The organism is Ruegeria sp. AB9 (assembly GCF_056542585.1).
Genome location: NZ_JBQGAA010000008.1, coordinates 114,857 through 171,048, shown reverse-complemented (window position 1 = coordinate 171,048; position 56,192 = coordinate 114,857). Strand labels below are relative to the sequence as shown.

The 56,192-nt window shown below is 55.4% G+C and carries 55 protein-coding genes and 1 pseudogene (2 of these 56 running past the window's edge); 31 read left to right on the top strand and 25 right to left on the bottom strand.

Going from position 1 to position 56,192, the window contains the following annotated elements:
* On the top strand, positions 1-799 hold the 3' portion of the coding sequence (locus ACR0K5_RS16740; protein ID WP_480630793.1) for an MATE family efflux transporter. The gene continues 560 nt to the left of window position 1, outside the view; only the last 799 of its 1,359 coding nucleotides appear in the window; the start codon falls outside the window, past its left edge; it ends in the stop codon at positions 797-799.
* A gap of 765 nt (positions 800-1,564) precedes the next feature.
* Here ACR0K5_RS16740 and ACR0K5_RS16735 read toward each other — a convergent pair.
* The 7 genes from ACR0K5_RS16735 to ACR0K5_RS16705 form a co-directional block, all read right to left on the bottom strand.
* A complete protein-coding gene (locus ACR0K5_RS16735; RefSeq protein WP_480533372.1) occupies positions 1,565-2,326 on the bottom strand; it encodes an IclR family transcriptional regulator in 762 nt (253 codons plus the stop codon).
* Positions 2,327-2,464: 138 nt separating this feature from the next.
* Positions 2,465-3,748 (bottom strand): TRAP transporter large permease, encoded by a 1,284-nt coding sequence (locus ACR0K5_RS16730; protein ID WP_480630792.1) that lies wholly within the window; start codon positions 3,746-3,748, stop codon positions 2,465-2,467.
* Positions 3,741-4,259: a TRAP transporter small permease gene (locus tag ACR0K5_RS16725; RefSeq protein WP_480533376.1), complete on the bottom strand. Its 519-nt coding sequence runs from the start codon at positions 4,257-4,259 to the stop codon at positions 3,741-3,743. The genes ACR0K5_RS16730 and ACR0K5_RS16725 overlap by 8 nt, the downstream gene beginning before the upstream one ends.
* A 70-nt stretch (positions 4,260-4,329) precedes the next feature.
* Complete coding sequence (locus ACR0K5_RS16720) at positions 4,330-5,379, bottom strand: TRAP transporter substrate-binding protein (RefSeq protein ID WP_480630791.1); 1,050 nt, start codon at positions 5,377-5,379, stop codon at positions 4,330-4,332.
* 164 nt (positions 5,380-5,543) lie between these two features.
* On the bottom strand, positions 5,544-6,959 hold the full coding sequence (locus tag ACR0K5_RS16715) for an amidase (RefSeq protein ID WP_480630790.1): 1,416 nt from the start codon (positions 6,957-6,959) through the stop codon (positions 5,544-5,546).
* Positions 6,956-7,903 (bottom strand): hypothetical protein, encoded by a 948-nt coding sequence (locus tag ACR0K5_RS16710; protein WP_480630789.1) that lies wholly within the window; start codon positions 7,901-7,903, stop codon positions 6,956-6,958. The genes ACR0K5_RS16715 and ACR0K5_RS16710 overlap by 4 nt, the downstream gene beginning before the upstream one ends.
* Positions 7,900-8,505 carry a glutathione S-transferase family protein gene (locus ACR0K5_RS16705; protein ID WP_480630788.1) on the bottom strand — a complete coding sequence of 202 codons (606 nt, stop codon included), beginning with the start codon at positions 8,503-8,505 and terminating at the stop codon, positions 7,900-7,902. Before ACR0K5_RS16705 ends, ACR0K5_RS16710 begins: the two co-directional genes overlap by 4 nt.
* A gap of 100 nt (positions 8,506-8,605) precedes the next feature.
* Here ACR0K5_RS16705 and ACR0K5_RS16700 point away from each other — a divergent pair, with 100 nt between their 5' ends.
* Positions 8,606-9,526, top strand: coding sequence for a LysR family transcriptional regulator (locus tag ACR0K5_RS16700; RefSeq protein ID WP_480630787.1), 921 nt, complete (start codon positions 8,606-8,608; stop codon positions 9,524-9,526).
* Between the two features lie 14 nt (positions 9,527-9,540).
* Here ACR0K5_RS16700 and ACR0K5_RS16695 read toward each other — a convergent pair whose 3' ends face one another.
* A complete protein-coding gene (locus ACR0K5_RS16695) occupies positions 9,541-10,461 on the bottom strand; it encodes a LysR family transcriptional regulator (protein WP_480630786.1) in 921 nt (306 codons plus the stop codon).
* Positions 10,462-10,662: 201 nt separating this feature from the next.
* Between ACR0K5_RS16695 and ACR0K5_RS16690 the strand changes: the two genes are divergently transcribed.
* The 4 genes from ACR0K5_RS16690 (at position 10,663) to ACR0K5_RS16675 (ending at position 16,718) form a co-directional block, all read left to right on the top strand.
* Positions 10,663-11,685 carry a TAXI family TRAP transporter solute-binding subunit gene (locus tag ACR0K5_RS16690; protein ID WP_480630785.1) on the top strand — a complete coding sequence of 341 codons (1,023 nt, stop codon included), beginning with the start codon at positions 10,663-10,665 and terminating at the stop codon, positions 11,683-11,685.
* Between the two features lie 106 nt (positions 11,686-11,791).
* A complete protein-coding gene (locus ACR0K5_RS16685) occupies positions 11,792-13,720 on the top strand; it encodes a TRAP transporter permease (RefSeq protein WP_480630784.1) in 1,929 nt (642 codons plus the stop codon).
* A gap of 14 nt (positions 13,721-13,734) precedes the next feature.
* Positions 13,735-15,171: an acylating sulfoacetaldehyde dehydrogenase gene (sauS, locus tag ACR0K5_RS16680; RefSeq protein ID WP_480630783.1), complete on the top strand. Its 1,437-nt coding sequence runs from the start codon at positions 13,735-13,737 to the stop codon at positions 15,169-15,171.
* The gene (locus ACR0K5_RS16675; protein ID WP_480630782.1) at positions 15,168-16,718 is read left to right on the top strand and encodes an AMP-binding protein; all 1,551 of its coding nucleotides are present in this window, start codon (positions 15,168-15,170) and stop codon (positions 16,716-16,718) included. Before sauS ends, ACR0K5_RS16675 begins: the two co-directional genes overlap by 4 nt.
* A 5-nt stretch (positions 16,719-16,723) precedes the next feature.
* Here the strand turns inward: ACR0K5_RS16675 and ACR0K5_RS16670 are convergent, their stop codons facing one another.
* Positions 16,724-17,734 carry a phenylacetaldoxime dehydratase family protein gene (locus tag ACR0K5_RS16670; protein ID WP_480630781.1) on the bottom strand — a complete coding sequence of 337 codons (1,011 nt, stop codon included), beginning with the start codon at positions 17,732-17,734 and terminating at the stop codon, positions 16,724-16,726.
* Positions 17,735-17,871: 137 nt separating this feature from the next.
* On the opposite strand from ACR0K5_RS16670, the gene ACR0K5_RS16665 reads away from it, so the two are divergent.
* Genes ACR0K5_RS16665 through ACR0K5_RS16645 form a run of 5 tightly spaced genes read left to right on the top strand, consistent with a single transcriptional unit; the run spans position 17,872 to position 21,106 of the window.
* Positions 17,872-19,080, top strand: a complete 1,209-nt coding sequence (locus tag ACR0K5_RS16665) for a CaiB/BaiF CoA transferase family protein (RefSeq protein WP_480630780.1) — start codon at positions 17,872-17,874, stop codon at positions 19,078-19,080.
* Positions 19,077-19,826 (top strand): enoyl-CoA hydratase/isomerase family protein, encoded by a 750-nt coding sequence (locus ACR0K5_RS16660; RefSeq protein WP_480630779.1) that lies wholly within the window; start codon positions 19,077-19,079, stop codon positions 19,824-19,826. Before ACR0K5_RS16665 ends, ACR0K5_RS16660 begins: the two co-directional genes overlap by 4 nt.
* 1 nt (position 19,827) lies before the next feature.
* Entirely contained in the window at positions 19,828-20,157 is a 330-nt protein-coding gene (locus ACR0K5_RS16655; RefSeq protein WP_480533405.1) for a ScnB-like protein, read from the top strand.
* Entirely contained in the window at positions 20,150-20,467 is a 318-nt protein-coding gene (locus tag ACR0K5_RS16650) for an SH3-like domain-containing protein (RefSeq protein ID WP_480630778.1), read from the top strand. The genes ACR0K5_RS16655 and ACR0K5_RS16650 overlap by 8 nt, the downstream gene beginning before the upstream one ends.
* A 3-nt stretch (positions 20,468-20,470) precedes the next feature.
* On the top strand, positions 20,471-21,106 hold the full coding sequence (locus ACR0K5_RS16645; protein ID WP_480630777.1) for a nitrile hydratase subunit alpha: 636 nt from the start codon (positions 20,471-20,473) through the stop codon (positions 21,104-21,106).
* A gap of 470 nt (positions 21,107-21,576) precedes the next feature.
* Here the strand turns inward: ACR0K5_RS16645 and ACR0K5_RS16640 are convergent, their stop codons facing one another.
* From ACR0K5_RS16640 to ACR0K5_RS16630, 3 genes and pseudogenes are all read right to left on the bottom strand, one after another.
* A complete protein-coding gene (locus ACR0K5_RS16640) occupies positions 21,577-21,858 on the bottom strand; it encodes a nitronate monooxygenase (RefSeq protein ID WP_480630776.1) in 282 nt (93 codons plus the stop codon).
* Positions 21,859-21,993: 135 nt separating this feature from the next.
* Positions 21,994-23,160 (bottom strand): annotated as a pseudogene (locus ACR0K5_RS16635) (CaiB/BaiF CoA transferase family protein).
* A 96-nt stretch (positions 23,161-23,256) separates the two neighbouring features.
* A complete protein-coding gene (locus ACR0K5_RS16630) occupies positions 23,257-24,192 on the bottom strand; it encodes an MBL fold metallo-hydrolase (RefSeq protein WP_480630775.1) in 936 nt (311 codons plus the stop codon).
* Between the two features lie 112 nt (positions 24,193-24,304).
* Here ACR0K5_RS16630 and ACR0K5_RS16625 point away from each other — a divergent pair, with 112 nt between their 5' ends.
* Complete coding sequence (locus ACR0K5_RS16625) at positions 24,305-24,865, top strand: TetR/AcrR family transcriptional regulator (protein ID WP_480533415.1); 561 nt, start codon at positions 24,305-24,307, stop codon at positions 24,863-24,865.
* Between the two features lie 11 nt (positions 24,866-24,876).
* Here ACR0K5_RS16625 and ACR0K5_RS16620 read toward each other — a convergent pair whose 3' ends face one another.
* Entirely contained in the window at positions 24,877-25,833 is a 957-nt protein-coding gene (locus ACR0K5_RS16620; RefSeq protein WP_480630774.1) for a GlxA family transcriptional regulator, read from the bottom strand.
* 70 nt (positions 25,834-25,903) lie between these two features.
* On the opposite strand from ACR0K5_RS16620, the gene ACR0K5_RS16615 reads away from it, so the two are divergent.
* Positions 25,904-27,091 (top strand): MFS transporter, encoded by a 1,188-nt coding sequence (locus ACR0K5_RS16615; RefSeq protein ID WP_480630773.1) that lies wholly within the window; start codon positions 25,904-25,906, stop codon positions 27,089-27,091.
* Between the two features lie 8 nt (positions 27,092-27,099).
* Here ACR0K5_RS16615 and ACR0K5_RS16610 read toward each other — a convergent pair whose 3' ends face one another.
* The 3 genes from ACR0K5_RS16610 to ACR0K5_RS16600 form a co-directional block, all read right to left on the bottom strand.
* Positions 27,100-28,077 carry a YeiH family protein gene (locus ACR0K5_RS16610; protein WP_480630772.1) on the bottom strand — a complete coding sequence of 326 codons (978 nt, stop codon included), beginning with the start codon at positions 28,075-28,077 and terminating at the stop codon, positions 27,100-27,102.
* 174 nt (positions 28,078-28,251) lie between these two features.
* The gene (locus ACR0K5_RS16605; protein WP_480630771.1) at positions 28,252-28,872 is read right to left on the bottom strand and encodes a glutathione S-transferase family protein; all 621 of its coding nucleotides are present in this window, start codon (positions 28,870-28,872) and stop codon (positions 28,252-28,254) included.
* A gap of 56 nt (positions 28,873-28,928) precedes the next feature.
* Entirely contained in the window at positions 28,929-29,465 is a 537-nt protein-coding gene (locus tag ACR0K5_RS16600; protein WP_480630770.1) for a DUF1097 domain-containing protein, read from the bottom strand.
* A 334-nt stretch (positions 29,466-29,799) separates the two neighbouring features.
* Here ACR0K5_RS16600 and ACR0K5_RS16595 point away from each other — a divergent pair, with 334 nt between their 5' ends.
* The 3 genes from ACR0K5_RS16595 to ACR0K5_RS16585 all read left to right on the top strand — a co-directional run bounded on the left by ACR0K5_RS16595 (position 29,800) and on the right by ACR0K5_RS16585 (position 33,828).
* Positions 29,800-31,242: an amidase gene (locus tag ACR0K5_RS16595; RefSeq protein WP_480630769.1), complete on the top strand. Its 1,443-nt coding sequence runs from the start codon at positions 29,800-29,802 to the stop codon at positions 31,240-31,242.
* A gap of 133 nt (positions 31,243-31,375) precedes the next feature.
* On the top strand, positions 31,376-33,040 hold the full coding sequence (locus ACR0K5_RS16590; RefSeq protein WP_480630768.1) for a hypothetical protein: 1,665 nt from the start codon (positions 31,376-31,378) through the stop codon (positions 33,038-33,040).
* 68 nt (positions 33,041-33,108) lie between these two features.
* Positions 33,109-33,828, top strand: coding sequence for a copper chaperone (locus ACR0K5_RS16585; RefSeq protein WP_480630767.1), 720 nt, complete (start codon positions 33,109-33,111; stop codon positions 33,826-33,828).
* A gap of 969 nt (positions 33,829-34,797) precedes the next feature.
* Here ACR0K5_RS16585 and ACR0K5_RS16580 read toward each other — a convergent pair.
* The 5 genes from ACR0K5_RS16580 to ACR0K5_RS16560 form a co-directional block, all read right to left on the bottom strand.
* The gene (locus ACR0K5_RS16580; RefSeq protein ID WP_480630766.1) at positions 34,798-35,643 is read right to left on the bottom strand and encodes a TauD/TfdA dioxygenase family protein; all 846 of its coding nucleotides are present in this window, start codon (positions 35,641-35,643) and stop codon (positions 34,798-34,800) included.
* A 64-nt stretch (positions 35,644-35,707) separates the two neighbouring features.
* Positions 35,708-36,355, bottom strand: coding sequence for an MSMEG_1061 family FMN-dependent PPOX-type flavoprotein (locus ACR0K5_RS16575; RefSeq protein ID WP_480630765.1), 648 nt, complete (start codon positions 36,353-36,355; stop codon positions 35,708-35,710).
* Complete coding sequence (locus ACR0K5_RS16570) at positions 36,355-37,005, bottom strand: glutathione S-transferase family protein (RefSeq protein ID WP_480533437.1); 651 nt, start codon at positions 37,003-37,005, stop codon at positions 36,355-36,357. The genes ACR0K5_RS16575 and ACR0K5_RS16570 overlap by 1 nt, the downstream gene beginning before the upstream one ends.
* Entirely contained in the window at positions 36,992-37,378 is a 387-nt protein-coding gene (locus ACR0K5_RS16565; protein WP_480630764.1) for a carboxymuconolactone decarboxylase family protein, read from the bottom strand. The genes ACR0K5_RS16570 and ACR0K5_RS16565 overlap by 14 nt, the downstream gene beginning before the upstream one ends.
* An 88-nt stretch (positions 37,379-37,466) precedes the next feature.
* Positions 37,467-37,730, bottom strand: a complete 264-nt coding sequence (locus ACR0K5_RS16560) for a hypothetical protein (protein ID WP_480630763.1) — start codon at positions 37,728-37,730, stop codon at positions 37,467-37,469.
* Between the two features lie 603 nt (positions 37,731-38,333).
* Between ACR0K5_RS16560 and ACR0K5_RS16555 the strand changes: the two genes are divergently transcribed.
* From ACR0K5_RS16555 to ACR0K5_RS16530, 6 genes are all read left to right on the top strand, one after another.
* Complete coding sequence (locus ACR0K5_RS16555) at positions 38,334-38,954, top strand: glutathione S-transferase family protein (protein ID WP_480533443.1); 621 nt, start codon at positions 38,334-38,336, stop codon at positions 38,952-38,954.
* Positions 38,955-38,991: 37 nt separating this feature from the next.
* Positions 38,992-39,660, top strand: a complete 669-nt coding sequence (locus ACR0K5_RS16550; RefSeq protein ID WP_480630762.1) for a cupin domain-containing protein — start codon at positions 38,992-38,994, stop codon at positions 39,658-39,660.
* A gap of 3 nt (positions 39,661-39,663) precedes the next feature.
* Positions 39,664-40,347, top strand: coding sequence for an SDR family NAD(P)-dependent oxidoreductase (locus ACR0K5_RS16545; RefSeq protein ID WP_480630761.1), 684 nt, complete (start codon positions 39,664-39,666; stop codon positions 40,345-40,347).
* A 3-nt stretch (positions 40,348-40,350) separates the two neighbouring features.
* Positions 40,351-41,412, top strand: a complete 1,062-nt coding sequence (locus ACR0K5_RS16540) for a flavin monoamine oxidase family protein (RefSeq protein ID WP_480630760.1) — start codon at positions 40,351-40,353, stop codon at positions 41,410-41,412.
* A gap of 6 nt (positions 41,413-41,418) precedes the next feature.
* Positions 41,419-41,982, top strand: a complete 564-nt coding sequence (locus ACR0K5_RS16535; RefSeq protein ID WP_480630759.1) for a TetR/AcrR family transcriptional regulator — start codon at positions 41,419-41,421, stop codon at positions 41,980-41,982.
* A 69-nt stretch (positions 41,983-42,051) separates the two neighbouring features.
* Positions 42,052-42,909, top strand: coding sequence for an SDR family oxidoreductase (locus tag ACR0K5_RS16530; RefSeq protein WP_480630758.1), 858 nt, complete (start codon positions 42,052-42,054; stop codon positions 42,907-42,909).
* A gap of 321 nt (positions 42,910-43,230) precedes the next feature.
* Here the strand turns inward: ACR0K5_RS16530 and ACR0K5_RS16525 are convergent, their stop codons facing one another.
* Together ACR0K5_RS16525 and ACR0K5_RS16520 are read right to left on the bottom strand one after the other, a co-directional pair.
* A complete protein-coding gene (locus tag ACR0K5_RS16525; RefSeq protein WP_480630757.1) occupies positions 43,231-43,629 on the bottom strand; it encodes a methylglyoxal synthase in 399 nt (132 codons plus the stop codon).
* Positions 43,626-44,549: a GntR family transcriptional regulator gene (locus ACR0K5_RS16520; RefSeq protein WP_480630756.1), complete on the bottom strand. Its 924-nt coding sequence runs from the start codon at positions 44,547-44,549 to the stop codon at positions 43,626-43,628. The genes ACR0K5_RS16525 and ACR0K5_RS16520 overlap by 4 nt, the downstream gene beginning before the upstream one ends.
* A 390-nt stretch (positions 44,550-44,939) precedes the next feature.
* On the opposite strand from ACR0K5_RS16520, the gene ACR0K5_RS16515 reads away from it, so the two are divergent.
* The 9 genes from ACR0K5_RS16515 to ACR0K5_RS16475 all read left to right on the top strand — a co-directional run bounded on the left by ACR0K5_RS16515 (position 44,940) and on the right by ACR0K5_RS16475 (position 53,310).
* Positions 44,940-45,920, top strand: coding sequence for a Bug family tripartite tricarboxylate transporter substrate binding protein (locus ACR0K5_RS16515; protein ID WP_480630755.1), 981 nt, complete (start codon positions 44,940-44,942; stop codon positions 45,918-45,920).
* Positions 45,921-45,992: 72 nt separating this feature from the next.
* Positions 45,993-46,424 (top strand): tripartite tricarboxylate transporter TctB family protein, encoded by a 432-nt coding sequence (locus tag ACR0K5_RS16510; RefSeq protein WP_480630754.1) that lies wholly within the window; start codon positions 45,993-45,995, stop codon positions 46,422-46,424.
* 9 nt (positions 46,425-46,433) lie between these two features.
* Complete coding sequence (locus ACR0K5_RS16505) at positions 46,434-47,978, top strand: tripartite tricarboxylate transporter permease (RefSeq protein ID WP_480630753.1); 1,545 nt, start codon at positions 46,434-46,436, stop codon at positions 47,976-47,978.
* A 50-nt stretch (positions 47,979-48,028) separates the two neighbouring features.
* On the top strand, positions 48,029-49,114 hold the full coding sequence (locus ACR0K5_RS16500; RefSeq protein ID WP_480630752.1) for an isocitrate/isopropylmalate dehydrogenase family protein: 1,086 nt from the start codon (positions 48,029-48,031) through the stop codon (positions 49,112-49,114).
* A gap of 84 nt (positions 49,115-49,198) precedes the next feature.
* Positions 49,199-49,864 carry an aspartate/glutamate racemase family protein gene (locus tag ACR0K5_RS16495; RefSeq protein ID WP_480630751.1) on the top strand — a complete coding sequence of 222 codons (666 nt, stop codon included), beginning with the start codon at positions 49,199-49,201 and terminating at the stop codon, positions 49,862-49,864.
* Positions 49,865-49,874: 10 nt separating this feature from the next.
* Positions 49,875-51,152: a 3-oxo-tetronate kinase gene (otnK, locus tag ACR0K5_RS16490; RefSeq protein WP_480630750.1), complete on the top strand. Its 1,278-nt coding sequence runs from the start codon at positions 49,875-49,877 to the stop codon at positions 51,150-51,152.
* A complete protein-coding gene (gene otnC, locus ACR0K5_RS16485; protein WP_480630749.1) occupies positions 51,149-51,790 on the top strand; it encodes a 3-oxo-tetronate 4-phosphate decarboxylase in 642 nt (213 codons plus the stop codon). The genes otnK and otnC overlap by 4 nt, the downstream gene beginning before the upstream one ends.
* A gap of 6 nt (positions 51,791-51,796) precedes the next feature.
* Positions 51,797-52,270 (top strand): ribonuclease E activity regulator RraA, encoded by a 474-nt coding sequence (rraA, locus tag ACR0K5_RS16480; RefSeq protein WP_480630748.1) that lies wholly within the window; start codon positions 51,797-51,799, stop codon positions 52,268-52,270.
* The gene (locus ACR0K5_RS16475; protein WP_480630747.1) at positions 52,216-53,310 is read left to right on the top strand and encodes an AbrB family transcriptional regulator; all 1,095 of its coding nucleotides are present in this window, start codon (positions 52,216-52,218) and stop codon (positions 53,308-53,310) included. Before rraA ends, ACR0K5_RS16475 begins: the two co-directional genes overlap by 55 nt.
* A gap of 716 nt (positions 53,311-54,026) precedes the next feature.
* On the opposite strand, the gene ACR0K5_RS16470 is transcribed toward ACR0K5_RS16475, so the two are convergent.
* Together ACR0K5_RS16470 and ACR0K5_RS16465 are read right to left on the bottom strand one after the other, a co-directional pair.
* Positions 54,027-55,949, bottom strand: coding sequence for a beta-galactosidase (locus ACR0K5_RS16470; protein WP_480630746.1), 1,923 nt, complete (start codon positions 55,947-55,949; stop codon positions 54,027-54,029).
* Positions 55,946-56,192, bottom strand: partial view of an SMP-30/gluconolactonase/LRE family protein gene (locus tag ACR0K5_RS16465; protein ID WP_480630745.1) — the final stretch only. Its footprint extends 614 nt past the window's final position; only the last 247 of its 861 coding nucleotides appear in the window; its start codon lies beyond the right edge, outside the window; it ends in the stop codon at positions 55,946-55,948. Before ACR0K5_RS16465 ends, ACR0K5_RS16470 begins: the two co-directional genes overlap by 4 nt.

The window sequence follows — 56,192 nt, the reverse complement described above, 5'->3', positions numbered from 1 at the left end:
GGGAATCCGAGGAGCAGCCCTTGCTACGCTTGTGTCCCATGGTGTCAGCTTTATTGCGACATATGTGTGTATTCAGCGGATCGACCAGTTTGCTGTCAGCCAAACTCTTCACTCAGACTTTAGGGCCATAGCGCGGGTTTTCGATCTTAGTTGGCCAATTGCAATGTCTAATTTGGCCGAGTTGGGAATGTTCACGGCGATCACCCTTATTGTCGGTTCAATGGGGGTACTGCAGGTGGCCTCCCACGGGATCGTCGTTCAGATTACTTCTGCCGCATTCATCGTTCATCTTGCAGTTTCCCAGGCTGCCACGACGAAGTTGGGCCAGGCGCATTCGGTCCAGGACCTGGTGATGATGCGCCGGGTCGGTTACGCCTCGGCGGGACTGTCCTTTGGCGTGGTCGCGCTGACCACATGCGTCTTTGTGTTGTTTCCGCCAGCTCTGGTATCGCTTTTCATCAGAGCTGATGATCCAAAGTTTCCGGCCATACTTGGCTTGGCAAGCCTCGTGTTGATCGTAGCAGCGATTTCACAGTTGATGGATTCTATGCAGATTGTCGCAATGGGTCTTCTACGCGGAATGAGGGACACCAAAATTCCAATGATCATCACAGTGGTATGCTATTGGGGACTCGCTATCCCTCTTGCTTTCTTGCTTGGCAAGCTACAAAGGCTGGACGTTTTGGGAGTATGGATCGGTGTAGCGACCGGATTGTTGGCCGCAGCAGCGCTTTTGTGGACCCGCTTTCTTCTGGCTACAAAAGCTCGGGACCAGACCCGCGCTGATGCGGTCTGCTGATCTTGGACATGAGGTACCATCGATGCACCTCCGAAGCAGGCATTGGCTGCAACGCATCATTCTTGCAAAATGGGCTCACAGTCAGGTTTCGCGGCGCCATGTCGGAACGGCCAGTTCCGGTCTGGGTCAGAAATGCTTGACGCTTGGGTCGAAAATGCGTGACGCGGCGCCCTGATATGATTCAGAAAATCTACCGCCGAGAGTCGGGAACTTATGACGGTCCACAGAAAGAGGGTGGCCGACTTGTAGCGGTTCTTCCCGTAAGCGCGGCGGTTGCTGAAACACCAAAACACCTCGCTTTCTGCAGACGGCCGAGAAAGCATATGGTGGCCGTCTGTGGGGTCTATTCTCAGATCTTCCACCAGAGAGCTTTGCGGAGGCCGGAACACGGATCAACACGGTCATTCTGTCTTTGTGGAAGTGACCGTCAGGGCATCGCCGCAGCGGTGCCCCAAAGCTTCGCCGTTTTTTGGTAGTCCGGCGGGATCTGTTGCGAAGTTTTAACTGGAGACAGCGATAGCATTGTACCGGGGCTAGGCGCTGCCGCATTCATGACGTTATGCTCGAGCCCCTTGAGCCTGCAAATGATCCGTTTGATTTACCGAAAGTTATTCACCCGCGGCATCTGGTGTCGTCAACAGCCAGAAGTTTGCAACAGATACCTCTTGTTCAATGTCTGAAGGTGGGACGCTGACTGGACATCAGACAGTTCGCCGAAGCCAGTCGTTGGAAGGTCGGACAGGAATCAGCGATCTGCCAATCGGATCAAAGCGCTTGCCATTGTTTCTGCGAACATCCAAGCGCGCGCGAAATGCGCTCCGCGTGTTCAATGAGCATTGGCGCGTATCCTCTAAGCCGCTCAATCGTTAGGCGGCTGGCCGGTGCAGACAGGCCAATTGCGGCGCATACCGCTCCGGTATTGTCGCAGATCGGTGCGGCGACGCCTATTACGTCAGTGCGCCACTCGCCGGCGTTCAGTGCAAAACGATCGCGACGGATCGCTGAGACTTCATCAGCAAAGCTACGCGGTTGAGCAATCGTTTTGTCGGTAAATTGTTCTGCTGAGTTTAGACATGATTTGACCTGCGCCTCCTCGGCGTAGGCCAACATCACCTTTCCCGTGGCCGTGCAATGGGCCGGTGCACGACCGCCGAGCTGAGTGTAGGCGCGCACTGGTTCTTGGCTTTCGATTTTTTCGACATAGAGTACCTCGCAACCGTGTAGCTCGGAAAGATGCACCGTTTCGCTTGTTGCCTCCGAGAGAGCTCGCATGGAGCCTCGCGCAAGATCACGGAGATTGAGTCTAGAAATAACCGCGTTTCCCAGTTCCCAGGTTTTGAGCGTTGCTTTGTAGTCGCTGCTGGGCGTTTGCTGGACATAGCCAAGTGTCTGCAAAGTTTGTAGCAGGCGGTGAACATTGCTTTTGCCAAGTTCCGATAGGTTGGAGATCTCGGTGACCCCCAAAGGGGTTTCGGACCGTGACAAAATTTCCAAGAGGCCGAATGCCTTGACGACGGCTTTGTCCATATGTCTGCCTCATCCATTGGTCTGTTTTGTAGTACATTTATGGCAAAGGAGCGGTTTGAGCAATCGGTGCTTACGCCTACAAGAAAGCATCTTGTTCACGAGGGTGCCTCGGCTCTGAACGGGTCGCGATGGCGATTATCACCTAAACCAAATCACCAGATCAGGAAGAAAAGCCAACCAGAAGCAGATCAGCACCAGCATCGAAAAAGCAGGGACCGCCCGGATAGCGATGGTCGTGAATGCAACTCCGCTAACCGCTGAGGCCGCAAAGAGGTTGATGCCAACCGGTGGCGTGATGAACCCCACGGACAGTGTACACACCACGAAGACGCCGAAATGAACTGGATCGAACCCAAGTTGCGCGCCAATTGGGTAGAGGATTGGCATGATCACCAGGATCGCTGCAATGGGTTCCAGCAGGCAGCCGACGATCAAAAGCAAGGCCACAATCAGTGCCACTGACAATGTGAAGCCCGTTCCCATCGTGGTAAAGGCTGACACCAGTTCATCCGGGATGCGCAGGACTGCCAGAACCTCGCCAAACAGGATCGAGAACGCAATGATAGGCGCGAGAATGCCCGTTGTGCGCGATGCGGCAAGAAAAATCGAAGGAATCTCGCTGAACCGGATTTCTCGTACCAACACCAGTTCAACAATGAAAACATATGCGACGGCAACGGCGGCTGCTTCGGTCGGTGTGAAAAACCCGCCATAAATGCCACCTAAAATGACGGCCGGTGCACCGAAACCATAGCGCGCATTCCAGATCGCCCTGAGCAGTGCGCGACCGGAAAACGCAGTCCTTTCATTCGCACCCCAATTCCCAAACAGGCAAACAAAATAGTTCGCGACGCAAAGCCCGGCGGCGATCATCAGGCCCGGCAGAATCCCAGCGATGAACAGATCCCCGACCGAAGTGCCGGTTGCGATGCCGTAGACGATGAAAATCAGGCTGGGCGGCACGATGACGCCAAGTATCCCGCCGGATGCAGCAAGCGAGGCCGCATAGCCAGAATCATATCCGCGTTCGCGCAGCGCGGGCACCATGATCTTGCCGATGGTGGCCGTATCTGCCGAACTGGATCCGCTTGTTCCCGCAAAGAAAAAGCAGCCAAAGATTGTCGCCATGCCGAGCCCGCCGCGGAGCCAGCCCACCAGCGCTTCACCCAGGCCAACAAGGTCGCGCGCGATGCGCCCGCGCGAAATAGTCTCGCCTGCCAGAATGAACAGCGGCATAGCTAGAAGCGCCCAGCTGTCTAGACTGTCAAAGAGCGTGGTGCCGAGACTGGACAGCGAATAGGCGCCGGTCAGGAGCATAAGCGACAGTGAGCCGACCGCCAATACAATGAACAGGGGCAAACCAATCACGAGATGCACAAGCATCAGCAGGATGACGGCCCAGGCGATGTGAATGTCACTCATGTATGATTGCCTCTTTGTTCACCTCGCCTGCCTTTTGCCAGCGGCGATGTGCGCGTTGCGCAATTCGGATCAGCATCAGGCCCCAACCCAGCGGTAATGCGGCCTGTGCCCAAGACAGATTTAGCGGCAGGCTGTGCATACGGATGTTCGCCATGCGCTGAATCGACATCAACTCGACCGAATACCAGATTACGGCACAGGCGATTCCGACGCAGAGCAGATCGATGTAGCTCTCAAGGATCATCCGGGCACGTGGACCCAAACGCTGAGGGATAAGATCAATGCGAATATGTTCATCGTGCCGAAAGGCTTCAGCTGCCGCGAAATAGGCGAAATAGACAAAGGCATAGCGTGCCGTCATCTCGCCCCACGGGGTAGAATGCGATAGGAAGTAACGCAGACAGACCTCGGCCAGGATGATCAGAAAGAAATAGGCGTAAGCCAATACAACGATGGCGCTGATGGCCGGGCCATCGAGGAAACGGAGGAAGCGGGATAAAGTGTGTGTCATTGGATACCTGATGCAGGTGCCCGGCTGACAAACGGAGGACAGCCGGGCAATCTGCTTTCTGCGGCGGGACTCAGACCTGGCCCTGCAGGTCGAGAACGGTGTTCAGCGCGTCGCGCCCGAACGCCTCTTTCAGATCTTCATATTCTGGGCGCTGGTGACCCATCGTGTCGATCCAGAGTCTCTTCTCATCGGGCGAAAGCTGGATCACTTCGATCCCGCTATCGGTCCAGAGCTTGACCATATCCTGATTGGCCTGAAGTTGTTTTTCGCGCTGATAGGCATAGCTTTCCTCGCCAGCGCGCATGATCGCCTCTTGCACCTCTGGTTCAAGCCCGTCGAACCAGCGTTTCGAAAGCACCGTGATATGGCAGTTAAAGTTCAGCTCATACATCGTCGCACTGCTGAGCGTTTCGTGGATCTTGGTTGCGGTCAGCGGGCCAAGCCCGACGCTGAGTGCGTCGGCAGCGCCTTGTTGCATCGCCTGATAGGCCTCGGCCCAGGCGATGGATACGGGACTGGCTGACGTCAGCTTGAACATCACATCCTCCACCCGCGTTCCGTTGGTGCGGACTTTGAGGCCTGCCAGATCTTCGGGCGTGCGTACGGTCCGGCCCACCTTGTTCGAAATGCCCAGAACACGGAACCCGGCATTGGCCCACATGCCCGGTACAACCTGGAACCCGCTGGAGGCAGGGCGGGCGATGAAGTCAGACTGGCGGAACCCGTCTGTCTGGATCACATCCTCGAAGTTGTCGTTTGACGGGAACAGGAACGGGAAGTCGAGGATATTGTAGACCTCTGAGTAGGCCACAAAATTGCCGGTTGAAAGCTGACAGCCCTGGATCGCATTGGTCAGCACTTTTTGTGGCAGTACGTTTTGACCGCCCAAGCTGCCGGCATCGTGGATATCGACCTCTAGCGCCCCATCCGCATATTTCTCGGCGGCCTGTTTGAACTGCTGAAGTCCGGTGATCATGTAGGCTTCGGTCGCGGGGCCGAAGGTGTGACCGAAAGTCAGTTTGTGCTTGGTACCTGCAAGCGCCGGATTGGCAATGATCGGTACTGCCAGACCCGCGGTAGCGGTCGTTTTAAGGAAATTGCGTCTGCTGTAGTTGGTCATTTTAGCTCCCCATCGGTGTGACACGGGCCGGTGTTGGTAACCCGGCTGTGTCAAACGGCGTTGATTGATGGTCTGTATAACAGAACATTTTTCTATTTTATGGAAAACTAGTTTTAAAGCAAGCGTGCAACTGATTTTGAGTGATTGCAGCCTCTGGTGAGGCGTCAGACGCGCTGCTGAGTCCGCCCAAAACCGTATGTACTGATCGCACTGCTCAGTTTTTGAGCAACTGACAAAGCAAGGCTATCCTGGTGGCGGGGCGCGATGACTTGAATGCCAAAGGGGAGGCCATTGTGGTCAGTTCCACAGGGTATCGAAACGACCGGACAACCGGTCAGAGAAATCACCCAGGTCAGGGCATACCAAGCGGTATAGTTATTTAGTTTCAAACCATTGATAGTTTCTGGGTACGGCATATCAACCGGAAACGGGGATACACCGGTTGCAGGTGCAAGGACGACGTCGACCTCATTGAAAATTGCTTGAAAGCGGCGCAGTAGTTCCGAGTGCTCCGCTGTGGCGCGGGCAGCATCGGACAGCGTTATGCTGCCCGCTTCGGCAAGGTTGGCGCAGATATTGTCACCAAGTCTCGGGTCGGTTTCGACGCCATGCTCGTAAGCTGTGGCACATACATCCGTTACACGTATCACGCGAAATGCGTTTGGGGCTGCTGAAAGATCGGGCGTAACGGTCTGCTTTGCGGAAAAATGTTCTGCAAGAACAGTCAGCCGGTTATTAGCCAAGGCGCGAACCTCATCGTCGAGCGTTGCGATCCCGAAATCCGTCGACACTCCGACGCGGAGGTCATTCAGATCTACAGAATCTAGTGCGCTGGACGAAGGGAGCGAAGCGGATCTTGGATCACCGGGCTCGGCCCCTTCGATTGCCGACAGGCATAGGGCGGCATCCTCCACCGAACGCGCCATTGGCCCTTCGGTCCAGAGCGGGGAATTGCAAACTGCCAGAGCGGAACACGGCACGCGGCCGGGTGTCGGGCGCATGCCGACGACACCGCAGAACGAGGCGGGAATGCGCAGGCTCCCCCCAAAATCCGAACCGATCGCCAGCGGGGCCATGCCGCATGCCACGGCCACCGCCGACCCACCTGAGGAACCACCGCATGTCAGCGTGGGGTCGTAGGGATTGCGGGTAGCGCCATAGACTTTGTTGAAAGTGTTGGCCCCAGCGCCAAATTCGGGCGTGTTGGTCTTGCCCAAAATGATAGCTCCCGCTTCGCGCAGACGCCGAACGATATCTCCGTCAGTATCAGGGACATTGGTTTGGAAACATAAAGAACCGTAACTTGTGGTCAGCCCCTTTGTTTCAATCAGGTCCTTCACAAGAACAGGTAGCCCGAACAGAGCGGGCAAGTTGGCCTGACCTGTGCGTGTCCGGCCCATTGCATCAGCGGTTGCGCGCGCGGCGTCATAATCGGTCGCGACGACTGCATTAACCTTCGGATTGACGGTTTCAATCCGCGCGATGCAACTTTCCAGCAAATCGCGCACGCTGAGACGACCGGCTTTGATTTCAACGCGTGCTTCAACTGCGCCCAGATCACATGGCGATGTGTATATCATTTCGCTTCTCCCGGAGGTTCAGGCGGATTCTGCGAGTTTTCCACCAGCTGGTAGCGCAGAGGGATAACATAGGCAGTTCGCCGCACAGTCTCGGTTTCGAAACGCAGATACCGTTCCGAACCATAGGCCGTGCGCCCAGCAGGATCGTTCATGACGACTTCGGCGTGCCCTTGCAGTGCCAAAACATCGCCTGATGCGAAATCCGGGAAAAGCAGGCCACAGCGCGGGTCCTGTAGAATATTACCAAACGCGTTGAAGAAATTATTGCCGTCATAATCGGGTACAACCAAAGTGCGATCGCTTAGAACTTTCACAAAACCAGGCAGGCCGCCCCGGTGGTTGACATCCACCCCGGCGCGGGGGTCATCCGTCAAATCGGGCGCGCGCGAGGCGATGAACAACATGTCCGCGCTTGTTATCTGTGTAACATCTTTTGCTTGGAACGCCTTGGTCTCGGTGACCTTTCCAGCTTGCGCCGGGTTCATGGCGCATGCCTCGCGTATATGGATGTAGCGCGGACAGTTGCCAAAGCTTTGATCTACTTCGATCTGCAGCGTATGGCCGTCCACCTGACGGACTGTGCCGTTCATCCGGTTCCGCCGTTTGGTCTCCACCTCAATACCCAGCACGCTGATCTTGGCACCTTTGTGTAGCCGCAGGTCTGCAGGCTCGCCCGGCAACGAAGCCGACGTGATGTTTAGATGCCGAGGATCGGGTGAAGACATGAAGCCTGGTGTACCAGTGCGCAGAAAGGGCCAGATTCGCCCCTCGGCATCGACAGCGCTGAGTACGACAAAGCGAAGCTGGGCAAAGAAGTCGCGGTGTTGGTCGGGCATGTAGTCACGTACCACCCTCTGCCCGCGCGACTGCATCTTCTCTTCTATATCTAACTCACGGTGCAGTCGTTTTTCACCCTCATGCCAGATCGAGTGCGGGGTGCTCATTCTTGCAGCACCATCTCGACAAACCCTTCCAGGCCACGCACGCGCTCCATCCAGGCGGTGATATTGGGGTAGGGGCTCAAATCAAGCCCACCTTCATGCGCCACGGCGAGGTATGAGTAGTTGGCAATGTCGGCCAGTGTGGGGCTATCGCCCGCCAGCCATGCACGCCCCTGCAAGTAAGCCTCCATCATCCTGAACAGCTTTTCCGATTGTGCGACGGCCATGTCATAATCCAGATCAAGCCCGAACAGTTTGACCAAACGGGCGGAATTGGGCCCCCGGAACTGGGTGCCCGCCGCGATGGCCAGCCATTCGTCCATGCGCGCCTCGCCCTGAGCGTCCTGCGGAATCCAGCCTGCATCCGGCGCATATGTGTTGGCGAGATAGCGGATGATTGCGATGGAATCGTTCAGCACAAAATCTCCGTCCTTGATCGCGGGCACCTGTCCCAGTGGGTTGATCGCCAGATATTCGTCCCCCTGACGCTGGCCTTCCATTTCCATCACGGGCACGAGCGTCAGGTCGACCCCCATGAGGGAGGCGGCAAGGCGGACGCGATGGCAGTGGCCGGATGGGGGAACATCATAGAGCGTGACGGGCATGGGTTTTCCTTTTTGGGTCGGAGTCCCGGACAGCTTGGCTTTTGCATCATTGACAGACCAGAACGAAATTTATGACAATTCCTGTGCAAAACCACACAGGGTGACATCACAGATCATGCGGGATCGGAACTGGGAAGATTTACGTTTGGTACTGGCCATCGCCAATGGGCACGGTCTGTCCGGGGCGGCGCGTCTTTTGGGGTTGCACCACGCAACCGTGCTGCGGCGGCTGAACGCGTTCGAGTACCGAATGGGCGTTGTGCTGTTCGATCGTCGGCCCTCGGGATATATGCCGACAGAATCCGGCGAGGAATTGGCCCGGATCGCAGCAGAGATCGAGGAACAGGTGGACGGGGCCTATCGCAAGCTTGCGGGACAGGATTTGCGATTGTCGGGGACGATCCGTCTGGCCACGTCAGATTTTCTCGCCCAGACTTTGCTTGTGCCGGTACTGCGCGCGTTTCATCAACGCTATCCTTCGATTGAAATCGAAACGGCAATCTCGCCGCAATTTGCATCTTTGACCAAGCGGGATGCCGATGTCGCGCTGCGGGCGGTTAAGAAAGTGCCAGACCATCTGGTTGGGCAACATATCGCATCAATCGCTTACGGAGTGTATGGCCGTAAAGACGTGGTGGTCAAGCGTCGCGGCAGCGGGCTGGAGCAGTTGGATTGGGTCGGAGATGATCACACGATTGCACATGTCACCACCAATCAGTGGCGGCAGGAGAGTTTTCCCAATGCACGGATCAAAATCCGCTATGACAGCCTGATCGGCAAATTCACTGCGATCCGCAGCGGTATGGGGGTGGGGTATCTGCCGCATTTTCTGGCGGCGACTAATCCCGATCTTGAATGCGTTTCAACCAATCCCGCGGCGTGGCGGCTGGATCTTTGGATCCTGACCCATCCCGATCTGTCCCGCATGAACCGCGTGCAGAGCTTTTTCCGCACAACCCAGGATGTGCTCGGCGCGATGCAGCTTTCTCAGATCGATGAATCGTCGCCACCGGTTTTGTAACGCAACACTCTCCTTTACCCCGGTCTGACCATGTGAGAGGGATCATGAAAATGATCACGGACATGATCGATAAAGGCCAGCGTTACGCGCCGGTAGACATCCCGTTTCAGACTAATACAGCACAGTTTCAACGGGCGGTGGGTGCCTTCCAGGGGAACATAGCTGACCTGCGTGCCGTCATAGTTCGTCTGGTTCTTGGGCTTCAGATTGAGGATCGAATATCCCAACCCGTTTCCGACAAAGGACCGGATGGTCTCGAATGAGCCGACCGCTTGTGACTGCAAGGGACGCAGGCCACGCTGCTCGAAGAGCGAAAAGAAGTAATTCCGGCTGTGCGGCAAATCCAGGTAGATGAATTTCTGATCCACCAGGTCTTCCAGACGCACGCTTTCTCGATCTGCAAACGGGTGTTCAGGCGCAAAGATGGCTTGCGGCGGAAACACCGCGACAAAATCGGTGCGGTAGCTGTTGGGCAGGTTCAGATCAAAGGTCAGCCCAATCTCGTATTTGCCGCTGTCGATCGCGTCATAGACCTCTTGCTGGTTGCCAATCCTGAGATCAATGGAGACGCCGGGATAACGGTTCTGAAATGTGCGCACGAGCGATGCCATGAATACCGGCGCGATGTTGACGAAGGTCACTATTTTTAGTTCACCAGTGACTTCGTTGACGACGCTGGTCGCAATCGCTTCGAAATCCTCGGCATGAGACAGGATGACCCGCGCCTCACGTAGAAGGATATCCCCCGATGGCGTAAGCGTAACGCCTGCAGTGTTGCGACGCAGAAAGAGCGCGACATTGTACTGCTTTTCAAGTTGCAGGATGGCGCTGGAAATCGAGGGCTGCGATACGTTGAGAAGCCGCGCCGCCTCGGAAATCGAGCCGTGATCGGCCGTCGCCACAAAGTAGCGCAATTGGCGGAGCGTGTATCTCATAGATTTTCCCTATGGGTGCCACTCAAACATTATATTAGGTAAATGGGTACGACTACCCCATCGTATCCAGGCATGCAGTGCGCCCGATCGGAAAGGGGCAGCGCTCATTTCACCTCAGACCAAATTTTACAGGTCGGCGGCATCCGGCGTGATGCTTTGCGCCTGGGCGCGGGCCTGTCTTCCAACGGGGAACAAAAGATAATGAACAAACACTTGAGATCAGCACTGTGCCGTGCGCTTACCGCTGTTTCGATTGGTTTGGCTGCGCCCGCCTTGGCCGAAGATCAGAAGGTCGATATCATGGTGTCGCCGCAGGGTACGGGCCCCTATCTGGCCTGGGCTACGATCCAGACCTATGCCAAGGACTTTCACGACACGCTGCGGCCCATCGCGGTTGAAACGCCCGGGTTTGTCTACAACGTCCGCTTTTTTGCGACCAACCCCGATCTGTGGAAAAACACCATGATTGGTTCGGGCGAGGTGGTCGAGTGGGCGGCGGCAAACGGCGTTCCGCCGTTCTTTCCTGAACCGCTGGAGGCGGCAAAGGACTTTCGTGTGATCGGCACGATGACCCAGTCTTCGAACCTGTTTGTGGCAACCGACCCCGAGATTCAATCACCGCATGATTTCGAAGACATGCGTATCGCCACGGGATTGCTAAGCCAGAATGAGTGGGGGATGCACCAGCGCCTGATCGTCGATGGCATGGGCATGATGGATAAGGTCGCCAGCTATAGCCCGCTGGGACCCAATGCCAATGTCGAGGCCCTGCTGGATGGGCGGGCGGATGTGGGCACGGTTGTGCTGCACTCGGCCTATGGGTTGAAGCGCAATCTTGAGGCCGGGCCGTTCAAGACGCTCGAATCCTCGGGTCGCGACTGGCACTATGTGTCCATCGACCCCGCCGATATCCAAAAATACATCGACGACACCGGGGCGCCGTTCAAGATCCGCGAGATCCCGGCTGGTACGATGAGCAACCAGCCAGAGAAAGTGACAACACTCGGTAACAACGTTCTGCTGACCGCCCACAAAGACATGCCCAACGATGTGGCCTACGAGTTCGTGAAACTCTGGATCGAGATGGGCCCAACGGTTGCCGAGTATAATGCGGTGGGTGGTATCTGGGATGCGGAAAGCATTGCGCATATGGCGAAAACCCAGCCTGAACGCATCCATCCCGGTGCGATGCGCGCCTACAAAGAGCTAGGGCTGGTCGACTAGCACCAATTCGGTCTCAGAAAGCGTCGCGGCCTGACCGGGCCGCGGCGCATCTTGGACAATGCTGCACAAGCCTCACGAACAAGATCTGTGAACCTGGAGTTCCATTTTGAGCCAGACCGAGATACCGACCGGACATGCCATAGACCCCGTACCCCTGCCGCTCAGGATGCTGACACTCGGCATCACAGCGGCGTTAGTTCTGTACTCTTGCGCGACCGTCTGGTCCTCGCTGACAGGCGCGATGGAGCATTATACGATCCACATCACGATGATCTTTGCACTGGTGCTGAGCGAGATCATTCAGCAGCGCTATCGCGACAATCGGCCGGTCGCGGCGCTGGCGGGCGCAATGCTGATCGGTATTGTGGTGTGCGGCCTTTACTTCATATCGCAGGCCAAGGTGCTGGAGTTTTCGCAGCCGTTCATCTCCACCCGAGATTTCATCTTTGGCCTGGTACTGGTCGGGATCATCCTGTGCGTGGCCTGGATGACCTGGGGCGCGGCACTGGCGCTGATTTGTCTATTTGCAGCGCTTTACTTTGCCTTTGGGCACATGCTGCCCGAGGTGTTGGCGACCAGCCGTAAATATGAGCCCAGCCTGATCGTCAGCTATCTGGCGGGGATGGGTGGGCCGCGCGGTATCTTGAACTACGCACCGCTATCCGCTGACGTTATCTTTTTGTTGCTGGTGTATGGCGGCACCCTGCACGGCACGCGCATCATCGATATGTTTGGCGAGATCGGCAAAGCCATCGGGAACCTTTTTCGCGGCGGCGTTGCGTATTCAGCGGTCACGGCCAGCCTTCTGATCGGAATGGTCACCGGGCAGTCGGTGTCAAATATTGCGCTGTCCGGCTCGATGACCATTCCAACCATGACCCGCAGCGGGTTTTCCCGAAACGAGGCTGGTGCGATTGAGGTGCTCGCCTCGACCGGATCGCAACTTTTACCACCGATCATGGGTCTTGGCGCGTTCCTGATGAGCGTGATTTTGGGGATTTCTTACATCGAAGTGGCGATTGCCGCGATTGTACCTGCCATTCTCTATCTGGTGGCAGTTGTGTCCGGCATCGTCTGTCTAATCGCAGCGTCCAAGGACATCCCCTATGATCGGCAAAAGGTGGATTGGCGTTTGATCAAATGGGTCGCGCCGTCGTTTGTGATTTCGTTCCTGACACTTATCCTGTTGCTGTCATGGCGTTACTCGGCACCGATGGGCGGGTTTTGGGGGATCATTCTGGCAGTCGGGCTCAGCTGTTTGCGGCCGCGCGAATATCGCCCAAGTCTTGTCGGTCTGGGCAATGGATTTGTCGAAGGGGCGCTGGCCGGGGCCAAGCTGACTGTGATCCTGTCGGCCATCGGCATCATTGTGCAGATGCTCGTAACCACCGGAACCGGCCTGTCACTGGGCCGGTTGATGATTGAGATGTCACGCGACAGTCTGGCCATCGGATTGTTGCTTGGCATGGGTGTTTCGCTGCTGATCGGGATGGGTCTGCCGACCCCGGCCGCTTACGCCTTGATTGCGATTGTCGTCGTGCCTTCGCTGATTGATCTGGGGATCGAGCCGCTGGTGGCGAATTTCTACGGTTTCTACTTCGCGATTTTTTCGACCCTGTCGCCGCCCGTTGCCGTGGGTATTCTGACTGCCATCCGCATCTCGAACGGCAGTTTCATGGGAACCGCATGGGAGTGTTTTAAGCTTGGTGGCGTCTGCTTTCTGGTGCCGTTCTTGTTTGTGGCCTTCCCCAATGTGCTGGGTTTCCCCAATATTGAGCCAGAGACCCTTGGAATGATCGGAGCCTTCCTGTTGGCTACCATCATGTTGTCCGCGGCAACCTATGGTGCTGTTCCAAGCCGCCGACTGGATAGCACGGAACGTGTTCTGGTCGCGCTTCTTGGGCCTGTGTTGTTTGTGCTGACCCTCTTTCTTAGTGGCGCGATCTATCATCTGATCACCCCGATTTGTTTTGGCCTCTGGATGCTGTGGCATGTCAGACAGCGGCGCGCGAACGCGGCACAAGCCCCCACCTGAAAGGACATTACCAGATGGTAACCGAAACCATGAACAAACCTCCGGCAGATGACGCGGCCCATGACCTGATCGCTGAGCTTGTGGCGCGCGCGCGGCGCGCGCAGACCGCGTTTGAGGCCGGAGCGGATCAGGCCCGCTACGATATGGCGGCGCGCGCGGTGGGCTGGGCGTTGTTGGATGGGGCCCGCAATCGGGAACTGTCCGAAATGGCTGTCGAGACAACAGGCCTGGGGAATGTGTCGGACAAAATTCTCAAGAACCACCGCAAAACGCTGGGCTTGTTGCGCGATATCACCCGGGCCCGGACGCAAGGTGTCATTGCTGACAACCCCGATACGGGTCTGACGGAGATTGCGCGGCCAAAAGGTGTCGTGGCGGCCATCGTTCCCTCGACAAACCCTGTGGCGACGCCGACCAATAATGCGATCAATGCGCTGAAATGCGGTAATGCAATTATCCTGGCTCCGTCGCCCAAGGGCGTTCGGGTTTGCGAAAAGCTGGTCGGCTATATCCATGCCGAGCTTGCCAGGCTTGGTCTGCCGGTTGATCTGGTGCAGATGGTGCCGCTGCCTGCCAGTAAGGCCAAGACCCAGGCGCTGATGGAAATGGCGGACATGCTGGTGGTCACCGGATCACAGGACAACGTGCGCCGCGCTTACACATCGGGGACGCCTGCAATCGGTGTCGGTGTTGGCAACGCGACCGTGATTGTGGACGAAACCGCCAATCTTTCCTCGGCAGCGGCTAAGATCGCGGCGTCGAAGTGTTTTGACAACGCAACCTCATGTTCGTCCGAAAATGCTGTTGTCGTTGTCGATTCGGTGCGCGAGGCGTTTCTGGCCGAGCTGCACAGGGCTGGCGGTCGTGTGTTAAGCGATGCAGATGCGATTGCAGTGAAAAAGGCGATGTTTCCCGGCGGTCGTCTGAACCCGCAAATCATCGCTCAGGACCTCGGCAAACTGCTGGAGGTGACAGGCATCAAACTGGCCGAACCCGGGGGCGCGCGGTTCCTGGTCATGCCGACCACTGGCATTGGACCCGACCACCCGGAATCCGGTGAAAAGCTGTCTTTGGTGCTCGCGCTCTATTCGGCGCAGGACTACGAGGCGGCGGCCATAACGGCAGCGCGCGTTCTTGCCTATCAAGGGGCCGGCCATTCGATCGGCATACACACAACCCGCGACGAACGGGTCCGTGACCTTGGTATGACGGTTCCGGTTTGCCGGGTCATCGTCAATCAGGCGCATACATTCGCCACTGGCGGATCTTTCGACAATGGGTTGCCGTTCTCTTTGTCGATGGGCTGCGGCAGCTGGGGTGGCAATGCCATCGACGAAAACGTCAACTATCGCCACTTCATGAACACCACCATGATTGTGCGCCCCGTCGCACCGCGCGAGCCGACCCTTGAAGATGTGTTTGCGGACTACTGGAAGGAAACGGGGCAATGAAGGACTGGGCTGCGCTTACGGACGAGCGATCCATCCGGGACTTGCTGGATCAACGCGTCGAACAAACCCCCGATGCGGCGTTCATCATCGACGGGGAAAGTGGCACGTCGCATACCTATCAGGATGTGCAGAATGCCGCCCGCGCGGTTGCCGCGCAGGTCGCTGGGCGCGGTGTCGAGCCCGGGCAGAATGTTGCGTTTGCCATGAGCAACGGAGCGCAGGCCGCCCTTGTGATCCTTGGCCTGTTTTATGGCGGTTATCATGCGACGGCTATCAATCTGGTCGCCGGGCACGATACGATTGCCTATGTGCTTGAGCATTCGGATGCCAGGCTGGTTCTGGCGGATACCGATGCGCACAGTCTGATTTCGGCGGCTTATAGTGACCGGGCGCTGCCGCCCGAGATCGTACGAGTCGATGCCGATCTGTTTTCCGGCTCACCGGGTTCCGAATTCAAACTGCCCAAACTGGGCGCCCACGCGGATGGTTTGCTGATCTATACATCCGGCACGACAGGCAGGCCCAAGGGGGTTGTGCTCAGCCATGCAAACCTTCTGGCGGGCGGTGTGAATACCTGTCTTGCGCATGAGCTCACCGCAGAGGACCGTGCGCTCTGCGTGCTGCCGCTCTATCACATCAATGGGTTGTGTGTGACCCTGCTGGGCCCGCTTGTCTCGGGTGGCAGTGTTGTTATGCCCCGCCGGTTCGGGGTCTCCCATTTCTGGACGCTTGCCGCACAGCACAACGTCACTTGGATATCGCTGGTTCCGACGCAGATTTCCTATCTGACTGATGACGCCAAGAAAACGGGAGGGTTGGCCGAAAAACTGCCCAGTCTGCGCTTTGCCAGATCCGCATCAGCCCCGCTGGCACCCGATCTGCAGACCGCTTTTGAGACGATGTTCGGCGTTCCGATCATTGAAACCATGGGTCTGACTGAAACCGCCGCGCCAATCCTGTCCAATCCCTTGCCGCCCGGTCCGCGCAAGATCGGCTCGCCCGGTATTCCGTTTGGCAATGAGGTCATCGTCGCCGATCCGATCGGCCAGCCGATGGACCGCGGGCAGGAGGGAGAACTGCTGGTGCGCGGGCCGAACGTAATGCGGTGCTATCTGAAGAACGAGCAGGCAACCTCAGACACGTTGACCACAGATGGCTGGCTGAGAACCGGTGATCTGGGCCGGATGGACGAGGACGGCTATGTCTTTGTGACCGGGCGTCTGAAAGAGCTGATTATCAAGGGTGGAGAAAACATTGCCCCGCGCGAGATCGACGATGCGCTATATGCCCATTCGGATGTGATCGAGGCGGCGGCCTTTGCCGTGCCTTGTCCCCATTACGGGGAAAAGGTTCACGCAGGTGTCGTACTGACCACCGGATCAAAGCTGAACGAAGCCGCGCTGATTGCTCTGTGCATCGACAGGGTGGGCACGTTCAAGGCGCCGGACCGTGTTTATATCCTACCGGAATTGCCCAAAGGTCCTTCGGGCAAAATACAAAGGATCAAACTGGCCGATCAGGTCAACGCGCAGGAAAGCGCGGCGTGATCCCATCAGCCATCGACATACTGGATTGGCAGCAGACCGGTACGTCCGTGGCAGTTGATATATTCAAACCGGGACGCGCGGTTTTTCACATAGACCTCGTGATAGGTTCGCAGTTCCAGCTTTTCGCCGTATTTCTTCCGCTCCATTTGCGCGCGCGAATAAATGGCCAAATGGGTCGGGTGCTCTTTGGACCAGCGTTCAAGATGCCCGAGCGACAGGAAGTATCCGACCGAATAGGCCTCTTGCGCGTCTGCCCCGTCTGCGCCGATGACACGAACCTGACGCAAGGACATACAACCGGTCTCTTCCGGGTTCTGGCGCAGGAACTCCATGCCAATATCCAATTTGGGCTCGATATTCTCACGATAGCTGTTCAGCTGTTCCTCGCCGCATTCCGCCCACGACACGCCGGATCGGATCAAGCAGATATTGTCCGGCGCTTCGACCGAGACCTTTCGTCCCAGCGTATCTTGTCGCGGGACAAACTCGATCGCCTCTTTCGTCGGCTCAAACGCGTCCTCGCCAGAGGCGGGAATGCGATCCCTGGCACCGCCCCAATAGCCACTTTCGTCCATCGCGGCGATTTGCGCATGTGGGCAAGCCGACAAGCCACGAATGTACTCTTTGAAGGCGATAGTCTCGGCGTTGCGCAATGTCGAGGACAAGCTTTCCCAAAAGTACCCTATTTCACCGGTCAGCTTGGTCGGGTCGCTCCACCAGGCGACGACATCTGCCGACGCGCTCCAGCGTTCATAGGCTGCCTCATCCGTCCAATATGCGACGCAAAAGGCCGTATCAAAGCCCTCAGTGTCCGTCAGCCGCGCCATGTCGACATGGGTGGGTCCGTCGGTCAGAGCAAAAAGGCCGTTTGCATCTTTGAGAAATTCAACCAGCGCCGGGCCCAAATCTCTCGGTCCTTGAATGCCCAGATACAGCGCGCGCACCGTTTGAACGGTTTCGGGAAACTGCGCCGAATACCTTTGCACTGCGGGTTTGTGACCTTCTGGCTTGGACATCGGAAAGCGGCGAGGATTGGTCTGGGTCAGCATCTACAAGAATTCCAAATAGCAGAACGGTATTCCAAAAGTACCTTTGTTAGGCTAGATTTGCAAATGCAATTTGCGCTGCCCAACACAAGTCCGATTGACATGACATGGTCGTCCTATTATTTAGAACATTGTCATGCAATATAGAATATGAGGTTGATATGGGTGCGTTGAACGGGATCCGAGTGGTTGAATTTTGCGAAATCGCAGCAGGACCATTTTGCGCCATGTTGCTGGCTGACATGGATGCCGAGGTTATCAAGGTCGAACGTCCAAGCGGTGACGCGATGCGCATGTGGCCGCCGATCAATGATGGCTATTCCGAGAATTTTGCGTCGATCAACCGGTCCAAAAAATCTGTCGTTTTGGACCTGAAAACCCCGGAAGGCATTGAGAATGCGTGTAATCTTATCCTGTCGGCGGATGTCGTGGTCGAAAATTTCAGACCCGGTGTGATGGCGCGAAACGGGCTTGATTATGCGACGATGTCGGCAGAGAAGCCCGAGTTGATTTACTGTTCAATATCAGCCTTCGGGCAGACGGGCCCTCGGGCTCGGGAAGGCGGCTTTGATTTGACCATGCAGGCCATGGCAGGTGTCATGAGCATCACCGGCGAGCCAGGAGGAGCCCCGGTCAAATGTGGCGTGCCACTATGCGATTTCGTCTCCGCTCTTTATGGTGCGATGGCGGTCAATGCTGCGCTGGTCGAGCGGGGCCGCACGGGTCACGGACAGCATATTGATGTCGCGATGCTTGGGGCGACGATGGCCATCGCTGCGTTGCAAACCAGCGAGTATTTTGGAACCGGTCAAGATCCGCGCAAATTGGGTTCGGCGCACCCCCGAAACGCGCCGTATCAGGCGTTCGAAGCTGCGGACGGTCATTTTGGTATGGCCGCGGGGAACAACAACCTCTGGTATTTGGTGTGTGAAGTTGTGGGCCGCGAGGATCTCAAACAGCATCCAAATTATACCAACCCGGCACTGCGTGCCGCCAACCAGGCAGAACTAAGATCCACGCTTGAAAGTGTTTTTCGGACCAAGCCGGTCGCGTACTGGTTAGAGGCATTTTCCGACAAGGGTGTACCATCAAGCCCAATCAACACCTATTCCGATGCTTTGGCCGACAAACAGGTGCAGCATATGGGTTGGGTGCAAGAGTTTGAGTTGCCCAACGGGGTCAAGACCCGGACATTTGGTCCGGCGTTGCGGATCAATGATACAGCGGGTCAGATAGCGGCGCCACCGCCAGAGCTTGGCGCCCACACAGACGAAGTGTTGGCAGGTCTGGCCCAAACCGAAAGGCGTAGTGCATGACCGGTTCAGCGCTTCTGATTGCTCGGCAGGAGGATATCCTGTCGCTGACCCTAAACCTGCCTGCGCAGGGAAATGCCCTGTCGCCTGATCTGGTCGAAGCGCTGATTGAAGTATTTGAAGGCTCTGTTCAGGCGCGGTGTGTCACCATTCGTGGCGCGGGACGTCATTTTTGCACCGGGTTTTATCTGGCTGATCTGGCTGATCTTTCGGATGGAGATATCCTGTGGCGCATCCTAAGGATCGAGCATCTGTTGCAGCTTGTAAACCATTGTCCGGTTCCGGTTACAGCTTTTGCCCAAGGGCAAAGCGTCGGCGCCGGGGTGGATCTGTTTGCGGCTTGCACCTTCCGAATTGCCAGCCCTGAAGCAAAGTTTCGGATGCCGGGCTGGAACTTTGGGCTGGCCCTTGGAACCCGCCGCTTGACGGCATTGATTGGTCCAGATGCGGCTCGCGACATACTGATTGATACAAAAGTGGTCGCAGCCGAAGAGGCGCGCGAGACGAGCTTTGCCACGCAAGTTGCACCGCAATCCGAATGGGACGATGTCGCGCGCGACCTTGCCGCCCGCGCGGTGGTGCTGTCGAAAACCGCTCTTGCGAATATGCTCGATCTGACCCAGGCCGATACGCGCGCGGCTGATCTGGCGGCAATCGTCAGAACTGCGGGTCGTCCGGGCCTGAGGATGCGCATCGCGGCCTACCGCGACAAGATGGCGGCGGCCAAACAGCAAAAGGAGGCTTCTTGACATGCTTCATCCCGACACACGTGGCATTCATGACCTTGGCGGGGTTCTCGATGAACCTTTTAGCGAAGACGAACACGATTATGACCCATGGGAGAAGCGGACCCATGCGCTGCGCGAGCTTCTGGCGCGCAAAGGGCTGTTGAAGGTCGATGAGCTGCGCCGCGCGGTCGAGGGTATGGGAGAAGAGAAATACAAGAGGCTGACCTATTATGAGCAGTGGATTTGGGCGATGTCGCAAATCATGGTCGAGCGCGGTCTTGTAACAGACGATGCACTGGGCCGTCGGATTGCCGAAGTTGAAGAGCGTTACGCAGAGAAACGCGATGACTAAACCGGCATTTGGGAGCAATGCAACTGCTGCTTTCGCACCCGGTGATCGGGTGCGTGTGCGCGGGGCCTATCCCATCGGCCATTGCCGTACGCCGCACTATTTGCGGGGCGTGGCAGGTGTGATCGAGCGATATTGCGGTGCGTTTGCCAATCCTGAAGAGCTTGCCTATCGCCGAGATGGTTTGCCCGCAACGCCGCTTTACCGCGTTCGTGTTGCCATGAAAGACTTGTGGTCCAACTACGCCGGGCCTGCCGTGGACACTATCGAAGTCGAAGTATTCGAGCACTGGTTAATCCCTGAGGAACCTTGACCCATGCATGATCACCCTCATCACCATCCGCACCCCAACCAGCCGGATGAGGAAGACCACATCACTGGCTATTATCAGTTCATGGAAATAGCCCTGCGTGAGTTGCTGATCGAGAATGACACCATTTCGCAGGCAGAGTTGGTGGATGTGCACCAGATGATGGATCGGCGCGGGCCGCATAACGGGGCGCGTATGGTCGCCAAAGGCTGGAGCGATCCGGCCTATCTGGATCGCATGCGCAACAACGCCACCGAAGCGGCTAGGGAACTGGGGTTAGAGCCAACATGGCTGAACCTCATCGTGTTGGAGAATACGCCCAAACTGCACAATCTGGTCGTTTGCACACTGTGTTCCTGCTATCCGTGGCCGCTTCTTGGGCTGCCGCCGGATTGGTACAAGAGCCGAGCTTACCGATCAGACGCCGTCGTGCGACCACGCGCATTGTTGCGCCAGTTCGGGCTCGAACTGCCTGAGGATGTGGAACTTCGGGTCCATGACAGCTCGGCCGACATGCGATATCTTGTGATGCCCGCACGTCCGGCCGGAACCGAAAGTTGGAGCGAGGAAGAGCTTGCCAAGCTTGTGACGCGAGACAGCATGATCGGTGTGCGTCCGGCTCTGAACCCTGCAGACTTGTAACGGTCGGTTACGCGGTAGGCTGTTACACTAGCCTTTGGCTTACGGTTTCTGCTGCGTTTCGCGCGCTTATCACAATCTGGAAGGTAGCTTGGCCTGTCGGAGGCTATCGAGTTGGATCTTATTACTAAGAAGTCCGCTCGAATCCCTGTGCAAGTTCTTGTATGATGTCCGCTGCGGGTTTTGCGTCGCCGGTTCTCCAATTCTCACCTGCCCACATGGAAGCAAAGTCTTCTGTCCCCAGGGTTGCTGATTTCAGTGGCCCCAATGCGGAAATCGCAAGCGGAAAGGCCTGTACATGGGGGTTTATCGGCCCGGCCTCGCGGACCAACCTGTTGACGAACCCTCGCGCAGGCAGGCCAAAGTGAAAGCTCACTACGGCGGGCTTGATCCTGCAAACCGCATCGACCATTGCGGTATCCAATGTGCGGGGCAGACCGCCTGTGGGATAGTCAGACGGGATCGAGAGTTCATCATAGAACTTGCGCAGTTCCCGAAGCCAAATCTCCTCGCGCAGTGGATCGCGATCGGTTGGGGGTATGACAAAAGAAATTGAGGTTCAATGGACCGTTGGTCGCATTCTGGAACCGAGAGGCTGAGGCCAATACATCTTGCGGGGTCAGCATCGCACATGGGATTGATCCTATGCCGCCCGCTTGCGCCACAGCGATTGCAAGTTCTTCATCTTGTGCCCCTGCCATGGGGGCCTGGATAAGCGGAATTTGCGCGCGGGTGTCGGCGAAGAATGTATGCATGTTGGCGGCCCATAGTTTTTTGCTGCATTGACCCTTTGGTTGTACAACGGAGCGTTGTCTTTTGTCGCGCCTTCAGGTTACTTGGACCGGCGATCACAATCACCCGACCGTTCGTCGGAGCGCTTCCAGAGTCATTCATGATTTGCTGACGGCGTTGATGGGCGCAATGCCGAATTCGGAAAGCACTTCATCCGTGTGTTCCCCCAGTGCGGGGGCATGTCGATGAATGGACGTAGGCGTTCTCGAGAATTTGGACGGATGACGCGCCTGCCGTAACATGCCCGCAATTGGGTGCAGGGTCTCAACGATGATTCCGTTTGCTTGAACCTGTGGGTGCTGCCGCATCTGTTTGCGTGTCAGCACCGGCGCGTTGGGTACGTTCTCGGCGTCCAACCGCTGGATCAAATCAGCCTGGGTAAACCCTTTGACGGCCTTTTGAATGGCTTCCAGTCGGGCATCGCGATTCATTTCTCGCAGTTCCGGCGTTTAGAAACGTGGATCATCCAAAAGGGCGGTGCGGTCCACGACAGCGGCAAACCCGCGCCATTGCTTGTCTTGCATCACAGCAATGCTTAGGAAGCCATCCGCCACCTCATAGATCAAATCAATGTAGGATTGTGCCTCTTCGCGTTCCAATTCATCGCCCTCAAAGGTGTGGCCGTTCATATCCGAACTCCATAAGAACGCAATCAGTACGTCGAGCATCGACACCTGAATGTGCTGGCCGATCCCGCTGCGTTCACGGGAGAAGAGAGCCGCAGCAATTGCTTGGCTGGTTTGGATGCCGGTCAACTTGTCCGGCAGGATGGTGCGCACGAGGCGCGGGCGCTCTTCGTCCGATCCAGCCTGAACGGTGGTGAGCGCCGAGACCGCCTGAATCAAGGGATCGTAGACGGGGTTTTGGGCCAGAGGCCCCGTATGCCCGAACCCTGCGATTGAAACATAGATCAGCTTGGGGTTCAGCATCGAAAGTGCCTCATATCCAAGCCCCAGCCGGTCTGCGACCCCCGGGCGAAAGTTCTGAATGAACACATCCGATTGGGCGGCCATGGATTGAACGGCTTTCACTCCATCCTTGGACTTCAGGCCCAACGTAACCGAGCGCTTGTTACGGTTGTTGTTCAGAAAAGACGCCGACATGTCTGCGTGACGGGTTGAGACTTGGCGCGAAAAATCGCCGCCATCGGGGTGTTCGATTTTAATAATGTCCGCACCTTGATCGCCAAGGGTCATGGTGGCCAGCGGACCGGAGATCACGGTCGTGAGGTCGATGACGCGAACGCCAGTTAGGGGACCCGTCATATCATTCTCCGGTAGTTGGGTGGGTATTCGGATCGTTACACTCAACAGCATAGATCGCTGCGGGCAGAATGAAACTGCCCGCAGCACTTCGGCATCCTATGACTTGGGGAACAGGAACAAGTTCTGAATATCGACAAGCCCCGCTGCAAGATAAGACGGGTAGCGCTCAAGGATAGCGCTTTTTAGTTCCTCGGGCGTTGACGCCTTGGAATAGGCACTCTGGACGTGGTCCAGATAGACGATAGCGTCATCAATCGCCTGGCGCGAGCCAGAGGTAGGACCATGGCCGGGCAGAACGAGGTCGAAAGTCGTGTCCTTTTGCATCGCTTTTAGTCCGGCCGCCCAGCCGTCGAAGTTGCCGTGCCCACAAAACAGGTGGCAGTTGTTATAGAGCATATCCTGCGCGATCAGGACTTTCTGATCCGGCAGGTAAATGGTCATCATGTTGTCGGACTCGGCATCCGTCACGTAGCGAAACTCAAACGGAACTCCGTCGATCACTTCTGTTGCGCCATGCTGGATGATCTGGTTCGGCACAACCTTAACCGGAGGGACGTGTTTGCCCAGTGACTCGAGGCTGATTTCGATAAAGAAGTCGCCCAGCTGATCTATCTCGGCCCGGGTTTCGGCGAAAGAATAGATCGGAACATCTCGGAACTGGTAAGCTCCAAACCAGTGATCGGGATGTAGGTGTGAAATGATCATGCGGTCCACAGGCTTGCCCGTTGCGGCGGCATAGTCGCGGACCTCCTGCCCATAGATGACAGACCGCTGACCATCGATGAACACGAGCCGTTCGGGTGTTTCGACGATATGCGTCGTCACGCATCCGGTTAGGTCGGGGCTTTGGTAGCTGTGGATTTTGACTGTCCCGAAATCCGCAATCGTCACGGTTCCATGTTCAAGCGGCGCAACGCCTTCGCCGATTGGTCCGCCTCCAAGTGTGCTGGCTTGTACAATCGCGGGAGCGGAGAGCGCCGTTGCTGCTGCGCCCAACAATACCCGGCGGCGACCTGAATTGAGATGTGACATAGAACCTCCTGTCTATCAAGTACTAGGTAGGCAAAGAGGTAGGGACGTGATCTTGACGCGTCAACCCCTATCTAGTACTTGATAGGTAAGCTGAACCGGGTTTGAATATCACATGAACGATAAGGCGAATGAAATTCTGGATGCAGCTCGGGTGCTGATGATGGATCGTGGCTATAACGGCTTCAGCTTTCGGGATGTGGCTGCTCAGGTCGGCATCAAAAGCGCCAGCATCCACTATCACTTCGCGACCAAAGCGGAATTGGTTGAAGCCGCCGCAAGAGCCTATCGTGAAGCGTTTTCAGATGCGTTGAACGAACTCATGGCCCCTAACGCGCCGGACTTGTTGAGGGCCTATGGGACTTTGTTCGTGGTGTCTTTGCGGGACCAGGGTGGGTTATGCTTGGGTGGCGTATTAGCCGCCGACGCATCAACGCTGCCGAACAACGTTCGTAACGAAGTGCAGCGGTTCTTTGAAGCGCAACATGAATGGGTTGGCGAGGTACTCAAAAAGGGCCAAGCCGATGGCGACATTCGTGCCGATATCGACGCCAGGACTTTTGCCAAAACATTTGTATCAGGCCTGGAAGGGGCGATGATGGTTTCGCGCGGCATCCAACAGCCGCAAGATCTGGATGTGGCGCTGAACCAGCTGATTCAGTTAGCCCGACCGTGACTTGGGAAAACTCATTTGGCAAAGTTCCCTGCATAGTTTCCGACTGTTGTCCCAAGTTGCCGTTTGAACGCGCGTTGCATTTGCTGGAAATCACGGAACCCCGAGATTTCAATGCTCTTCCCAATCGGGATGCCAGCGCACAGCGCGTCAGTTGCGCGCTTGACCCTGTAACGCTCCAAAAACTTTGCAGGAGAGTGCCCCGTCAGGGCGGAGAAACGCCGAACCAGGGTGCGTGATGTCAGTCCAGCGACATCGGCCATACGATCTAGCGTCCACACCTGACCTGGGTCGTCATGCAAGGCCGAGATCAGGCGGGAGATTTCTGTATCTTCTATGAATTGGGCTTCGAGAACGTCAGTGAACTGGTTTTGTCCGCCACTGCGCTTGAGATAAACCACCAACTCTCGCGCCACCGAGAGGGCAACAGTCGCACCGTAGTCCCGTCTGATGATCTCCAGCGCTAAGTCTATGCCCGATGTGACACCCGCCGACATGAAGATCGGCTCTTCAATACGATAGAGCGCGTCTGTGTTCCAGTTGACACTTGGGAACATGTCACGGGCTTGAACGGCGCGCGACCAATGGGTTGTTGCAGCCCGGCCATCCAACAACCCCGCATCTGCGAGGATCAGGGCGCCAGAGCAAATCGAGATCAGCCGCCGATCATCTGCCGACTGCAACCAGCCGCGAAGAAGCTGCCGCAGCCCTTTATGCCGCAACAGGCGATCAATACCGCGTCCGCCGGGGATGAGCAGATCCTGCCCGCCGTCATGCCCTGCCGCCCGATCCGCCTGCAACCGCAATCCGCAGGACGCGATGACGGGGCTGCCATCCAGCGACACGTAGCGCAGCTGATATCGGATCAGACTGTTATCATTGGCCGAATTGAATGCCTGAACCGGCCCGGCAACATCCAAAATATTCAGGTTGTCAAAAAGAAGCACGTCGATATGGCGTATTTTGTCCATAATTGATGATTGTATGTCATTATCGCCAAGTCGGCCAGCGTGTAAAAGAACACATAACAACACCTGAACGTTGGGCCTGTTTATGCTGAACCGGAACTTTGTACTGATCCTTTTGGGCAACGTCATTCTTGGCTCTGCCATGCCGATGCTGATCATTCTGGGCGGCTTGGCTGGCGCCTGGTTGGCGCCCCAAAGCTGGCTGGCCACCGCGCCGCCATCGGCGCAGATGCTGGCCGGGATCGCCGTGGCCTCTCCCATATCGCTATTCATGGGGCGTTTCGGCCGGCGCGCGGGCTTTTTGCTGGGGGCGGCTGCGCTTTTTGCTGGCGCGGGCCTTGCGGTGCTGGCGCTTCAGATCCAAAGCTTTGTCTTGCTGTGCGCGGCCCATGTCGCCTTGGGCAGTGCCTTGATCTGTGTGAATTATTTCCGTTTCGCAGCCTCCGAGGCGGTCACCGAAGAGCATCGACCGCAGGCGATTTCCTTTACTCTTGCCTCCGGGCTGGCCGCCGCGCTGATCGGCCCGGAATTGTTTTCCTGGTCAAAGGATGCGCTGGCACCAACCCCTTTGGCGGGAGCCTATACGGCGATGGCGATACTGGCGATACTGGGCGCAATTCCGGTTCTTGGTTTGAAAACGCAGGCGCGGCGATCCGCTCAGACCGCGCAAAAAACCGCAACCTTGCGCCGCATCCTGAGCAACAATCCCCGGATTGCGGTCGCCATTGGCATTGCCGCGCTTTCGCAGGCGATGATGGTCTTGCTGATGACACCAACGCCTTTGGCCATGATCGGCTGCGGTTTTGCCGACACCCAGGCCGCAGATGTCATCCGCTGGCATGTGGTGGCCATGTTTGCGCCCGGCTTTTTCACCGGATCACTCATCAAACGTTTCGGGGCCGGTTGGATTGCTGCGATTGGCATTGCGCTTTTGTTGTTCTCGGCTGTTGTTGCCTGGTCAGGGCTGGAGCTGTTGAATTTCTATGCCGCGCTCATTTTGCTTGGAGTCGGGTGGAATTTCGGCTTTGTCAGCGGCACACACCTGCTGCAATCGGCGCTGAGCGTGCAGGAGCGCCCCTTAATCCAGGGCGCGAACGATACGATCCTTGCAATCTCGTCCTCGGCGGCGTCGCTTATGTCGGGCGCACTCTATGCCGGGATCGGCTGGATTGGTCTGGCTGGACTATCTGCCCCAGTCCTATTGGCGTTCGGGCTTCTTCTCTTCCAAACAAACCATCGAACAAAAGCATCCGTTTCATGAGGCAAGTATCACCACCAGGCCAGAATTGACGTGGCCACACCGAAAAGGACGGCGGTTTCCAGGCAAACAATCACCAGCGCCGTGGTTCCGACCGTGGCGAGACTTTGGAGCGAAGTCTTGATACCGATGCCAGCGATACCAACAATAAGCAGCCAACCAGACAGTTCAGAGAGAACGGCGTGCACCAGTTCGGGCAAAAGGCCGGAACTGTTGACCCCGATCGCAAGAACAAAGCCATAGACAAACCAGGGTACCCCTTGGCGTTTTCCGCTTCCCGATTCATTGCGAAAAGCAACCGAGATAAGAAGGATAACCGGCACCAAGAGCGAGACGCGGAACAGTTTGATAAGTGTCGCAGTACTGCCGGCCTCGTCAGACACCGAAAAGCCTGCTCCGACCACTTGGGCGACGTCATGAATGGTAAGACCCAACAGAACGCCGATGGTCTGGTCGTCGAACCCGATGGCTTTGCCGAGAATCGGATAGAGGACCATCGCGATTGTCGACAAAGTGGTGACCGCGACCACAGTAAAGGCGGTATCGCGCTCTTTGGTTTTCGAGTCTGGCAAAGCCGCGGAAATGGCCAGTGCGGCAGAGGCCCCGCAGATCCCAACTGCTCCGCCTGTCAGCAGCCCGAATTTTAGTTTTCGGCCCAGCAAATAGGACAGCCCGATTCCCATACCTATTGTGAATCCAACGCCGCCGATGATCAGCAGGATGGTTTCGGCGTTCATGGCCCCGATCTCGGCCAGGGTGATCCTCAACCCAAGCAAGGCGACGCCCAGTTTAAGCAAATCCGCTGCGGCAAAGCTGATGCCCGGCACAGCTTTTTTATCTTCCGCCAGAAAATGCAGGCTGAGCCCCAGGAGAAGAGCAAAAAGCATCGTCGGCGCGGCGTAGTGGTCTGACAGGAATCGTGCAGCGACGGCGACGATCAGACATGTCAAAACCCCCGGTACAAGCCGGGATACCTGTACAAGTGTCATGTCAGATGGCCTCGAGCACGCAGACCAAGTCGGGCTGGGGCTCCGGCATAGCGAAGTGATGCAGACCCGCCGAGGTGCAGCCCGGCGGCTTTTGCAACGAAAATAGGCGGTGGGCGAGCGCTGCGCTCGTCGATATGTCCATGGTCTTGGTCTGTCCCTGATGCTTGATGGGCATTAGCGCGATATGGTTTTCCAGATGCCCTCCTTTTCCATCGCGCGCTGGACGCCGGGGTCTTGTTCCATCCGGTCGTGCAGTGCGTTTAGGTTGGCATAGGCTTTGTGGTCATCCGCGAATTGCATGTAGGACCAACGGATCATGGGAAACAAGAGCGCATCCACGATGGATTTCTGATCGCCCAGCATAAAGTTGCGTCCTTCAAGATGCGCATCCAGAATGGCGAAGTTCCGATAGCATAGCACCAGCGCCGCCTCGCGGGCTGCTGCGTTTTCGTTGATCGCGTAGCGGTCCGGCAAAAACAGCAGATGAAACGGCGGGTGCACATCGCTGGCAAGAAACAACAGCCAACGGTCGGTCTGATAGGCGGTCTCCATATCCTCGGGCGGGCCGAGCATGGCGCTTGGGTGGCTGCGCACCAGATGTTTCATGACCGCCGCGACCTGGGTCATGACCTTCCCGTCTGGCAGCTTCAGAAAGCCGACGGTTCCAGTTGGGTTGTGTTTGTATAGGACGTCGTCAAAGAACTCGGTCTCTTGGAGATCGTAATCAACGTTCAACCAATTCAGTACGATATGCGGCGCCAGCGAGCTGGCATGAGGTTTGATGAAAAGTTCCATTCTGTGCTCTTTCCTGACAGCGTCGCGGGGTGCTGAACGCTCCCGCGATTTGGGGATCAAAGCGTTTGCGAGCTTTCCGCGTTCTTGGTGAGAAAGCCGGCCAGCTTGGCCGTTGCCACGGCGAATCCAACGCCAATGGACATCGAAAAACCGATGTTAAGGATCGCGCTGGTCTCGAACGATGCGCTGAACAGGTCCAGCCCGCCTTTGCCTTTCAGGATCACGAAGGCGGCGACACAGGCCAATGCGTACATCGTGATCGGGACTGCGGCAAGCAGGGCGATACGGCTCGATTGCACTGCCACTCCGGCGGACACAAAGACAGCAGCGGCCGCCCAGACCGGAAGCGCCAGACTGGCACCCAAAGGTGCGGCGGTGATCAAATACATAGTCAGCCCGCCCAGCAGGGTGCCAAACAAAGCCGCCGCCAGAGTTTCCCCGATCCTCGACATCTCGCCGCCCGAGTGAAAGAAGCTTGCCCAGGCCACAAAGGCCGCCCAAAGCGACAGGCTGCCGCCGAAACTCATAAACGAAAAAGTCGCCAGGGCGCCACAGATCGCTAGAGCCAACGCCATTGCATTCAATTGTGTCATTGATCTTCCTCCCAGAAGTGTCGCAGCTAGGTTTCTGTATTGCAGAATGTTGTTCTATATGCTGGACATTATGGGTGGCGTCTGTCAAGTTTAGATTTAGGCGCCTCGCTAAGTACAGCTTGTCAGGCTGTACAGATAGAGCACGGTCAGAACTATTTTCAGAGATGCAGAACTCTATTGATGGGCGGTGCCGCGCCGGACAGCGCAAAAAGCTTAGAAAGGTAAGAGAGGGCATCTTGGGTAAGGACTTGGTCAAACTACAGCACACACCCGTCGTGGACATAGCCGATATCTGGTCAATGTCCGCAGCCGCAGAAACGAGCTTGACCGCAGCATGACCCATCCTGCTGACTTTGGGGCCGTCGAAGCACGCCGGCTTGTCGGCGCACGCGAGTTGAAGCCAAGCGATCTTGTCAAAGCATGTATGGAGCGGATCGAAACCCGTAACCCAGCCATCAATGCCGTCATCACAACAGACTTTGACGCTGCGCTTGACGCGGCTTTGATCGCTGACAGGGCCGTAGAAGACAGCTTGCCGCTTCCGGCCCTGCACGGGCTTCCAGTTTTGATAAAGGATCTGAGCCGGACAAAAGGCCTGCGCACGACCTTTGGCAGTTGCTGTTTTGCCGATCATATCCCGGACGCGGATGACATTATCGTCGAAAGGCTGCGTTCCGCTGGCGCTATCATATTGGGTAAAACCAACACACCGGAATTTGGGGCGGGGGCCAACACCTCGAATCTGGTTTTTGGCGCAACGGGCAACCCCTATGATCCTGGCGTCACGTCCGGCGGGTCGTCCGGGGGATCAGCGGCGGCGCTTGCCAGCCATATGGCGCCTTTGGCGTCAGGTTCGGATCTGGGCGGAAGCTTGAGGATTCCCGCGTCTTTTTGCGGTGTGGTCGGGATGCGACCTTCGCCCGGTTTGGTGGCGTCGCAAAGCCATGTTTCCGGTTTCTCGCCTCTTTGGACCGATGGTCCGATGGCGCGGTCGGTTGAAGATCTTGCACTAATGCTGTCGGCAATTGCGGGCTTTGACACGCGCGATCCACTTTGCGCGCCAAGGCTTGATATCTCGTTTAGCGATTTTCACCGGATCGAGGATCTTGCGCATTTGCGCGTCGGGTTTTCAACCGATCTTGGTGTAGCTCATGTTGATTCAAGGATCGCCAAGCTTTTTGAAAGTCATCAGAACACCATAGGTGCGCATTTCCGTTCGGCCGAAGCGCTTGAAATTGATCTATCGGCCGCCGCTCAGGTATTTCGAGTTCTGCGCGCCGAAAGCCTTTATGCAGCCTACGGAACACTTGCTGAGGCACAGCCCGACAAGATTGGCAAGAACGTGCGTAGCAATATCCTGGATGCAACTGAACTGACCCTTGCGGACACAGCGCGAGCCGATGCGGCCCACACAGTCTTATATCGCCAGTTTCAAAAACTGTTTGAGCAGATCGACTATCTGATCTGCCCGGCAACTGCCGTGTCCCCGTTTCCGGTTGAAGAAAACCACCCCGTTGCGATCAACGGCCAGGCACTGACCGAGTACTATGCCTGGTATGCCATCACGTGGGCTTTGTCCCTGACCAGCTGTCCCGTCATCACGCTGCCGTGCGGTTTCGACCACAATGGCATGCCGTTTGGAATTCAGATCGTTGGTCCTCGCCATTCGGATGCGCGGTTGCTGCGATTCGCGCGCAGTTTGGAAGCTTCACTTATTGATGATGGGCTGGGTCGGGTGGCTCCCAAAGCTGCCTGTTTTGATGGCAATACCGTCTAATCGGCCGTCGCTTTCTACAATGCGGAACATCATCACAAAAAATGGGGATTTCCCGACAAAATCCTTGCTATAGCTTTCAGCTTTTAGAAAAATAGAAAGCAATTCTATAATACAGGAAGCACGGAGGAATGTTATGCTGGACTATCCATATGATCTCGGACGCTATAGCCGACCGATCACCACGTCGTCCAAGGAGGCGCAGGTTTGGTTTGATCGCGGGCTGAATTGGATTTTCGGGTATCATCATGAAGAAGCCGGTCTGTGCTTCGAGAATGCAGTCAAGGCAGATCCTAACTGCGCTATGGCATATTGGGGCCTCGCTTACATCATTGGTCCGAATTACAACAAACCATGGGAGCTATTTACACCCGAGCAGGTGCTGGACACGCTGGTACAATCGCGCGTGGCAATCGAAAAGGCCAAGGCTGTCACTGAGGGTGCATCGGACGTCGAAAAAGCGCTGATCACCGCCCTGGAAAGCCGGTATCAGTCGAATGAACCAGTGCCCGATCTTTATGCTTGGTCCGCTGCCTATTCGAATGAAATGCGCCGTGTATATGAGCAGTTCCCGGATGACCCGGATGTAGCGACCCTGTTTGCCGAAGCAATGATGAACCGCACACCCTGGCAGATGTGGGATCCGCGTTCAGGCGAGCCAAATCCCGATGGTGATACACTGGAATGCCGCAAAGTGCTGGAGGACTCGCTGGACAAGGTTGAAGCCCGTGGCCGGGATCGTCATCCTGGCCTTTTGCACCTTTATATCCACCTGATGGAGATGTCACCGACCCCTGAAGTGGCGCTGCGTTATGCAGATGAGTTGCGGGAGTTAATCCCCTCTGCTGGGCATCTTGCACACATGGCCACGCACATCGATGTGCTTTGTGGCAATTATCAGGATGTCGTGGTCTGGAATCACAAGGGAATTATTGCAGACGAGATTTACTGGGAGAAATCCGGGGCTATGAATTTCTATTCAATGTATCGGGTTCACAACTATCACTTCAAACTCTACGGCGCAATGTTCCTCGGGCAATACCAGCCCGCGATAGAGGCCGTCGAGGGTATGATGAAAACAATCCCTGATGCACTGGTCCGCTGTGAAGATCCACCGATGGCAGATTGGCTGGAAGGATATATGTCGATCAAGACCCATGCGCTTGTACGGTTTGGGCGTTGGCAGCAGCTGATTGATGAGCCACTGCCGGAAAACGCGGCGGAATACTCGATGACAACCGCGCTCAACTGGTACGGCAAAGGCATCGCTTACGCTGCGTTGAAACAGCACGACAAAGCTGACGAGGCACGTCGCATGTTTGAAGAGGCCTTGGCAACGGTGCCTGAGACCCGGCATATTCACGTGGTGTCTTGTCAGCAGATACTCGAAGTCGCTCGTGAAATGCTCAATGGGGAGGTTGAGTATCACCGGGGCAACTATGACATTGCTTTCGTCCGTCTGCGCAAAGCCGTAGAGCTGGAAGACGCGCTGCCTTATGACGAACCCTGGCCCTGGATGATGCCCAGCCGCCATCCCCTTGGGGCGCTACTTCTTGAGCAAGGCCATTTTGAGGAGGCCGCCGCTGCTTACGAGGCTGATTTGGGTATGAACGACACGTGTATCCGCTCAAATCGGCACCCGAACAACGTCTGGGCTTTAAAAGGATTGCACGACTGCTACCTCGCGATGGGCAAACACAAAGAGGCGGCGATGATCAAGCCTCAGCTAGATTTCGCCCTCAGCCGCGCTGATCGCGAAATCTATTCTTCTTGCTTCTGCAGCACTAAGAAAGCCGCCTGACGGTTACTTCGGTCCAGTGGCGGCCTCTGCTCGGCAAGACACGCAGGCCGTCAAAGGAAGGAACTGCGATGTACGCACTCGCAAAGGTAAAACTCCTCGACCTCGACCTTCTGTTTGTTGCTGGCGCCTGGGGAATACTGCTGCTGCTGCAACAAACAAACTACGCCATCTATCTTAACCATGGCGACTGGACCAAAGTCGGACTATTGGCCAGCATCTGCGGCTTCAATCTAGAGCAAGGCTGGATTGCCGGAGGGCTTGGGTTTCTCTCAAGCTGGCTATTGATGCTGGTTGCAATGATGGGACCCATAGCGTTCGTAAACCTCAGGCACCAAGGTCGGATGTCAGCAGGTGCCGTTTTGGGTTATGCTGTCCCATGGCTTTTGGCAGGGCTCGCATTTCACGCCTTCGGTTATTTGCTGCAAAGCTATGCCCAAACGTCTCCTTTCCTGTTCTTCAATGGATGGATTATTGGTGCCATCATGCTGCTGGCGATCGGGCTGTATCAGCTCAGCCCCATGAAATCGCAAAAGATGATTAGCCGGTTTAGTTCGTTGCGAAGCTCATTCATCGAAGGACTGCGTTACGGACTAAACTGTGTCCGACACTGTGGTCCTCTGATGTGTCTGATGTTCTTATTCTTTCCTGGAAGCTTGCTGTGGATGGCCGTGATTACCGGATTGATAACATTGGACAGTGGAAGCTTTGGAATGCACAAACTGCATAACGAAATTGGCATTGTGCTAATCGTGACGGCGGCGATTTTAACTGTTGTGAATACTGTTTGAACTGGGGGTGTGGTAGTTGGAGCGTCGTCAGGAAAACTCGTTAAATGGGTTAGTTCGGTATCGGAGATGGTCACTCGAGATCAAACTATACCTCAATGCCTAAAATCTGGCATCAAATTCCGATCTTTGTATCCGGACGTTGGCCGTGTATGACGCTCGGAACAACGGTCGCGGCACCGCAGGCACCACAATCAATAACGAAATAGGCAAGTCGCGCGATACCGAATTCAATCAGGATTCTCCTTCAGTTTTGTTGGTGTTGATTGCGGCATTCGCTTGTGATTGGAGCTGACGCGTCAGATACCAGCCATGAAAATTGATCAGCTTAGTGTTCTTGCGATACATGCCAAAGCCTTTTTTGTCCTAGGGCGTTAGAACCACTTTGAGTATCTCGGTAGTGCATGGCTCTCGAGATGTAAGTTCAGCCACGGAGCGATTTGGCGTACTTTTTCATACGGCAGCGGATCATTTGTATTTGGAACAAAGAGAAATCGGTCGTACTTTCCAAACACAAACTCAGCCATATGAGCGCGGCGGTCCAGTCCGTAAGCCTGCCAGATAAATTTCTCAAAGTATCAGCAAAAGTCGACCGTCGGATAAAGCGCGCCGATTTCATGTGCACCGATCCGAGCAAAAAGCGTTACCCAGAAAGAAGAGAATATAAGGTGCGCCGGGAATGCGTTCAACGTACCCTCCATAAGCCATCATCTCGTCCAATTTGCCTCCGGTGCCGCAGTACCCTTAACGCACATAGATTTTCTGATAGTTCGCTCGCTCTGTTATGATTTTTCGACGCAAGGTCTCAGAAATCGCCGCGGGGGATGGTGTAGTTTCGCAGGAAGGCCTGACGCATTCAGATGGGTCAGGCGGTTGACTTCGACCGCATCAAAGACTCTCGCGCTGGCGTGCTCAGGGTCGAAATCAAGCTCTGACCATTGCCCCTTTTGGAGGTAAACGGCTGATCCGGTTCTAGCACGGTGCAGGGCCCGCAAAAGTGGTCCGGTACAACAACCGACGCATCCCGTCGTAGTCATTCGTTGCATAGTGCAAAGTCATGCGATTGTCCCAGATGGCGACATCCCCGGCTTGCCATTTCAGGCGACAGGAAAAGTCAGGCCGGGTAGCATGTTTATAGAGTGCTGCAAGGTAAGGTGCGCTTTCCTTTTCGGTCATGTCGGCAAAACGCACCACATAAACTGGGTTTACAAACAGCGCGCGACGCCCAGTTGCCGGATCGGTAATGACGGCGGGGTGCTGCACCTCTTTGTCTGCTTGGGGTTCGCCTCTAGTCATCTTGATCGAACTATTGGCCCGATCAAGGCCGGGCGGGGCGTGGCGAACACCGTATGGTTTGCCTATATGAACGGCCATACGACAATCAACAAAAGATCTGAGATCAGGTGGTAGGCTTTCATACGCAGCAGTCTGATCCGACCAGACCGTATCGCCGCCGACTTCTGGGATTTCGATGGCATTCAGAACTGACCCCGCAGGTGGGCTGCGAAGAAAACTGAAATCAGTATGCCATTCTCCGCCAAAAACACCGGTGTTCTGTTCATGCGCCTCTTTGAGCACCGCAATCACCTGAGGGTCGCCCGCCAATGGCTGTACATAGGGTAACTGCATCAAGTTACCAAATATTGAAGTCAATCGCTTTTGCGCTTCGATATCCAGATGTTGCCCGGGCAGTACGATCATATGATGCGCGCCAAGCGCCCCCTTCAAGGCAGACGATATGGCTGGTGTAATCGAGTCCTTTAGATCCACACCAGTGATTTGCGCACCAATAAATCCTGTTATTTTGGTGACTTGCATAGCTCATTCGTTTTCTAGATGGACAGCTATAGGAGAGCTAGTGATCAGGGGATCTTCTCTAGGGCTAGTACATGTTATCATTTATGTCAGCTTCAATCCGTTGATCCTGCGCGTCCCAATCCGATTTGGATACCTTAAGATGGCTCATCATCAGTTCGACAAGGCTCGGAGCAGATTTTCGGTCGATCTGAGCTTCGGTGCCCCACAAGCCGGCACGACGGATCGCTTTAGAACAATGGCCAAAAGCTTCTTCGATCTCAACTAGTAAACCAACCTTTGGCACTCGCCCCTTGATAGCTGAACCCTTCAAGAGATCTGGGTCTGTTGTTACCAGAGCATTTCCATTCACCCGCACTGTGTCGAAAACACCAGGGATCAAAAACAGAACAGAAACCGGTGGATCTTCCAGCACATTGCAAAACGTATCAAATCGCTGATTGCCTGGTCGATCCGGGATGAGCAACAGCCCAGGGTCAATAATGTCGACAAAGCCTGGCCTGTCACCTCGCGGGGATATATCGGTTTTCCCGCGCGCATCCTGCGAAGATACCACACAAAAGGGCGATAGCCCGACAAACCGCTGCATTGGCTCGCTTAGCATGGGCGCCGACTTGGCATAAATTGCCGGTCCGGTGTCACCAAACCTTTCCCGGAAATCTGTTACATCTCTGACAATGAAATCCTGCCGGATTCTATCTTTGCACGATCCCATCAGGCGTTCTCCGTTATATCTTGAAGAGCAAAGGCGCAACTTGGCCGCCGAAACATTTCCTGTCTCCACGCAAGCAGTGCGGTGCATTCTTTGGGGACCATTACTTTTGGAAATGCCTCTGAAAAGTTCAGTCCGGTGAATACTGTAATGTCGGCCATTGAGAACGCCTTACCCGCCACAAAGGGATGGGCTTTAAGCACCTCGTTGAAATAGCGCATCCCATCCAGCGTCTTTTCCTTGTGCATCTGCCCCCAACCCTTGTACTGGTGCAACTCAATTGCTGGTCCGAAACCCGGTGTAGCGTGATGGAAAAATGTTCCGATCGCATCCACGATCTTCTGCTCTCCCCTCCGCTGCATCATATGGATGATGGCACGGTCTTGTGGGTCACGTCCGGTGAGGATTGTTCCTTCAAATTGATGGTCGAGGTACTCAGTGATCGCGGTTGTCTCGGAAATCGCAACGCCGTTGTCCAACTCCAACAGCGGGATGGTGACAGAGGGATTCTTGGCCCGAAAACTGGGTGTGCGATGTTCACCCTTCCATAAGTCCACTTGAATGATCTCGACCTGATCCAGAATGCCTTTTTCATCCAGCGCTATGCGAACACGATCAGGGTTGGGCAGACCTTTGCTGTCATAAAATTTCAAACCACTGTCCTTCTCTATTGCGGGCATGCAAGGCCCTGTGACGATTCCGCACTGAAATTAGCCGGAAGTCGGGTGGGTTCCGTGAGTCAGAACCACCGGAGTGTGGAGCGGGGGCAATAATTACAACTTCTGCCGCTTCTTGTTTACCAACGCCTACCGCGGTTGCCGCCATACGATGGGCTTCAAGGCAGTATCTGCATTGTGTCGTCAGCGTGGCTGCCCGCGCCATCAATTTTTTGTTCTTCTTTGATGTTGCAACGTCTCTGAGCGTAGCACAATCCAAAGCTTTGAAAGTAAACTTGGGTTCAGAGGTGGCCTTTGCCAGACTGCGGATTTTCTTGAGGTTCGCAAAATCAAACATGGCGTGTTCCATTTCCAATTTGATTTTCTTAGCAGCTACCTATTGATAGGTAAGTGGAAATCAATCACCATGTCCAGAAAAACATTGGTCAAGCGCGAAACTACGCACATGTTGAGTAACGTTGATCGGTGACAGATGCCTTTTCGGAGAGCAGTTCAAAAATGTAAGTTCTACCAAAACTGAGAATATTCAGGCCGCTCAGGCAATAGCGGTCGCTTTGTTGCACGGCGAACGTGCTGGCGAAGCGCAAGCGATAACCCTGACCGTGCTGGACATAGTCGTGCCTTTTCTTTTGGGGGTCCGACATGGACGGGCATAACTCTGTCGACAACGAATTTGAGGAAAAAGATACAAAATCAATCATTTAATTTTTCCACGAGACCCAATATTGCTTTGTTTCCGTGGCAGTCATACAGGACAAACACTGGGCCGGTTTTACATATGCTATGGCGCGCATGGACACAGTTGATGACTCTCGTTTCAAGACGCCGGAATTGCGCGAAGTGAATCACAACGCACGATTGCAATTGACGCAAGTTCTTTTGCGGCCATTAGGCGTTTCAGGACGCCATAGGCCTGTTAGATACCGGAGGCGTGCCCTGTGCACCGATTCCGACCCGCACGCAGATGCGTGTGCACCCACAAATTAACACTAATAAAACCCTGCCGGAGTATGATCATTCTGGGGTTGGCTGGCTGAGATAGACAAATGCTGCCACTCGGTTCTCGAGAACTCTGGCCGCAGCACGCTTTGTTACCTTGGTTTATGGCGCTGACACCGAATCTGTTCCGGCTAAATTCGGTGTCAGGAAGTGATTCAGCGCCAGATAGACCCCGAGAAACCACCAGAGAGATTTGAATTTAATGTGTTTGTCTTTTTATCGAAAAGAACGAAAAAAGGTTGCAAAAATCTCTACCTATCAATAGGTAGAGGTTGTTAAACATAACCCCTGACAGAGGTACTCAGATGAAAATCTATGACGTTGAAGGTTTCCCGAACCCCGCCCGTGTCCGAATTGCGCTGGCCGAAAAAGGCGCATCGGACAAAGTAGAGTTCATACCTGTGGATGTGATGGGAGGCGAACATCGCACACCTGAGTTCAGAGCCAAGAACCCCGATGCAGCCGTTCCCTGTTTGGAATTGGAAGACGGATCACACATCGCGCAGTGCAACGCAATTACTGAATATATCGATGCCACATTTGACGGCCCGTCCCTAACCGGTGAAACCCCGAAAGAGCGTGCGCAAATCTCGATGATGAACTTGCGTGCCGAAAATGGCCTGCTGAACGCGGTCGGCACCTATTTCCACCATGCCACACCTGGCCTCGGCCCGGATCTGGAAACCTATCAATGCGCCGAATGGGGCAACAAACAGAAAGAGGTTGCCGGAAACACCATGGCCTATCTGGATGCGGTACTGGCCGAAAACGAATATCTGGCAGGCGACAACTTTTCGGTCGCGGATATCACCGCCTTTGCCGGGCTGGCCTTTGCCGATTTCGCCAAAGTTGAAATTCCTGAAAGCCTGACCAACCTTCAGGCATGGCGTGCTAAAATAGCCGCGCGCCCGTCGATCGCCGCCTAAGAAAGACCTGCCACTTAAGTCGAAAGGACATTTTACAATGGAACTCAACTCGGATTTCTCCACCCGCGTCTTTGTTCACTCGGATCAGCTTGAGTGGCAGGCCTCGCCCATGAAAGGTGTCGACCGACGCATGCTGGACCGGATCGGCGGCGAAGTTGCGCGCGCCACCACGATTGTTCGCTATGCGCCAGGCAGCAAGTTTTCGGCTCATACCCACACCGGTGGCGAAGAATTTATAGTGCTGGACGGCGTCTTTCAGGATGAGCACGGCGATTTTCCCGAAGGCACTTATGTGCGCAACCCTCCGACAACCGCGCATACACCCGGTTCAGAGCCCGGCTGCACGATCTTTGTCAAACTTTGGCAGTTCGACATGGATGACCGCAATCAATTCCGCAAAACTATGGCTGATGAGATCGCCGCGCCGGTAAACGGAGTTGCCACAGCGACCCTGCACATGGATGACCGCGAGGTTGTCACATACAGCCATCTTGATGCGGGGGCTGAGATGACATCGAATGCACCCGGGGGCATCGAACTTTTGATGATTGACGGGTCGCTGACATCAGGTGGTGATGTCTTGCAAAAGAACGACTGGTTGCGTCTGCCCGAAGGCGAAGTGCTGTCGGTCGTTGCAGGTCCGGAAGGGGCGAAGGTCTGGATGAAGACCGGCCACCTGCCCTTTGCCCAGGCACCGAAGGCGTAAATCATGAGTGCTGACAAACCTCTGGCGCTTGTCGCCGGTGCCGGGGCTGGTCTTGGCCAATCCCTTCTTGCGCGCTTTCAGGCGGGCGGTATGACCGCGGTTGGTCTCGGCCGAACGCAGCCGGCCCATACGACAGCGCCGTTTCGTCAGATCGATCTGTCCAATCCAGATGCCGTTGCCCCGGTAATTTCTGAACTGATCGCCGCTCACGGCCCGCCAAAGATCGTTGCGCACAACACGGCAGAACTGTTGATTGCGCCATTCCAAGAAACGGCATTGGAAGACTATCAAAGAACGTGGACATCGATGGTCCAGTCGCTGGTCGTACTGGGGCAATCCGTTCTGCAACCGATGGTGCGCGGTGGTGGTGGCGCGCTGATTGTGTCTGGCGCCACGGCATCACTGCGGGGCGGTCCACGGTTTTCCGCTTTTGCGTCTGCGAAATTCGCGCTGCGCGGGCTGACCCAATCGTTGGCGCGCGAGTACCAGCCGGCCGGTGTGCATGTCTCTCACGTCATTCTGGACGGGATTATCGATACGCCCCGCTCAAGGGATTTGCACTCTCTGGACCCGTCGAAGATGATGAAACCGGACGAAATCGCCGAGGCCTATTGGCAACTGGCCCATCAACCGCAATCCACCTGGACCCATGAGCTGGACCTGCGCCCCGCTTCCGAAGGGTTCTAAGCGATGCGAACAGACACGCTGATCATTGGCGCGGGCCTCTCCGGGCTCAGCCTTGCCAATCAGCTTGGCGGGCAAAACCGAGACTATCTTTTGGTTGAGGCTCGTGATCGCCCGGGTGGGCGTATCCTGACGGAAAAGCTGGACGGCGGGTATTTTGACATGGGTCCGGCGTGGTTCTGGCCTGGACAGCCGCGCATTGCCGCGATGATAAAACGGCTGGGGCTGGAATGGTTCGAGCAGTATGCGACGGGCACGCTTAGCTTTGAGGATCAAAACGGCCAGGTCGAACGTGGCCGCGGCTTTGCCTCGATGCAGGGGTCTTATCGCCTCAAGGGCGGGCTGGGGACCTTAACGGCTGCGCTAGCTGCGCAGATACCGGAAAAACAGCTGATGCTGTCAACGCCAATTGTTGCTTTGGAAAAATCTGCGACCGGGTTCACCACAACCACCGGCTCGGGTCAGATCATTCGCGCACGTGAGGTTGTGTTGGCCCTGCCGCCAAGGGTTGCCACCAAGATCGCATTTTCCCCGGCCCTGCCCACCGAAACGCTGGCCGCCATGACCGGGATCGCCACTTGGATGGCCGGTCAGGCCAAGGCCGTTGCCGTTTACGACACGCCTTTTTGGCGCGACGCCGGGTTGTCCGGTGACGCCATGAGCCGCCGCGGTCCAATGGTGGAAATCCACGACGCGTCACCGGCCGAAGGTGGACCCTACGCGCTTTTCGGCTTCATTGGCGTCCCGCCGCAGTCCCGCCAAGACGAAGGCCGACTGCGGCGAGCCCTGACTGAACAGTTCACACGTATCTTCGGGCCGGAAGTGGCGGCGCCCAAAGCACTGTTCGTCAAAGATTGGGCCTTTGATCCGTTCACCTCTATCGAAGAGGACCAACAGCCGCTATACGCTCATTCGCAATACGGGCTGCCGCACGCATTGGCGCGCCTTTGGGAGGGTCGTGTGATCTTTGCCGGAACCGAGGTCGCGCCACAGTTTGGCGGATACCTTGAGGGCGCGCTTGAGGCAGCAGAAAACGCGATGGCCCAGATCGTGACGGAAAGGGTTTGAACACGAATGACGAATGACACCAAGACTGCCTTACTGGATGTTGCCGAACACGCCGCACGCGCGCGCGGGTTCGACGGGTTCAGCTATGCCGATCTGGCCGAGGCGGTGGGTATTCGCAAAGCGTCGATTCACTACCATTTCCCGACCAAAGCCGCTCTGTCAGTGGCATTGATGGGCCGCTATCACCAGACACTTGAGGCCGAATGCGATCGCATCCGGAAGGACCATAAAACCGGCTCCCAGCAATTATTGACCCTGATTGGCCTCTACCGGGATGCGCTCAACGACGGAAAGACGTTGTGCCTGTGCGTGTCGCTGATCAGTAGCCGCGAAAGCCTGTCGGAAGATGTCATCCAAAAAATCAGAACGTTTCGTGCCATGATGGTCACGCAGATCGAAGCGATCCTGACGCTTGGCCAAGATGATAAGTCCATTTCCGGCGTCACCGATTCCGCCGCCGAGGCCCGGGCAGTACTGGCCCTTCTGGAAGGTGCGCATCTGACCGCGCGCGCCGAAGAAAACGTGGCAACTTTTGACGAAGCATTGAGCGTTCTAAAGTCTCGCTGTTGACGTAGCACCCGCCTCAGCAGATCGTGAAAACATGCAATTGACACGTTTCTGCTATTCGGAGCTTTCCTAATGTCCAAAGTCATTCTGATCACCGGGACATCAACCGGCCTTGGAGTTCAAATTGCTGTGCAAGCCGCACAGGCCAATCATACGGTTTATGCCACCATGCGTAATCTTGCCAAACGCGATACTCTGGATGCCGCGGCCTCTGAGGCAGGCGTCATACTCAACGTGCTTGAATTGGACGTACAAGACAGCGACAGCGTAAACGCCGCCGTCGATCAGATCATCGCCGCCGAAGGACGGATCGACACATTGATCAACAACGCAGGCGCCGGGTTTGTGCGAACAACCGAACAGGCTAGCGAAGAAGACGTCGCCTGGGTTATGGATGTAAATTTCATGGGCGTTGTGCGCTGCACAAAAGCAGTGATGCCACATATGCGCATTGCGCGCTCGGGCCACGTCATTACGATCTCTTCCGTTGGTGGCCTTGTGGGTCAACCGTTTAACGAAATCTACTGCGCCGCAAAATTCGCCGTGGAGGGGTATACTGAAGCCCTGGCCTGCTATGTCTCGCCGAATTTCGGAATCCATTTCTCAGCTGTTGAACCTGGCGGCATTCAATCGGAATTTGTCGCTAATGTGTTGAAGCACGTCGAAACAACCGGCGGGATGCTTGATGACGAATATCTGCCCATTCTTCAGAAGTACATCGGTAGCGCGCAAAGCCGAGTGGAAGGAAGTGATGTCTATCAGACCTCTGAACAAGTTGCCTCTGTCGTTTTGGACGTGGTCGAGGCTTCTGACCCTCCGATCCGCATACGGACTTCGAATTGGAGCGAAGATTTTACACGCCTTAAAACCGTTGCTGACCCCGATGGCAAAAAGCAACAAGCTGCGGTGATCAAACAGTTCCTGAGCTGATTTTAGGTTATTCTGGTGAGGTTGCATGGAGCATGGCAGCTTTAACCAGACTGCCGCGAGTCTCAGAGCTGCAACATCTCATTCGGCCTTTTCTGGCGTATTGCGAATAAGCAGTATGCCATAAGGGATTGCTTGCTCTCAGAAATGGTTTTGATCAAATCTGGTCGGTGTCGTTGCGAAGTTATACGAAACATGGGTTACAAGCGCCTTGGGCGATACCCCGGCCGGGATTGGGGTAGGGGTGAGCCCACCTTGATCCCGAAAAACGCAATCACCCTAACAGCTACGTCCGGTTTGTTCGTACCGCAATTTGATTGACACTCATAGTTTTTCACCGCGCATAACAGCCGATGCAGTTTTCTCGTTTATCGCTAAAACAGTGTTATAAAGGGTCGCCAGCCTGAGAAGCGATTTTACGTCGACGTCGTGAGGTAGTGCTGACAACGGATCAATGAAGAAGATTAGTGTATCGAGCTCCCCTTCGGCGATCATCGCGCCGATTTGGGCGTCTCCTCCAAGCGGCCCGCTCTTGAGGCAAGAGACTGACAAACCGACCTCTTCCGCGATACGCTTCCCGGTTGTTCCTGTTGCATAGAGCTCCATGTTTTTTAATGTGCTTTTGAGTGATTTTGCCCACTCGACCATTGTGTCTTTCATCTGATCATGCGCCACAAGTGCGACCCGACGGCGGTCGTTTGAGGTCTGGCTTATTTTAGTCATTTTGTCGCTTCTCCTTGGGCTGATGTGTCTGTAGCCCAACTCCATGCCAGTGGCGATTTACGCTTAAGTGCGCCACTCAAATGCTGCCGCATTCTGTAGGAGGCATCCACGGTGTTACCGGATTCCAGGAGTGTTAAGATCTCAAGATGCTCAGTACATTGTTCTATTAGTCTTTGATGGTTCACCTCGGCTCTGTACTCCATGAGGCGTCGCATTCTATTCACGCGTTGGAGTGCCATGAGAAAGAAAGGGTTTCCGGACAACTTGATGAGCTCCTCATGGAACAAAGCCCCGCTTTCTAGAAGCGCTTCTCCATTTACGGCGTCCATATCCATATCAAGCATTCCCTGCTGAATACGCCGCTGTTCATCCAAGACTTTGTGATCGAGTTCAAACGACGGCTCCAGCATGGCGGCCGGCTCTATCGCCATTCTGAACCGGTAAATCTCATCAAATGCCTCGGGCGTTTTTGCAACCGGAAGAAACCGCCAGCCGTAGCCTTCTTTGCGCTCAGCCCAACCTTCTCGAGAAGCGCGGATCAACAGTTCTCCGACCTTAGCTTTAGTCCAGCCGTACTTCTGCTTTAAGAACTGCTCCGTAACTTCTTCTGGAATTTCATTTGTTAGCCAATCGTTTGCAAGTAGTTGGTATTCGTCTTGCTCGCTCGGGTCGACAGTATCCAAGCTTTCTTTGATGGTCGGAGGCAACTTGTCGGCCACAAAGTACCCGCGGTTTTCCAAGCGGATGAGAACATCTTTTTCCTCCAAGGATATCAGCGCCTCGCGCACTGGGGTTCTGGATACGCCATACCTGTCGGCGACTTGCTGAGCGCTTATGTGCTGGCCACCTTCAAGTGTACCCGCAACGATATCATGCAGAAGACGGTTTGATATTTTCTTTGACAATTCGCTGGCCCGCATCGGTCTGCCTGACTCCTCTTGCCGCTCTCACCTACCTAGATTGCATCTGACAGCTAACATACAGCCAAATTTTAGGTTTTCTATACGTAAAAAGCCAAAGATGGGCGAGTTTTACACTGCTGCGACGATGATGCTCGCTTAAAATAGATTGGTTTTATGACCGTTTGAGCGAAATTTTTTCTTTTTAAGTGAGTGTCGAAGTTCCTGTAATACACAATAAAACATGTACTTAAGAAGTATTGGGGGGCAGCACGTTCAACTATTTTGGTTTTTTAAATATTAAAAAGCAAAATAAGATTGGCTTTTTGTGCTCCAATATGCAATCAAAATAGCCAGTGCGGGATTCGCGCTGAAAAACACTTGGAAAACTGGGGAGGATTACCCGTGTTCATGAAATTTACTCGCATCGGTGTCATTGCTGCTGCGGCAGCCGTTGCCGGCGTGACTGGCGCGGCCGCCGAATTCAAAGCTGAAAGCCCGCAATGCATTGCGCCCTCAAATCCCGGTGGTGGATGGGACTTCATCTGTCGCACAACGGCGAAGTATCTCTTCGATCTCGGGATCATCGAGGATTCGATGCAGGTTACCAATATGAGCGGTGGGGGCGGCGGAGTTGCGTTCGCGCATGTCACGAAAGAGCGCAACGAAGACAACAACCTCATCGTTGCAGCCTCTATGAGTACCAGCGCTCGAATTGCGCAGGGCATTTACGAAGGTGCCCAACAGGATGACGTGCACTTTCTTGCCACTTTCGGAGCTGAATATGGCGCCATCGCCGTGCCCGCAGACTCCAAGTACACCTCTCTGTCTCAGATGATGGAGGACATTGTCGCTGATCCAAAATCAGTTGGGATCGCGGGTGGTTCGTCTGTGGGCAGTTTTGACCACATCAAGCCCATGTTGGTCGCCCGCGAAGCCGGCCTCGAAGATGTAACCCAGATGAAATATGTATCGTTCGATGGTGGCGGTGAAGCCATGACTGGCCTGCTTTCTGGTTCGGTCGAGGCGCTGTCTGGAGACTTCTCCGAGATGCTGGGCTTCCTGGAGTCGGGTGACATCCGCGTAATCTCGATCCTGGCTCCTGAACGTCTGAAGAATTACCCGGATATTCCTACTGCGAAGGAGGAAGGCTTCGACGTCGTTGGCGCGAACTGGCGCGGCCTTTACATGCCTGCCGGAGCAACTGACGAAGCTAAAGAGTTCTGGAAAAACGCGATCATTACGTTGACCGAGGATCCTGGCTTCCAGGCAGAGCTAGAAGCAGCTGCCATTGAGCCGTTCAACAACTTTGGCGACGACATGTACACCTTTGTTGAGGGCAGTATTGCGGACGTGACCAAGCTCTCGAAAGAGATCGGTATCATCCAATAAATGTCATGCGTGCCCAACCGGTCGCATCTGGTTGGGCACCTAAAAGAAATTCCGGAAATCTGGGAGGAAACTATGAGTGACCGCATCTTCGGCGGTTTCGGGCTGGCCCTTGCAATATTCTATATTTGGGCAGCATCGATCATCAAAGACAGTTTCATGGTCGATGTCGTAGGTCCGCGCGCCTTTCCTTACATCGTGGGCACCGTGTTAGGCCTTACGTCGCTCTACTTCATAATCCGCCCGGATGAAGAGCCTAAGTGGCCAGGGTTGCGCGACTTTGCCGAGATATTGGTCGCCACTGCCGTGATGTTTCTGTACGCTTGGTCTCTTTCCGAGATTGGGTTTGTTACCGCGACAACCTTTGCGACTGCCTACCTAACCTGGCGACTGGGAACCACTCCGCTTTGGTCGCTCGCCGTAGGCCTGCTGACTGCCGTCGGTATCTACGTCGTTTTTCACCTAATCCTAGGCCTTGCTTTGGCCGAAGGGCCACTTGGGTTCTGAGGGGTCGCCATGGAAACGCTTGCACTTCTTGTTGACGGATTCTCGGTCGCGTTGTCACCGCAAAATCTGTTCCTGGCTGTCGTTGGATGCTTCCTCGGCACTTTGATGGGAGCATTGCCTGGCTTGGGCCCGGCAAATGGGGTCGCGATCCTCATTCCGATTGCCTTCTCGCTCGGTCTTGGGCCCATCCCATCTCTCATCCTGCTTACAAGTGTCTACTACGGCGCCATGTACGGAGGCCGAATTAGTTCGATCTTGCTAAACATCCCGGGCGATGAACCCGCGATGATGACGTGCCTCGATGGATATCCGATGGCAAAGAACGGTCAGGCCGGCGAAGCCTTGTCTTTAGGTGGCATTGCATCTTTCATTGGGGCGTTTGTCGCAACAATTGGCCTGGTGATTTTGGCACCACAGTTGGTCAAAATCGCGCTGCTTTTCGGGCCAGCGGAGTACTTTGTCCTCTTTACAGTCGCATTTGCGACTCTGGGTGGTGTGTCCTCTACGAACCAAGCCAAGTCTGCTTTCGCGGCTGCACTAGGACTGGGTATCGCGATGATCGGCAGTGATAGCCAAACAGGATCGCAGCGCTTCACTTTTGGTGAAATCCATCTGTTCGACGGCATCGACTTCCTTATCGCTATCGTTGGCTTGTTCGCACTGAGTGAAGTGTTGATTTTTCTCGAGCATCACCGCGGTAGTGCCGTTGGATCAGATGGCGCGACCAAAGTTGGACGCATCTTGCCAGACTTCGGCATGATCAAGCGTTGTATGCCTTCAATCGCGCGAGGCACTGGTCTTGGTTTCTTTTCTGGTGTCTTGCCGGGTGCCGGAGCATCGCTGGGGTCATTCCTTGCATACTCACTGGAGAAACAAAGCGTCGACCGCGATGGGAAATCCTTTGGAAAGGGCGATCCACGAGGTGTCGCTGCTCCGGAGGCAGGCAATAACGCGGCCGCAGGAGGCGCCTTGGTGCCGATGCTTTCGTTGGGTGTCCCCGGCTCGGGAACGACTGCTGTACTGTTGGCCGTTTTGTTGCAACTTAACATCACCCCGGGACCGCTGCTCTTCACCAAAAACCCGGACGTGGTTTGGGGGTTGATCGCGGCATTGTTCATCAGCAACATTATTCTGCTCTTGATGAACGTTCCGTTGGTCGGGTTGTTCACGCGCGTATTGCTGGTGCCGACGCGCATTCTGATGCCTGTCGTCGCTATGATTTCATTTGTTGGGATTTACTCGATAACGGGGTCCACCTTCGATGTAATGCTCATGGTTGGTTTCGGCTTTGCAGGCTGGCTTCTGCGCAAACTTGACGTGCCGCTGGTGCCAGTCATCTTGGGCATCCTTCTTGGCAACCAGATGGAAGTGAACCTTCGCCGCGCAATGACGATTTCGGACGGGGATTGGTTGGCGTTGGTGGGAAGTCCTCTCGCAATAATCCTCTGGCTCATCGCAATCGCCGGTTTCGTATTGCCCATGTTTGTTGGCCGTCGCGTTAAGGACCGCATGGATGCGCAGCGCCATGACGAAGAGGCATCGGTGGGTGATTGAACCCACCGGATTTCAAGAATGACTGGCTTTGGCCAACAAGGAGAGAACAGATGCGTATCATGACACTGCCCTGCGATGGCATCGGACCTGAAATCATGGCGGCGACTTTGGAAGTCGTTGAGGCCGCGAACAAGAAGTACGAGCTGGGACTGACGTTTGAAGAAGAAGAGTCCGGTTTTGCCAGCCTCAGGAACCACGGTATCACTCTGCGTGACGACGTGCTGGAACGCGCACGAACTGAGTTCGATGGAGTCATTTTAGGGACGCAGTCCCATATGGACTACCCGCCAGTCGTTGAAGGTGGTCGCAACGTTTCGGCCGGGTTCCGTATCGGCCTCGACCTTTATGCGAATGTACGGCCGGCCCGCAGTCGTGACTTTTTACCGAACAAAGCGCCCGGGATGGACCTTGTGATCATGCGTGAGGCGACGGAGGGATTCTATCCTGATCGCAACATGTACAAAGGCGTCGGAGAAATGATGCCCGATCCGGACATGGCTTTGTCGGTTCGCAAAATTACGCGACACGGATCAATGCGGATTTGCAGAGAGGCTTTCAAACTGGCCATGCAACGGAAGAAGAAAGTCGCCGCGATACACAAGGCCAACTCTTTCCTCATGACCGACGGCCTGTTTCTGGAATGCTTCCGCGAGGTGGCGAAGGACTACCCTGAAGTCGAAACCGAAGAGTTGATTGTCGACGCATTTGCAGCGCTGTTGGTTCGAAAACCGCACGACTATGATGTTGTCGTCGCGACTAATTTCTACGGCGATATTCTCTCGGACCTTGCCTCTGAATTGTCGGGGTCTTTGGGGCTCGCTGGGTCAATCAATGCAAACGCCGAAACTGGACTATGCTGCGCACAAGCACAGCATGGTTCTGCCCCGGACATCCAGAGGCAAAACGTTGCGAACCCGACATCACTTATCCTCTCTGCCGCCATGATGCTAATCTGGCTCGGCGAGCAGAGGGGGAAGCCAAAGCTTGTGGAGGCTGGGCAAGCCATTGCGGATGCAGTTGATGCTGTCATCGATGATCCTGCAAAGCGCACCCGTGACCTTGGTGGCACCGTAAACACCGACACCTTCGGGACGCTTGTGGCCGAAATGGTTTCCAGGGAAACGATCCCGGCGTGATTGGATCTCCCGGTGGGTAAGCGTGCCCACACCAACTGGTGGCGTCGCTCTTTGCGGCGTCACCCGTCTTGAGCTGGAGCCATTATGAGACGACCAAGATTAGCGTTGATCCATGCAACCCGCGTTGCGATTGATCCAATCGAAGCTGCTGCGCGGGAGCACTGGCCGGAAGCAGAAACCATTTCAATCCTAGAAGAAGGGTTGTCTTTGGACAGGTCCAAGCAAGTCGAATTGTCCGCCGATCTTTTCCGGCGCATCGTAGACCTTTGCCGGTATGCGGAAGGCGCTGACGCAGATGGTGTGCTGTTCACGTGCTCGGCATTCGGAGCCGCAATCGAAAGAGCAAATTTTGAGGCGCTCATCCCAGTTATGAAGCCGAATGAAGCGATGTTCGATGCGGCTTTCTCATATGGTGATCACATCGCAATGATTTATACCTTTCCTCCAGCTGCAGCAGGTATGGAAGAGGAATTTCTAGATGATGCCAGGGCGCGCGGCAGCAATGCTGAGATTACGTCATACTATTGCTCTGGCGCGTTGGCTGCAAAACAAGCGGGTGATGGTGAAAAACACAATCGCCTGATTGCGGAAACCGCATCAAGTATCAGAGACGCCGACGTTATTCTTCTAGCACAGTTTTCGATGTCTGACGCCGTTGAGGATGTCCGTAAGACAGTACAGGTTCCAGTGTTGACCAGTCCACAGGCGGCGATTCACGAAATTCGACGGCGCGTCGAAGGCAATCAGTGAGGGAGGTTCAATGCTAATCGGTGTCATTGCAGACGATTTTACTGGTGCGAGCGATGTTGCGAACACCTTGGCGAAGGGCGTTGAGCCGGAGGGTGGATTAAGAACCGCGCAGTTTCCAGGAATTCCGACGACCCCAGCCAACGAAGAGATCGAAGCGGGTGTGATCTCACTCAAGAGCCGCACCGCACCGACTGAGGAAGCGGTAGCGGACAGCTTGCGTGCTCTGCGGTGGCTTAAGGATCAAGGATGCAAGCAGTTCATCTTCAAGTATTGCTCCACCTTCGATTCCACGATGGAGGGAAACATCGGCCCCGTCGCGGAAGCGTTGGCCAATGAACTGAGTGCGCAAAAGGTGGTTTTCTGTCCGGCCTTTCCCACCACGGGGCGTACGGTTTACCAGGGCCATCTCTTTGTGCTCGGTAAGCTTTTGCACGAGTCTGGGATGGAAAATCACCCTCTTACTCCGATGACGGATGCGAACATCAAGCGCTGGTTGCAACATCAGACCGAAGAAGCGGTTGGATTGGTGCCAGTTGACACCGTGCGGCAAGGACCAGAGGCAATTGCTGATGCATTGCAGAACGCCGACGAGCGCTTTGTGATTGGTGATGCGATTTCGGACGAGGATTTGCTGGCTTGGGGTGAGGCTCTAAAGGATGCCAAGCTCGTTACTGGCGGGTCGGGGATAGCATTGGGTCTACCCAGAAACTTCGTCAGAAGAGCTTCATCCATAAGAAGTGGCAGTGTGTTCACGGGTATCGTAGGGCCCGCCGCCATCCTTGCAGGATCATGTTCAGGTGCGACACGCGGGCAGATCGATATTCATGCGAAATCCAATCCGACGTTCGCCATCGATGTTCCGGGTGTCATGTCCGGGGATGTGACGGCGCAAACGCTTCTGGGTTTCTTTGAAACGCATCCGGGTCAGGCACCGCTCGCGTATTCATCGGGAAGCCCGGATGATGTGCGTGCTATCCAAGGTCAATTCGGTCAGGAAGCTGTAGCGGACAGGCTGGACAATCTCTTTGCAGATACCGCGCGAGAGCTTGTTCAGAAGAGCTACAAGCGATTGGTGGTGGCAGGAGGGGAGACCTCGGGAGCTGTTGCCAAGGCCATCTCTGAGGCACTGGGGTCTCCAGCCATGTCAATTGGGCCAGAGATCGACCCGGGCGTGCCAGTCTTGAGCGTTGGAAAAACTGAACCCATTGTGCTGGCTCTAAAGTCTGGAAACTTCGGCGCTCCGGACTTTTTCGCGAAGGCCCTCAGAATGATGGAGGTCGGCAAATGAGATCTGAAGAATTGGCTTTACGGCAGCAGATGTCGGAACTGTGTGCTTCGCTGTTTGCGCGTGGCTTTTCCGTCGGCACAGCGGGCAATGTCTCCGCACGTCTTGATGACGGAATCCTCATGACGCCAACCAATTCCACCTTAGGTGATATCGACCCAGAGCGTATCGCCAAGATTGATTTGGATGGCATCCACGTCTCCGGCGATAAGCCGACCAAGGAGGTCTTTCTGCACCAGGCCTTCTATGAGACGAGGCCACAAGCTGGTGCAGTGGTGCATCTACATTCGACCTGGGCCACCGCACTGTCGTGTTTGGAAGACACCGATCCCAATGACTGTATTCCGCCGCTTACACCATACGTGGTCATGCGCGTCGGCACGGTCAAACTGGTTCCATACGTCAAGCCGGGTGATCCGAAATCCGGTGATTTGATCCGCGAACTCGGCGGCAAATATAGTGCGGTTCTATTAGCCAATCACGGTCCCGTCGTATCGGGAAAGGACCTCTTCTCGGCGGTCTGTGCAGCTGAAGAGTTGGAAGAAACAGCCAAGCTGCTCGTGGCATTGCGGGACATGCCAACCCGGATGTTGGATGCAGCACAAGTCGCAGAACTCAAAGAGACTTTCGGAAGGATTTAAGCCATCATGAAAACCGCTGACCTTATCGATCACCATGCGTCAGAGCTTACACTGGTTCACCTACCGTTTCGGCAGTTCGGGACAAAACCGTTCTTTGCGGCGCAAATACAGACTGTGAAGTGCTTCGAAGATAACACGGAACTTAGGGCGCAACTGGAAACACCCGGTGAGGGGCGCGTTTTGGTTGTCGACGGCGGAGCATCAACGCGAATTGCAATCCTTGGCGATATGTTGGCTGATCTTGCAATCCAAAATGGATGGGCTGGTCTTATCCTGAATGCCGCAATTCGAGACAGTGCCGAAATCAATCAAATGGACACTCTGGTATTCGCCTTGGCGACCAGCCCCGTCAAAAGCGCGAAACGTGGATGGGGCGTAATCGGGGAGCCAGTGACCTTCGGTGGGATTAAATTCCATCCTGGTGATTGGGTTTACGGCGATGCGGACGGCGTGTTGTACAGCAAGAAGCGATTGGTCTGATTTCGAGTTTTGCCAAATTCTCACAACATGGCGCTATCATAGTCACGGCAGCAGTTGCTGGCTGGCTTGTATCGCTTACGGGCATTCCACTGGGGTGGATGATCGGGTCAATGTTGGCGACAATCGCCGGATCGTTGAAGCAGTTTCCTGTCAAACTACCGGGCCCTATGTTGGACCTGGTAAGAGCAACTGTAGGTGTGATGTTGGGCGCATCCTTTACGCACGAGTTGCTTTCCTCTTTTGGTGCCTGGTGGGTGTCACTGGCCTTCTTACTCTTAGCCCTTGGAATAATGTACGTCCTTGGTTTCTACCTTTTACGACGTATTTCGCGCTTTGATGCATTGACAGCTTCTCTATGCGCAATGCCGGGTGGCATTGCCGAAATGGTGTTGCTTTCCGAGCAAAAGGGTGCGGATCAGGCTCGTGTCGCTATCGTTCATGCGTTGCGCATTGCATTAGCAATTTTGCTGATTCCGCTACTGATCAACCTGATCGCAGACTTCGAAGTCATTCCACCCGAGGAGCAAACACAGCTGGCTTCGATCACGTTCACCGATTGGGTTTGGATCATCGGATGCATCGTTGTGGGAATGCTAGCACGGGGTAGGGTGAAGCTGCCGGCACCTATTGTGGTAGTGCCGATGATATTCAGCGCGGCCGTTCACTTGCTGGGATGGACAGAATTCGAGATCCCGGTTTCTGTGACTGCGTTGGTACAGGTCTTCATAGGCATTAATGTTGGTGCACGCTTTTCCGGAGTACCCATCAAAGCTCTGATCGTAGCTCTAGGTGCAGCGGCCATGGTTGTCGCTCTCCAGATTTCTGTGGCCTTCTCAGGCGCATTGGCTGTTGCGAACGTGTTGGAGACAGACCCGGTCGCACTCATCTTAGCCTATTCACCTGGAGGCTTGGCGGAGATGTCAATCATAGCGGTGAGCGTTGGTCGCGATGTTGCGTTCGTCGGCGTGCATCATATTTTTAGGGTCTTGGCGGCGCTTGTTTTGGCACCTGTCCTCGTAGCGGCTCTATCAAAAGTCTGATGATGGTAATTGAAGATGCATTCGCATTCGCTGATGAAAACGAAAACGGTGTTCTGACCCGCTTTCTATCACCCTGACATTTTCTAGATTGCATTCGTTGTACTTGGATGTTGTTAGCCTTTACCAACACAGGTGATCTGATAGTGACCATCCGCGTGCAGTATCATATGGCTGCCTCGTAAAACCTAGTGAGGGTATTCAAAAACAGTCAAGCCCGCCGTCTGTCAACTAAAATAGTGTTTATCGAGACCGAGTGATGTGATTGTTTTCCTTCCTGGTCCGGGCCTTTTGGCAACTCTCTAGCTTCATTGTTGAATTGCCCACGAGCTTGTCTGGTGTGCTTTTCCAATTGAACTCATCCCTAAGGATCTACACGCATACTTTTCGGAACGCAGTGTTGTCGCATTCGTAGGGAAAGAAAACTCTGTGCATGTTATCTCAATTGAGCATTCTCTTTCATCGTCGAATATCTGTCCATTTTTAGAGACCTATGAACCACATTCTTTTTCCACACTTCTGCTACCAGCGGCGAGCTGCCAATCGAAAGTTGATTGGTACTCATAGACCTTCATCCACCCTGTCCAACACACTACGGTAAGGCAAACTGCGTCAGGTTGAGCCTTGAAGGATACTCCACTTAGAGGTGAACAAATTTGGTGCAGAAACGGAAGGGCTAGTGAAACCCATTGATATGTTTTTTTAACAAGGTACTGAAACTACGCATCTGGAAGCCTATCGGTATTCTTCAAAAGAGCCACATCGCAGCCCGGGATTGTGTGGCCGTTCCACATGGCGGGATTAGCGTTATAGTTGATCAGGAACTCATGATCCGCCGTTTCCCTGCGCCGAAGACCCTCTGGCATCGGATGCAGAACCAACCCGGTTTCCTCCGCCGCCATAGCAATGACACGGTCCCAAAGGGTTTCATCCGGGAAACCCGCTAGATACCAAACACCAGCCACGCCTTTGAGTGCGGAGGTCCCGTCAGTAAAAGATAGCAGTTCCTGTGCATCGCCCGACACCCGATCAATCCAATGCTGCGCCGCTCCGCCACCCTCGACTACGCACGCGGCATTTGGCGGCAGGGTTTCGACCAGATCAACGTCGCAGTCCAAACCTACCAGACCGGGGCGACCCTTTTGCGGAATTTGGAAATCTCGCGTGATTGCTCCCGTTCTGGGACCCATAATTGCAAGGTCGCAGCCATCAGTCAGCCGCCGCGCCAGATCGCCATCAACCGTGGCTACTCCGGGGGCCAGAATGAGCTTAAAGTGTTGATCGACCGTGTCTGCGGCCGATATGAAATCGACGGACAAACCTGCCCGGCGCAGGGCGCGATATGCCGAGAAGACCAGCTTGAAATAGTCGAAACCTGCCCCTTGAGGCTGTGTTTTCCACGCCCAGTCCGAGGCATAGTCAAATACGATCGCGACCTCGGCACGCGCCGGTGCAAGGTGGCCTAGTCCCGCCAGGTCTTTTGCCGTGTCCTGCGCTTCGGCCAGGCCGGGCGCGTCGGTGCCGGCAGGGGTCAACAGGCCCGCATGCATTTGCTCTTGTGCCATTGGGGCTTGCCGCCAGCGAAAATAGCTCACGACCTCGGCCCCGTGCGCCACGGCCTCAAGCGACCAAAGACGCACCATGCCGGGCAGGGGGGCGGGGTTAAAAGGGGCCCAGTTCACCGGGCCGGGCTGTTGTTCCATCACCCACCATCGACCCCGCCCAACGGCGCGGTAGAGGTCGTGGTGAAAGGCCTGCATATCCGGATCACCCTGTTGCAGGAAGGCCGCCTTGTGGGTGTCATCTGCTTCCAGCCGATCTGACAGAAAGCCGATGGGATAGCTATCCCAGGTGGCGATATCCAGATCGGCACCGGTGTCGAAATGGTCGAATTCCAGTACGCGACCCATGTAGTTGTGCGACAGCGGCGCGTCTGTCAGCGGGCGAAGGATTTCAACCTGCGCTTTGTTGAAGGCCACGACCTGATCCGAGCTGAAGCGACGAAAGGCCAGAACATGCGCGGGGCTTGCCTCGGTCACTGTCAGGTTGGGCAGTTCGATCTGGTCGAAACTGTTGTACTCCATCGACCAGAAAATGTTGCCCCAGGCCTTGTTGAGCGCGTCGATTGACCCGTAGCGATCGGCCAGCCAAACGCGAAACGCGGCCAGCGCCGGCTGGGAATAGCTGAGCGTGGTGTCATGGCAGCCGTATTCATTGTCGATTTGCCATGCGGCCACGTGCGGATTGCGGCCATAGCGTTCGCCCATGATCCGGGCGATCCGCTTGCATTCTTCGACATAACCCGCGTGGCTGAAACAATAGTGACGCCGTGATCCGAATTTGCGCGGCCTGTCGTTTTCGTCCACAGCCAACATGTCCGGGTGCTTGTCCAGCATCCAACGCGGCGGGGTGGCGGTAGGCGTGCCCATCACGACTTTCAGACCAGCGGCCCCGAGGGTTTCAACGGCGCGGTCCAGCCAGTCGAATTGCAGATCGCCGGGGGTGGGCTCCAGCCGGCTCCACGAGAATTCGCCGATGCGCACCCATGTCAATCCGCTTTCGACCATACGGGAGGCATCCTGCGCCCATGACTCTTCGGCCCAGTGTTCCGGGTAGTAGCAGACGCCAAGTTCCGGTTTCATAGAATCACTCTGTGTTCCGACTGTCCCCGGCCAATATCGGAAGCGGCCAGAACCATGCCGTTGGTGGGTTGTGTTTCAAGTACATCCTGCCCCAGGCCTTCGCGCGCCGTCGTGCAAAACAACGTGCTGAGGTCGTCCCCCCCGAAAGCCGGGCAAGAGGTGTGTTTAGCGGCAAACCCAACCGCGCGCAAGAAATCACCCGCTGGGCTATAGGCGGCAACACGCTCGGCGCCCCATTGGGCG

What these genes read in the sequence shown, in the direction of transcription:
- ACR0K5_RS16565 (WP_480630764.1), bottom strand. Translation starts at nt 37,378, where the DNA reads ATGGAACACGCCATGTTTGATTTTGCGAACCTCAAGAAAATCCGCAGT.
- ACR0K5_RS16600 (WP_480630770.1), bottom strand. Translation starts at nt 29,465, where the DNA reads ATGACACAATTGAATGCAATGGCGTTGGCTCTAGCGATCTGTGGCGCC.
- ACR0K5_RS16560 (WP_480630763.1), bottom strand. Translation starts at nt 37,730, where the DNA reads ATGATTGATTTTGTATCTTTTTCCTCAAATTCGTTGTCGACAGAGTTA.
- ACR0K5_RS16530 (WP_480630758.1), top strand. Translation starts at nt 42,052, where the DNA reads ATGTCCAAAGTCATTCTGATCACCGGGACATCAACCGGCCTTGGAGTT.
- ACR0K5_RS16730 (WP_480630792.1), bottom strand. Translation starts at nt 3,748, where the DNA reads ATGAGTGACATTCACATCGCCTGGGCCGTCATCCTGCTGATGCTTGTG.
- ACR0K5_RS16545 (WP_480630761.1), top strand. Translation starts at nt 39,664, where the DNA reads ATGAGTGCTGACAAACCTCTGGCGCTTGTCGCCGGTGCCGGGGCTGGT.
- ACR0K5_RS16640 (WP_480630776.1), bottom strand. Translation starts at nt 21,858, where the DNA reads ATGCATACATTCTTCGCCGACACCCGCGCGCAAATTCCGCTTATCCAG.
- ACR0K5_RS16575 (WP_480630765.1), bottom strand. Translation starts at nt 36,355, where the DNA reads ATGGGATCGTGCAAAGATAGAATCCGGCAGGATTTCATTGTCAGAGAT.
- ACR0K5_RS16580 (WP_480630766.1), bottom strand. Translation starts at nt 35,643, where the DNA reads ATGCAAGTCACCAAAATAACAGGATTTATTGGTGCGCAAATCACTGGT.
- ACR0K5_RS16630 (WP_480630775.1), bottom strand. Translation starts at nt 24,192, where the DNA reads ATGTCACATCTCAATTCAGGTCGCCGCCGGGTATTGTTGGGCGCAGCA.
- ACR0K5_RS16540 (WP_480630760.1), top strand. Translation starts at nt 40,351, where the DNA reads ATGCGAACAGACACGCTGATCATTGGCGCGGGCCTCTCCGGGCTCAGC.
- ACR0K5_RS16725 (WP_480533376.1), bottom strand. Translation starts at nt 4,259, where the DNA reads ATGACACACACTTTATCCCGCTTCCTCCGTTTCCTCGATGGCCCGGCC.
- otnK (WP_480630750.1), top strand. Translation starts at nt 49,875, where the DNA reads ATGCTAATCGGTGTCATTGCAGACGATTTTACTGGTGCGAGCGATGTT.
- ACR0K5_RS16610 (WP_480630772.1), bottom strand. Translation starts at nt 28,077, where the DNA reads ATGACACTTGTACAGGTATCCCGGCTTGTACCGGGGGTTTTGACATGT.
- ACR0K5_RS16535 (WP_480630759.1), top strand. Translation starts at nt 41,419, where the DNA reads ATGACGAATGACACCAAGACTGCCTTACTGGATGTTGCCGAACACGCC.
- ACR0K5_RS16625 (WP_480533415.1), top strand. Translation starts at nt 24,305, where the DNA reads ATGAACGATAAGGCGAATGAAATTCTGGATGCAGCTCGGGTGCTGATG.
- ACR0K5_RS16520 (WP_480630756.1), bottom strand. Translation starts at nt 44,549, where the DNA reads ATGCGGGCCAGCGAATTGTCAAAGAAAATATCAAACCGTCTTCTGCAT.
- ACR0K5_RS16555 (WP_480533443.1), top strand. Translation starts at nt 38,334, where the DNA reads ATGAAAATCTATGACGTTGAAGGTTTCCCGAACCCCGCCCGTGTCCGA.
- ACR0K5_RS16650 (WP_480630778.1), top strand. Translation starts at nt 20,150, where the DNA reads ATGACTAAACCGGCATTTGGGAGCAATGCAACTGCTGCTTTCGCACCC.
- ACR0K5_RS16655 (WP_480533405.1), top strand. Translation starts at nt 19,828, where the DNA reads ATGCTTCATCCCGACACACGTGGCATTCATGACCTTGGCGGGGTTCTC.
- ACR0K5_RS16735 (WP_480533372.1), bottom strand. Translation starts at nt 2,326, where the DNA reads ATGGACAAAGCCGTCGTCAAGGCATTCGGCCTCTTGGAAATTTTGTCA.
- ACR0K5_RS16670 (WP_480630781.1), bottom strand. Translation starts at nt 17,734, where the DNA reads ATGTCCAAGCCAGAAGGTCACAAACCCGCAGTGCAAAGGTATTCGGCG.
- ACR0K5_RS16470 (WP_480630746.1), bottom strand. Translation starts at nt 55,949, where the DNA reads ATGAAACCGGAACTTGGCGTCTGCTACTACCCGGAACACTGGGCCGAA.
- ACR0K5_RS16645 (WP_480630777.1), top strand. Translation starts at nt 20,471, where the DNA reads ATGCATGATCACCCTCATCACCATCCGCACCCCAACCAGCCGGATGAG.
- ACR0K5_RS16495 (WP_480630751.1), top strand. Translation starts at nt 49,199, where the DNA reads ATGAGACGACCAAGATTAGCGTTGATCCATGCAACCCGCGTTGCGATT.
- ACR0K5_RS16500 (WP_480630752.1), top strand. Translation starts at nt 48,029, where the DNA reads ATGCGTATCATGACACTGCCCTGCGATGGCATCGGACCTGAAATCATG.
- ACR0K5_RS16590 (WP_480630768.1), top strand. Translation starts at nt 31,376, where the DNA reads ATGCTGGACTATCCATATGATCTCGGACGCTATAGCCGACCGATCACC.
- ACR0K5_RS16665 (WP_480630780.1), top strand. Translation starts at nt 17,872, where the DNA reads ATGGTCGTCCTATTATTTAGAACATTGTCATGCAATATAGAATATGAG.
- ACR0K5_RS16710 (WP_480630789.1), bottom strand. Translation starts at nt 7,903, where the DNA reads ATGAGCACCCCGCACTCGATCTGGCATGAGGGTGAAAAACGACTGCAC.
- ACR0K5_RS16675 (WP_480630782.1), top strand. Translation starts at nt 15,168, where the DNA reads ATGAAGGACTGGGCTGCGCTTACGGACGAGCGATCCATCCGGGACTTG.
- ACR0K5_RS16690 (WP_480630785.1), top strand. Translation starts at nt 10,663, where the DNA reads ATGAACAAACACTTGAGATCAGCACTGTGCCGTGCGCTTACCGCTGTT.
- ACR0K5_RS16660 (WP_480630779.1), top strand. Translation starts at nt 19,077, where the DNA reads ATGACCGGTTCAGCGCTTCTGATTGCTCGGCAGGAGGATATCCTGTCG.
- ACR0K5_RS16715 (WP_480630790.1), bottom strand. Translation starts at nt 6,959, where the DNA reads ATGATATACACATCGCCATGTGATCTGGGCGCAGTTGAAGCACGCGTT.
- ACR0K5_RS16595 (WP_480630769.1), top strand. Translation starts at nt 29,800, where the DNA reads ATGACCCATCCTGCTGACTTTGGGGCCGTCGAAGCACGCCGGCTTGTC.
- ACR0K5_RS16515 (WP_480630755.1), top strand. Translation starts at nt 44,940, where the DNA reads ATGAAATTTACTCGCATCGGTGTCATTGCTGCTGCGGCAGCCGTTGCC.
- ACR0K5_RS16720 (WP_480630791.1), bottom strand. Translation starts at nt 5,379, where the DNA reads ATGACCAACTACAGCAGACGCAATTTCCTTAAAACGACCGCTACCGCG.
- otnC (WP_480630749.1), top strand. Translation starts at nt 51,149, where the DNA reads ATGAGATCTGAAGAATTGGCTTTACGGCAGCAGATGTCGGAACTGTGT.
- ACR0K5_RS16505 (WP_480630753.1), top strand. Translation starts at nt 46,434, where the DNA reads ATGGAAACGCTTGCACTTCTTGTTGACGGATTCTCGGTCGCGTTGTCA.
- ACR0K5_RS16695 (WP_480630786.1), bottom strand. Translation starts at nt 10,461, where the DNA reads ATGAGATACACGCTCCGCCAATTGCGCTACTTTGTGGCGACGGCCGAT.
- ACR0K5_RS16605 (WP_480630771.1), bottom strand. Translation starts at nt 28,872, where the DNA reads ATGGAACTTTTCATCAAACCTCATGCCAGCTCGCTGGCGCCGCATATC.
- ACR0K5_RS16550 (WP_480630762.1), top strand. Translation starts at nt 38,992, where the DNA reads ATGGAACTCAACTCGGATTTCTCCACCCGCGTCTTTGTTCACTCGGAT.
- ACR0K5_RS16705 (WP_480630788.1), bottom strand. Translation starts at nt 8,505, where the DNA reads ATGCCCGTCACGCTCTATGATGTTCCCCCATCCGGCCACTGCCATCGC.
- ACR0K5_RS16525 (WP_480630757.1), bottom strand. Translation starts at nt 43,629, where the DNA reads ATGACTAAAATAAGCCAGACCTCAAACGACCGCCGTCGGGTCGCACTT.
- sauS (WP_480630783.1), top strand. Translation starts at nt 13,735, where the DNA reads ATGGTAACCGAAACCATGAACAAACCTCCGGCAGATGACGCGGCCCAT.
- ACR0K5_RS16510 (WP_480630754.1), top strand. Translation starts at nt 45,993, where the DNA reads ATGAGTGACCGCATCTTCGGCGGTTTCGGGCTGGCCCTTGCAATATTC.
- rraA (WP_480630748.1), top strand. Translation starts at nt 51,797, where the DNA reads ATGAAAACCGCTGACCTTATCGATCACCATGCGTCAGAGCTTACACTG.
- ACR0K5_RS16620 (WP_480630774.1), bottom strand. Translation starts at nt 25,833, where the DNA reads ATGGACAAAATACGCCATATCGACGTGCTTCTTTTTGACAACCTGAAT.
- ACR0K5_RS16585 (WP_480630767.1), top strand. Translation starts at nt 33,109, where the DNA reads ATGTACGCACTCGCAAAGGTAAAACTCCTCGACCTCGACCTTCTGTTT.